This window comes from Vreelandella sulfidaeris, assembly GCF_042429665.1.
In the GTDB taxonomy this organism is placed as follows: domain Bacteria; phylum Pseudomonadota; class Gammaproteobacteria; order Pseudomonadales; family Halomonadaceae; genus Vreelandella.
This window is the reverse complement of the sequence record NZ_JBHMAC010000011.1, coordinates 285,104-342,011: the sequence shown is the minus strand read 5'-3', so window position 1 is coordinate 342,011 and position 56,908 is coordinate 285,104. Positions and strand designations below refer to the sequence as shown.

Genomic DNA, 56,908 nt, shown 5'->3' with positions numbered 1-56,908 from the left:
ATTTTGGAACTAACGCTAACGTTTGATAACGCTTAATCGTCCTCGGTCAGGCGTTGATGTAAAGACAGCATGACCTCCAACTCGTGCTCGGGGCGCATGGGTTCAAGACCCAGTTCGCTGAACGTTTCACGTCGCTGACGGTGCCATTCACCGGGCGCAAGCGAAGGATAGAGTACCGGTGCTGGCGCTAGTTCGACAAACGGATCAAGTCCGTAGGTATCAAACAGCCGCGCCAGTGCGGCTTCTTCATCGCCGTTGTCGCTGGTATACAGCGTCGCTGAAAAGTGATCATTTTCGAGTTCGCGAATCACCTCAAGTGGACTGACGCCCAGGCTCTCAAGCTCTTCAATGCTGTAGGCGCCCATGGCATTGGTATCTTCCTTGATCCAGCTGTCGTCCGGCTGAATCAGCGTCTCCTTGACGCGTCCATCCGGCAGTGACCAGGCAATGGCAAGGGGCAGGCCATCATCTTCGCCCGTTTCAATGGCAATAAATCCTGGATAATCGGCCACGCTCGTACTCCTCTCAAGTGTCAGTGGGCAGGCGGAAGAAGCGCTGCGCCGTTTGGGTGGTGGCGCTGGCCAGTTCAGCTTTGCTGACACCGTGCCACTGGGCAATTTCTTTTAAAATCCACGGTAGCAGCGCGGGTTCATGTCTGCGCCCCTTGAGCTTGGCCGGCAGGTTGCGCGGCAGCAGGTAGGGGCAATCGGTCTCGATCATCAGCCGCTCAAGCGGAATGTCGTTGACCAACGTGCGAAGGTGGTGGCCGCGCCGCTCGTCGCATATCCAGCCAGTCAGGCCAATATGCATATCCAGATCAAGGTAGCCATGCAGCGTATCGCGATCAGCAGTGAAGCAATGGATCACGGCGTCGCTGATATCACCGCGCCAGCTGGTAAGTATTTCGCGCATTCGAGGCCCTGCATCACGCTCGTGAAGAAAAAGCGGCAGGCCACTCTCAGCCGCCAGCGCCAACTGCGCTTCAAAAGCATGCTCCTGCTCTTTTGGGGTCGAGAAGTTGCGATTGAAATCAAGCCCGCACTCACCCACGGCGACCACTTCGGGGAGGGCGTGCAGGGCTGCCATTTTCCCGGCAAGCTCGGCATTCCAGCCGCTGGCGTCGTGAGGATGCACGCCTGCGGTGGCATAGAACCCGGCATACTGTCTGGCGAGTTCAACGGCCTGCTCGGCATGGGCAAGATCTGTTCCCGTGACGATCAAGGTACTGACCTGCGCAGCCCGGGCACGGGCAATAACGGCCTCAAGATCCTTGCCAAAGCTTTCGTGTGTCAGGTTCGCACCAATATCCACCAGCGGTGAGGGTGAGCGAAACTGGAGCGCTTCGGGTAAAAAAGTATCCTCAATAGGTGCAGCCAAGCGCCACTCCTTTCGCAAAACGGCAAAACTCTATTGTACCGCTTAGCGCAAGCATCGACTAATAGGTGAGATGCCAAGTTATTCTCAACATGCCACTCTGCGTGCAGGAGCAAAGCATTCTTGCCATGTGCAGGAAAAATTTGACTCAATCAACCTGTAAAGGAGCGCTTCATGGCGACAATAACACCGAAAATATTACCCGCCACGTCCAGTGCCACCAATCCTCCCTTGATGATTGGCGATCTGCTGGAGTCCGGTGTTCGCATGGCGGGTGATAACCAGATTGTCTATCGCGACCAGCGTCGGCATGACTATCGGGCCTTCCGAGAGCGTGTCCATCGTCTGGCGCACGTACTCTCAAGCCAGGGGGTCAGTGCCGGAGACGTGGTGGCGGTGCTTGATTGGGACAGCCACCGCTATCTGGAGTGCTTCTTTGCGATCCCTATGATCGGCGCGGTACTGCACACTGTGAACGTCAGGCTTGCCCCTGAACAGGTGCTCTATACCATGACCCACGCCGAAGATGTGTTTGTCTTGGTGCACGAGGATTTCCTGCCGCTTATTGAGCCACTGGTTGCCGAGTTGCCACGGGTGCGAGGCTACCTGCTATGCCAGGAGCACGCGGGGGCTGTTGAGTCGTCATTACCGCTGTTGGGCGAGTACGAAGACCTGCTGAGCCAACAGCCTAACCACTACGCTTTTCCAAGCTTTGATGAAAACGCGGTCGCCACGCTGTTTTACACCACCGGCACCACGGGCAATCCTAAAGGTGTCTTCTTTACCCATCGGCAATTGGTGCTGCACACGTTGGGCGAGGCCAGTGCGTTTCAAACGCCCGGATTTGCGCTCCTCAGCCGCGACAAGGTGTACATGCCGATCACTCCCATGTTTCATGTTCACGCCTGGGGTGTGCCCTATACCGCCACGCTATTGGGGACCACTCAGGTTTATCCGGGACGCTACGAGCCCGAGATGCTGGTATCCCTGCTAGTCAAGGAGAAGGTCGATTTTTCCCACTGCGTGCCGACTCTATTGAACATGATCGTCAGTGCGGAGGCGGTCGCCTCGAAAAAGGTCGACCTGACCGGCTGGAAAGTGCTGATTGGTGGGAGCGCGTTGACATCATCGCTGGCGCGGCGGGCCTGGGAATTGGGTATTGATGCCCGCAGTGCTTACGGCATGTCGGAAACCTGTCCGCTGTTGACCGCCGATATTCTGCCCCTGGATGTTGAAAAGGCAGATTTTGATACCCAGCTTCCCTGGCGCTGTAAGGCGGGCCTGCCGGTACCGCTGGTCAAGCTGCAGGTAGTGGACCCAAACGGGCAGCCGCTACCGAATGATGGCAAAAGCGCCGGTGAAGTCCGTGTGCAGGCGCCCTGGTTGACTCAGGCCTATTATAAGGAGGAGGCGCGCAGTGAGGAGCTATGGCGCGATGGCTGGCTGCATACCGGTGATGTGGCAACGCTTGACCAACACGGCTTTCTTTCAATCAGTGACCGTATCAAGGATGTGATTAAAACCGGCGGTGAGTGGCTCTCGTCTTTGGAGCTTGAGAGCTATATCAGCCAGTGCCCGGGAGTGGCGGAAGTGGCGGTAATTGGTGTTGCCGATGAAAAATGGGGTGAGCGGCCAGCCGCACTTGTGGTGCCCTCTGATCTTAATCGTCCGTTGAGTGCAGAAAGTATCACTGAGTTTCTGGAACAGTTTGTCACTCAGGGCAAGCTCAATCGCTGGGCTATTCCCAAGGTTATTCAACTGGTGGACGTTATTCCCAAGACCAGTGTGGGCAAGCTCGATAAAAAGCGTATTCGCGCTGAAATATGAGTCGCTGATGGACATTTAGCGTGGTCGAAAAGGCCAAACACCGCGCTGTTCTCGTCTCATAACGATTTCGCGTGACAAGGTTCACACGAGCGGGGGGCGCATGCGTTACACTGTGCGCCTCACGATTAAGGAGGACACCGCGTGGCCCTGTTACGACTTGAACAGCTACAACTCGCTTACGGCACTCATGTATTACTCAATCGCGCCGACCTGACGGTTGAAAAAGGCGAACGGCTGGCGCTGGTCGGGCGCAACGGCACCGGCAAGTCCACTTTGCTGAAACTGGTGGCGGGGGATATTCTGCCCGACGATGGCTCTATCTGGCGTGCGCCTGGCCTTAAAATCGGTGTCCTGGCCCAGGAACTACCCGAGTCTTCTGGTCATACTATTTTTGATATGGTGGCCCAAGGGTTGCCCGAAGCTGGTGAGCTACTCTCGGAATATGATCATCTAATTAACGACCCCGACCCGGATATGGATCGTATGGCGACGCTGCAAACGCGCCTGGAAGCCATCGACGGCTGGTCGTTTCATCAGCGCATCGACACGGTGCTTACCCGCTTAGGCTTGCCACCCGAAGCAGAGATGAACTCGCTTTCTGGCGGGTGGCGCCGCCGGGTAGCGCTGGCGCGTGCGCTGGTTGCTGAACCTGACTTGCTGCTGCTCGATGAGCCCACTAACCACCTGGATCTCGACACCATTGCCTGGCTGGAGGAGCAACTGCTGGCGTTTAACGGGGCAGTGCTGCTAATTACCCACGACCGCGCGTTCCTATCTAAGCTAGCGACCAATATTCTTGAGCTGGACCGGGGCCAACTAGGCCACTATCCCGGCAAGTACGAAGAGTACCAGGCCCGCAAGCAGCATGAACTTGAAGTCGAGGCGCGGGAAAACGCTGAGTTCGATAAGAAACTGGCTCAGGAAGAGGCTTGGATCCGTCAGGGCGTCAAGGCCCGGCGTACCCGTAATGAAGGACGAGTGCGAGCACTTGAAGCCATGCGTAATGAACGCAGCCAGCGTCGTGAGCGGCAGGGGAATGCTAATATTACGGTGGACCGTGGCGAGCGAACCGGCAAGCGTGTCGTCGAACTGCAGGGCGTTACCCAGCGGTTTGGTGATGACGTAGTACTACGCCACATTAATCTTGAAGTACTCCGTGGTGACCGTATTGGCTTTTTAGGCCGCAATGGCGCAGGTAAAACAACCCTGTTGAAAATCCTGTTAGGCGAGCTGGAGCCAAGTGAAGGCAAGGTCCAGATGGGCACCAATCTCAAAGTGGCCTATTTTGATCAGCTGCGTGCGGGGCTTGAACTGGAAAAGACGGTCTACGACAACGTTGCCCAAGGTAGCGACCGGGTCAGCGTTGGCGGCAAGGATCGCCACGTAATGAGTTACTTGCAGGACTTTCTGTTTACCCCGGAACGGGTCCGCCAGCCGGTAAAAGCGCTCTCTGGTGGCGAATCCAATCGCCTGCTGTTGGCCAAGCTGTTTACTCAGCCCGCTAATGTACTGGTGCTTGATGAGCCTACCAACGACCTGGATATGGAAACGTTGGAGCTCCTTGAAGAGCTGCTACTCGATTTTGATGGCACGCTGCTGCTGGTTTCCCACGACCGTACCTTTATGGATAACGTGGTCACCAGCATGCTCGCCTTTGAAGGCGACGGTGTTGTACGCGAGTACGTAGGTGGCTACACGGACTGGATACGCCAGGGAGGTAAGCTGCCGCCAGCGCCGTGGGAAGGGGCTGCACGCCAGCGCACGGAACCCACCTCTGAAACGCCTAAAAAGGTCGCAGAGGCACCTGTCGCTGCGGCTAAAAAGAGCGTCAAGCTCTCCTACAATCTCCAGCGCGAGCTGGATGCGTTGCCCGCAGAGATAGAGCGTCTGGAGAGTGAAGTAGAGACGCTGGAAGGGGAGATTGGCGAGCCTGCCTTTTATCAGCAAGAGGCAGATGCCATTACGGCTAAGCTGCAAGCGCTGGAAAAAGTGCAGGAGGCGTTAGAGGTCGCCATGGAACGCTGGATGGCACTTGAGGCGATGGCGGCAGGCGAATAAATAATACCCGCTAATCAAAAGGCGCCTTAGGGCGCCTTTCGTGTTGGTTGGTTTGCTTAGCCCTGTTGCATCCGTTTTTTACGGTTAGTTTTTAGATTAGCGTTTTAGGTTAGCTATGTGGGGGCAGCGATAAGGGTGAGTACGTCGCTACTCGTCGCTTTTTTCGCCCTTTTTACCCACGCGTACGGCAAGTACATCACACTGTGCACCATGCAACACACCGGTGGACGTGGAGCCCAGCAGCAGGGCAAAGCCGTGGCGACCATGTGACCCAACCACGATCAGGTCTACACCATGCTCTTCGGCAAAGCGGTGGATTTCGGTATCGGGCATGCCCACCACTACATGCTGGTCAGCTTCGTCAATGTGTGGCGCGGCGATTTCGGCAAGGCGCTTTTTGGCATGTTCATCCAACTGATCCTGAATGCTGGTCAGATCCATGGGAATATCGCCGCCATAAGCAAAGCCTAGCGGTTCTAGGGTATGCATGATGGAGATTTTAGCGCCGTTGTTGCGCTCAGCGATCACAACGGCGCGTTCGAGGATCTTGTGTGAATCTTTGGTTAAGTCAACGGCAACTAAAATGTGGTGATAGCTCATGGCATATCTCCTTGGCGGGGTTAACAAAGAGGCTCTTTGTCCAATGCCTTTACTGTAGCGGGCACACCTGATTTTAACAACGATTTGAGTTAAAACAACGACCTGGGTCATGGTTTCTCAAGTAGCGATTATAGTGTGACGTATGTGGGAGAAAATGTAGAGATGGAATGGTTTATTATTGTTTTTATTGTGATGTTTGTAATGGGGCCGGTAATGTGGTTGAAACCCAGCCCACGCCAAAAGCGCCAAGCTGCGCTGCGAGCAAACGTTACTCAGCATGGCGTCAGCGTCAAGCTGGAAAAACCGCCCCTTCATTATTTCAAAGGCACGATGCCTGCCTATCGTTGGCATTTTCCCCCGCTAGCGCCGGGGCCGGAATTTTTGCTGGTCAGGGATAGTGACGCGAGTGAGGCGTTAGAGCCTTACCACGCAGGCTGGCGTTGGCGGATTGCGCCTTTGCGGCCCTTGCCCGATAGCGCGACACAGGCGTTAACAATGCTGCTTGAACGCCTACCCCAAGACGCCGTGGTGCTTCAATCGTCTTCTGAGGCGATAACGCTATGGTGGTGGGAGTCGCAAACCCCAGAACGATTTGCGACGTATTTACCTGAATTCCAAGAGCTGCTAAACGCGCTGCGGGGCTATGCCGATCGACCCAGCGCACAGCCGTTGAAAGGATAGCAGGTGGCTGGTGGCTGATCCGCCCCCCCACGATGAGGGATCAAGACGCCGAGGAGTCGTTATCGCGCGTTTGAATCGCTACGCCGTTGGACTCGATAACAGCCAGCCAGTCGTCAAGTTGTTTAAGGTTCTCCTCACTTAAGCCGGCAAACATCTCCTTGCGTGCCTGTTGGGCCACGCTGTCGATTTTTTCCAATAAAGGCATGGCCGCAGGGGTCAGATAAATGCGCTTGCTGCGTCGATCATTGTCGCAGGCACGGCGCTCGACCAAGCCTTGCTCCTCTAGTTGACCAAGGGTGCGCACCAATGACGGCGCCTCAACGCCAATGGCTCGCGCCAAGTCGCATTGGGGATGACCCTCGCCCAGGCGCCAAAGGTGATAGAGCGTCACCCAGCGAGTTTGCGTTAACCCCAATGGTGCTAACCGGCTGTCTAGGATAGAACGCCATAAATGAGGCAATCGTGCGATGCGAAAACCAATTGTTGAAGCCATAAGCAACTAACTACCAATAAATGTGAATAGATGAATTGTCATAAGCTGCGCCGTCGAATGCAAGCGCTTAGCCATTTAGTTGTCGGGTCGTGCTTCATCGTCATTGGGACGACCCGGTACAAACCGACGTAGGTTCAGCCCACTAAGGCCACTGGGACTTATTTCCCCGGTGATTAACGAGGCCTGTTCACTATTGTCAGAGACAGAAAAGCGTATTAACCCCAAGCGTTGACCTGTGCCGGTCATGATATCAATTCGCCATTGGCCGGACGGATCTTCAGGGAAATTTTGTTTGTGGCTCCATGCACGATACCCCTGCTCGCGACCGCCATTGATGTTGAGTTCAACAATATCCATTAGCTCACCATTATGATGCCAAGCATGCGTAATGGTTTCACTTAACCCACGCGGCGCACGAATAGCCGTGTAAACGTAAAGTCCGTTTTCCTTAATCGCTTGTGGCGTTAGCCGCATTGATCCCTGGGGGAGGCGTTGTTCAACATCGAAAGCAGGCGAAAGGGCGCTGCTCGTCATCCATAGGCTGGCAGGCGGAACCCAGATGCGGCCTAACCAGGCGCCGTAGGCCAATACTAAGGTCAGCGCGAAAAAAGCGCACCAGCGTTTTAGAGAGTGCTGCTTAAGCAAGTGCCAAAAACTGGGCAGGGCTACCAGCACCGTAATTCCAAGCGCCAATAGTAAGCTTTGACCGGTAGTGAGGTGCACCATGATGGGTAGCGTGACCAGCAATACCAGAAACACACACAGCGCATGGAACACAAAATAAAGGCTCCTCCAGCGCTCAGCGACTTTAAAGTAGAGTGGATCAATAATGGATAAGAGCGCCATGCCTGCCACTAAAATGGCAAACAGCGTTTGTCCGCTATTCCAAACCGTCGTGACCAAGACAAACGGTAGCGTGAAGAAAAGCGTTTCCTGGTGAATCATTTGTGCAATAAAGGTGGTAACGCCACGCGGTGGTGTCGGGTGACCGCGGTGGGAAAGCCAGCGAGTAATGACGCCTTCAGAGAGCAGCAATGCCCAGGCGAACAATAGCCCCAAGGCCAACGCAGCACCCAGCCACTGCTGGCGATCCACCAGGAAGAAGCTGCTCAATCCGGCCATGAAGGCCATGGGCGGCCATAACCAACTCCATGGTTTAAGTCGTTCGACCAGATTTTCAATGACTCGCTGACCTTTGGCGATTCGCGTTGGCGTGAGCAGTGCGCCCATAGAGAGGGGAACCTGAAAAATAAAAGGAAGCGCGATCCTAGCAGGATGAACGGATTCAGGGGAGAGATGGTCTCACTTGTTTTAAGGATTAGCCCAAAGTATAGGCTTGACGTTGTCAAATAACTCAACCAAGCTAACGCTATCAAACGACCGTATGAAAAGTGGTGGCTCTTTTTTCAGGGCCAGCCCGAATTGTGGAGAGAGCGCGGATGATCTATCAAGGCAACGCCATCACGGTGGAACATCGTGACACCCCGAATGGCAATGATATCGCTATGCTCACTTTCGACCTGAAAGGTGAGTCCATCAACAAGCTTTCTAGTGCTGTTGTCACAGAGCTGGGCGAAGCAGTGAAGGCTATTCAAGCTGAGAGCAATTTAAAGGGCTTGCTCATTGCTAGTGGTAAAGACGTGTTCATTGTGGGTGCCGATATCACCGAGTTTCACACGCTGTTTGATAAAGGTGAAGAGTACCTTGTGGAAATGAACCTTAAGGTTCATGACATCTTTAATGCGATTGAAGATTTGCCGTTCCCCACGGTCACGGCGATTAACGGACTGGCGCTGGGCGGTGGCTGTGAAGTGCTATTGACCACCGACTTTCGTGTGATGGGCGAAAAAGCGAAAATCGGCCTGCCCGAAACCAAACTGGGCATTCTGCCAGGGTGGGGCGGTTGTGTACGCCTGCCGCGGATTATTGGTGCCGACAACGCGATCGAGTGGATCGCTGGTGGTACTGAAAACCGTGCTGATGCCGCCTTGAAAGTAGGCGCTGTTGATGCCGTGGTAAAAGGCGAGCAGTTGCAAGACGCCGCACTGGATATGCTTGATCGTGCCAACGCTGGCGAGCTGGATTACCAAGCCCGCCGTGCCGAGAAGACAAGCCCACTTAAGCTCAATCCTATTGAGCAAATGATGGCGTTCGAGACCGCTAAAGGTTATGTCGCTGGCAAAGCGGGCCCTCACTATCCCGCGCCGGTTGAAGCCATCAAGGTGATTCAAAAAGGCGCAGGCGAAGGGCGTGATCGTGCCCAGGCGATTGAAGCGAAAGCATTCGCCAAGCTGGCGCTGAGCAGCGTGGCATTTAACTTGGTAGGCCTGTTCCTTAACGACCAGGTCGTCAAGAAGAAAGCTGGCAAATATGAAAAGCAAGCGCAGCCAGTGAAGCAAACAGCGGTATTGGGTGCCGGTATCATGGGCGGTGGTATCGCTTATCAGAGTGCTTCTAAGGGCACGCCGATCCTGATGAAGGATATCAAGGACGAGGCCATTGAGTTAGGTCTGAAAGAAGCCCGTAAGCTATTTGCCAAGCAGGTTGAGCGTAACAAGCTTAGCAATGAACAAATGGCAGAAAAGCTGACTAATATTCGCCCGACACTCTCTTACGGTGATTTTGGTAACGTTGACCTGGTGGTTGAGGCGGTCGTTGAGAACCCCAAAGTCAAAGATGCCGTGCTCACCGAAGTGGAAGGTATGGTCAGCGAGAACACCATCCTGACCTCAAACACGTCGACGATTTCGATCAATCGGTTGGCGCAAAACTTAAAACGGCCTGAAAACTTCTGTGGCATGCACTTTTTCAACCCCGTGCACCGTATGCCTTTGGTGGAAGTGATTCGTGGCGAGAAAACCTCAGACGCTGCCGTCGCCGCAACCGTGGCTTACGCCCGGGCAATGGGTAAAACGCCGATCGTGGTCAACGACTGCCCCGGCTTTTTGGTCAACCGCGTGCTCTTCCCTTACTTTGGCGGTTTTAGCTTCCTGGTCGAACAAGGCGCTGACTTCCAGCACGTCGATAAAGTAATGGAGAAATTCGGCTGGCCCATGGGCCCCGCCTACCTGCTTGATGTGGTGGGGCTGGATACCGCCGTTCATGCCAACGAGGTGATGGCCGAAGGTTTCCCCGAGCGTATGGCACGCGAAGGTAAAACAGCCATTCAGGTGATGTACGATAATGATCGCCTGGGCCAGAAGAACGACAAAGGCTTTTATGCCTACGAAGAAGACAAAAAGGGTAAGCCGAAGAAAGTCACCGATGACGCGGCGTATGCCTTGGTAAAAGAAGTGGTTAAGGAGCAAAAAACGTTTTCCGACGAAGACATCATCGCTCGCATGATGGTGCCGCTGTGTCTGGAAACCGTACGCTGCCTGGAAGATGGCATTGTCGCCACTCCTGCTGAAGCCGACATGGCGCTGATCTATGGCATCGGTTTCCCGCCGTTCCGCGGTGGCGCGCTGCGCTATATCGATGCCATGGGCGTCGCCGAGTTTGTAGCGCTGGCGGAGGATTTGTCTAAAGAATTGGGGGCACTTTATGCGCCTACTGACAAGTTGCGCCAGATGGCTCAAAACAACGAGCAGTTTTATTCTGCAGCTCAGTCTGGCGAAGCGTCTGGTAATCAGGCTTAACCACCACCCATAGGAGTTATAAGATGAGTTTGAATCCGAGAGATATTGTGGTGGTTGACGGTGTTCGTACCGCCATGGCGAAAGCCAAGAATGGTGCTTTTCGTAACGTTCGTGCTGAAAACCTTTCCGCCGCCGCAATGCAGGCATTGTTTGCCCGCAATCCCAATCTGGATCCGTCAGAAGTGGATGACGTGATCTGGGGCTGCGTTAACCAGACGCTTGAACAGTCCATGAACATTGCCCGTAACGCGGCTATCATGACCGGTATCCCCCGCACGGTGCCTGCACAAACGGTTAACCGCCTGTGTGGCTCTTCGATGACGGCACTGCATATCGCGGCTGCCAACATCAAAGCCGGTATGGGTGACTTCTTTATTATCGGCGGCGTGGAGCACATGGAGCACGTCCCCATGGCTCATGGCGTTGACGTTAACCCGGCGGCCAGCAAGTACGCGGCTAAAGCGGCCATGATGATGGGCTTAACCGCCGAGCTGCTCGGCAAGATGCACGGCGTTACTCGTGAAGAGCAGGATAAGTTCGGCGTGCGCTCTCACCAGCGCGCCCAGGCGGCAATGGAAAAAGGCTATTTTGACAACGAGATTATCGGTGTCGAGGGCCACGACCAGCGCGGCTACAAAGTCATGGTAAATCGTGATGAAGTGATTCGTGAAGACGCCAGCCTGGAATCCATGGCGAACCTGAAGCCTGTCTTTGATCCGCGTAACGGCACCGTTACGGCAGGCACCTCGTCAGCGTTGTCGGTAGGCGCCTCAGCAATGGCGGTGATGAGCTATGAGCGTGCCCAAGCGCTTGGGCTAGAACCTATTGCTCGCGTGCTATCCACCGGCGTGGCGGGTTGCGATGCATCAATCATGGGCTATGGTCCGGTACCTGCGTCGAAGAAAGCACTTAAAATTGCTGGTCTTTCCGCCGCCGATATTCAGACGGTCGAGCTTAACGAAGCCTTCGCCGCTCAAGGTATCCCGGTACTGAAAGATTTAGGTTTCCTGGATGCGATGGACGAGAAGGTTAACCTGCACGGTGGCGCCATTGCCTTGGGTCACCCGTTGGGTTGTTCAGGCTCGCGCATTTGCACCACCTTGTTGAACGTGATGAAACAGCGTGACACTACACTGGGCCTAGCCACCATGTGTATTGGCATGGGCCAAGGTGTGGCAACGGTGTTTGAACGGCTGAAATAATCGCAACGCCAACGTTAGCGATTAGCTTGAGTAAGAACGCAACGGCACCTTGAACTGCACCCCAAGAGTTGGACACTCATCCAACGATTGGGGTGTTTTTCATGGCGGCTATCGCAAACCTGCCGTTGTCGCTTTTTTTGTCCTACTCAGAGAGAAAGGCGGTGCGGTGAAAATCCGCGGCGGCGTCGACTTCTGCAATGCCGCAAGTGTCAGGCACCGGCACGGTGTTACCCGCCAGTACTGCGAGCACCGATCGCGTTCCATTTGCCAGCGACTCCAGGTTATAACCTCCCTCTAAGACGAAGACCAGGCGGTCGTCACAATGCTGCTTGGCCAATTGCTGTAAAAAACCTGTTAGTGCACCAAACCCCTCATAGGAAACATTCAAGGCCAAATCGTGCCAGTGGGGGTCAAAGCCCGCTGACACTAAAATGATATCGGGTTTAAACCACGCCGCTGCCGGTGCCAGAATATCCCGAAACGCTTTGAGATATGCCTCATCACCTGCCCCCGCTGGCAGCGGCACATTGATGGTGGTGCCTTCGCCCAGCCCAGCACCTACCTCTTCCAGGTGCCCAGAACCGGGGTAGAAGGGCGCGGCGCGATGGACATCAAAAAACATCACGTCGGGTTCCGCCCAAAAAATATCCTGGGTGCCATTACCGTGATGAGCATCCCAGTCGACGATCAGCACGCGTTGACAGCCCAATGCACTACGCGCATGGGCTGCGGCGACCGCGACATTGTTAAATAAGCAAAAGCCTCGAGCACGCACTGGCTCCGCGTGGTGTCCGGGGGGGCGCACGAGTGCAAACGCACTTTTCGCACGCTTTTCCATCACCGCTTCTACGGCGGCAATGGCGGTTCCCGCCGCCACTTCGGCAGCCTCAATACTGCCAGGGGAGACAGCCGTGGTATCCACATCCAGCCATGCATTTTTACCCCGCAGACTAAAAATTTCATTCAGATATGAGGTGGTGTGTACCCGGGCTAATTGCTCATGGGTGGCGGCTTTGCCCCCTTCGATCTGTAATCCCGCAATCGGTGCTTTCTCAAGTAGCCGCTGGATGGCGATTAGTCGTCCGGGATGCTCTGGGTATTTCCACGGTACTGGAAGTCCAGCCAGCAGATGACGAATACGTTTATCGATCCGCTGGGGTAAAAAATCGGCCTCGATATTGGGTTCGTGTTCGAGTACACGATCATCATAAAAGGCAATGACGTTATGCATAATGGCTACCTGACATACGTTTGTTGGATAAACACAACCGTAAAACGGCATTGGCGACGGCTGGCCAGAAAACGGCGGTCGCAACCTGCGTATCTACAGTAAGGCAGGCAATGCCAGGTTATACAATGCCACTTTCAACACTAAACGCTAATGTCATGCTCAGTTCTTCTACCTGATCGGCAAACGTCGGCTGCCACTCCCCTCGTAAAATCAGCGGTGGCTGAACCCAACGCCAGCGAAGGCCGGTAACAATGCTTTCCACTGCACGCTGGGTGCCCGTACCGTCATGTCCTGCGCGGATAAAGAGTGCGCAGGGCAGCCCCTGCTTCTTTTCTAATACGGCATAATAGGTGCGATCAAAAAAATCCTTGAGTGCACCGCTCATGTAGCCCAGGTTCTCAGTAGTCCCTAGCACAATGGCGTCACAGGCAAGTACGTCCTCTGGACCTGCTTCTAGTGGGGCTTTGACCACACAATTAAGCTGTTCAAGATCTTCGTGGCTGGCGCCTTTGTAGGCGGCTTCACGCAGTCGCTGGGTATTGGGTGAGGGGGCGTGGGCAATGATTAATAGCTGTTTACTGAGAACGGGATTCATCGGCAAGGCCTAAACGAGAGAGCATTTGTTAAAAGTTTGCGCAACCATCAGCAGATGTCACACTACACAAGACATAGTGTAGACAGTGACAAAGCGTCTTGATGCAGAGAAATCCTATGATCGATAAGACTTCAATCAGCGTTTTCTATGATGCCCAGTGCCCGCTTTGCCGCAATGAGCGGCGACGCTACGAGCGTTGGGCGGGTCACCGTGCAGATGATATTCAATGGCTTGATGTAAGCGAACATGAGCAGCTTCTGCGTGATAAAGGCGTGGACCCTTTCATGGCGCTGCGTTCTCTGCATATCGAAACCGCGCAAGGGACGCTGATTGAGGGAATTGACGCTTACCGGGTATTGATGCGTCGTATCCCTCCATTGGTGCCGATCGCTTGGGGCATTGGGCTACCGGGTATCAAAACAGTCCTAAGAAAGATGTATGATAACTGGGTAAAACGCCGCTTAAAAAAACAGGGGCGGTGGGTTACTTAATCGCGAGGACAGGGAAAAAGACCATGCAGCAATACGCGCTAAATAGATGGGGACTCGGGATATGCCTCATAAGTAGTCTATGGTTATCAGGCTGTGCTGGCGAAATGAGACCGGCGCCCACGCCTAATCAAGCGCAAGCTGACGCGGCGCTCACACCCGCATCACCGAGTGCACCCAGCATGGTAGCTAACACGCGGCCAGCAAACTCAATGGCGAGTGAGTGGGTGCCGCCGTTATTGAACAGCCCAGAAGAAGAGGCGTCTTACTTCGTTAGTCGGTTAGCTGATCGGCGTTTTATCACCTACTACGGCGATAATGACAACCGCCGACCCTGGTATACCGCTGCTGAGCGGTTAGGGGAGCTTGGTCTGCCCGCTGTACCGTTACTGTTTGCTCGCTTGAATACCACCGATGAATATGAGCAGATGTTGGTGCTTTATGCCCTGCAGTTGGCCACTCAGGACCCTCAGCTGATGGTGAGGACTCGCGGCGACTATGTTCAGTTAAAGGTGGTTCTCGATCCTGCATACAATGCTGAGAATGTCGCCACGGCTCAGCAGTGGTGGCAGCAACACGAGCAGCAACTGACTCGCTGACAGCGTGGCCAGGGTAGGGTTGGCGAGTATTTATTCGATTGACTAAGGAGAGCAGCATGGCATTTGCACTTTCAACGATGAAGGTTTCCAGTTCCGCGTTTGCGAACCATCAGATGATTCCTTCCAAGCACACGGGCGAAGGTGACAATGTCTCACCCGCGCTGGTATGGCACGATGCTCCAGAGGGAACTCAAGGCTATGCGGTCATATGCCATGATCCCGATGCTCCGCTGGTCAATGAGGGCGCTTATGGGTTTGTACACTGGGTGCTCTATAATTTGCCTGGTGATCTATTTGAACTAGCCGAAAATACGCCGGTGGGTACCCAGGGCATGAATGACGGCGGCAAACCTGGCTATACGGGCCCAATGCCGCCAGAGAGCCATGGTTTACACCATTATTACTTTTGGGTACTTGCACTCGATCACCAGACCTCCCTCCCGGAGGGGCTGACGCTTGCTGAGCTACTCAAGGAAGTAGAGCCGCATTTGCTGGGTATGAACCGCCTAGTCGGCACTTATCAGCGCGGCTAATAACGCTTCGGCTGGACATTTTGCGTAACCCGTGTAGGCTCCATCGCTTTCTTAGACCTTATTAGGGTCTTTTGTATTAGCCTTACGATGGAGCCATCCGATGAGTGATCTGCCTAACTGTCCTGCCTGTGCCTCGGAATTTAGCTACGACGATGGGCTTCAGTATGTATGCCCGGAGTGTGGTCATGAATGGTCGAAGGTCGCCGAAGAGGAGGGCAGTAGTGAGTCGTCCAGCGTACGCGATGCCAACGGCAATGAATTGGTCGACGGCGACAGCGTGACAGTGATCAAGGATCTGAAGGTGAAGGGTAGTTCACTGGTCGTTAAAGTAGGTACTAAAGTGAAAAGCATCCGCTTGGTCGACGGAGATCATGATATTGACTGTAAAATCGACGGTATCGGGCCAATGAAACTGAAATCCGAGTTCGTCAAGAAGGCTTAACGCCCAAGCGCGATGTTAAAAAGTAGTGCTGAGGAGAGGCTACTTTTTTGGCGCGCTCCGCCAGGCCCGCTTACTAACAAAACCGATGGCTAACAAAACCGGTGATTAAAAAAACAGCTCCCTGCTATTAACAAGAATAGCAGGGAGCTGTTTTTTTTGACTCTCACATTATTTAACTATCGCAAAAACTATCGCATTAGCTATCGCATTAATTATGCAGTGGTATTGATGAGCGTGCCGACGCTGCCACTGGTGGCCAGCATGGGTTCCAGTGAAATGGTTTCCATCAACGCGCTAATATGTGCGGCTTGCCCGTCTAGTGCTTCCTTGAAAACGCTTAGCTGGGCTTGCTGGGCCACCTGCGCCTGCTGCATCGCCAACGAGGCGTTGACCATATTGTTAACGGCTGAATCCATCTTTTCATCCTCAGTTAGCGCCAACGTGGCTGGGTATATAGCCAGCTACAATGAAGGCCATCAATACTTATAACTATCTGCAAATTACCCGATGCTGGCATGCTATGCAAAGGCTGATGTCAACGTAGGGATAATAACCCGCCATCCTTAATGATAATGATTGTTGTTTTTGTTGCTATCGGCGTCGAACGTGCTGTGATTGCACGTAAATTGTTATCCATTTCGCTCTGGGGCTTCACATCAAATTTATACAGGACTAAAATGGTCCTCAATTAGCGCTCTGGTTATTTAATTAGTGGCGCATTGACAATCACATTGAGGGGAGTCGACATGCTTAAGCTTTCTCGGCTGACAGACTATGCGGCGGTAGTGATGGCGCAAATTGCCCGTCACCCGCAGGCATCGCATGCGGCGGCTGAGCTAGCTGATGCCGTGCAGTTGCCCCATCCAACAGTAAGTAAAACACTCAAAATGCTGGTACGTGCAGGCCTGCTGGTTTCTCAGCGCGGCGCTCAAGGCGGATATCGGCTAGCTCGGCCAGCATCGCATATTACCGCCGCCGATATTATCGCGGCGATTGAAGGGCCTGTGGCCATGACCGAGTGTAGCCAGGCAGAAGGCGATTGTGAGTTGGTGGCGACCTGTAGCGTCGCCGATAACTGGCAACGAGTCTCACTGGCGATGCGCACACTGCTTGAAAGCGTGACGCTGGCGCATTTGGCCGATACAGCACCGATCAGGCTGCCTGTGCAATTACCTATTCAAACGATCAGCCTGTCGGCGGCGTCGGCCTAGACGCCGCGTACGTACAGCAGGCCTTAACTTATTAATGAAGGCGATAATCTCGCCACCCAACTGCCCGGAGGGTATCACCATGGCAAGCGAAGAAATGGAACAGTTGGTTCGTCGCGAATACAAAGACGGTTTTGTAACCGATATTGAAAGCGACACCTTGCCACCTGGCCTGGACGAAAACACTATCGCCTTTATCTCCAAAAAGAAGGGCGAACCGGAGTGGATGCTGGAGTGGCGCCTGGACGCTTACCGTCAGTGGCTGAAGATGGAGGCACCTTCGTGGGCGCATCTTGATTATCCGCCCATTGATTATCAGTCTATCTCTTACTTCAGTGCACCCAAGCGCCCGGAAGACCGCCCGCAAAGCTTGGACGAGGTGGATCCCAAGCTGCTTGAAACCTATGAAAAGCTGGGCATTCCGCTGCATGAGCGGGCCGCACTGGCAGGTGTCGCCGTTGACGCTGTATTCGATTCTGTCTCAGTGGCAACGACCTTCAAGAAGCAGCTGGGTGAAGCAGGGGTGATTTTCTGCTCCATTTCAGAGGCTATTCGCGACTACCCAGAGTTAATCAAGCAGTACCTGGGTACGGTGGTTCCGGTGGCGGATAACTATTTTGCCGCACTCAACTCGGCGGTGTTTACCGATGGCTCTTTCGTGTTTGTGCCGGAAGGTGTCACCTGCCCGATGGAGCTGTCGACCTACTTCCGTATCAACGCAGCCAATACCGGCCAGTTTGAGCGTACGCTGATTATTTGTGAGAACCGCGCCCAGGTCTCCTATCTGGAAGGCTGTACTGCCCCAATGCGTGATGAAAATCAGCTTCACGCTGCTGTGGTCGAGCTTGTCGCCCTGGATGACGCTTATATCAAGTACTCCACCGTGCAGAACTGGTACCCCGGTGATGAAAACGGGAAAGGCGGTATCTACAACTTTGTTACCAAACGCGGTGATTGCCGTGGGGATCGTTCACGGATCAGCTGGACCCAGGTAGAAACCGGCTCCGCGATCACCTGGAAATATCCTTCCTGTGTGTTGCGCGGCAAAGAGAGTATTGGCGAATTTTACTCCGTTGCGGTGACGAACGGACGTCAGCAGGCCGATACCGGCACCAAAATGATTCACATCGGTGAGGGCACGCGCTCTTATATCGTTGCCAAAGGTATTTCAGCAGGTAGAAGCGATCAATCCTATCGCGGCTTGGTGAAAATCGGCCCTCGCGCCAAAGGCGCACGAAACTTTACCCAGTGCGACTCGTTGCTGATCGGCGATACCTGCGGTGCGCATACCTTCCCTTATCAGGAAATAGGTAACAGCACAGCGACGATCGAGCACGAAGCGACCACCTCGAAAATTGGCGAAGACCAGCTGTTCTACTGCCAGAGCAGGGGTATCTCTGAAGAAGACGCTGTCAGCATGATCGTTAACGGCTTCTGTAAAGATGTTTTCCAAGAGCTGCCGATGGAATTCGCGGTCGAAGCCGAAGCGTTATTGAGCGTTACCCTGGAAGGTGCGGTTGGCTAAGCGTTTAACTGCTTAGGTCTGTTAATTTTATCTGTGTCGCTGTTGCGGCTCGCCAGAATTAGAAGGTAATCAAAATGTTGCAAGTGAATGATTTACACGTCACCGTCGATGGGAATGAGATTCTTAAAGGCTTAACCTTAACCATCAATGCGGGTGAAGTTCACGCCATTATGGGGCCAAACGGCGCGGGTAAATCGACACTATCGGCGGTCATCGCCGGTAAGGATGGTTACGAAGTTACCCAAGGTACGGTTACTTTTGAAGGTAAAGACGTGCTGGAAATGGAAATTGAAGAGCGCGCCCAGGCGGGCCTGCTGTTAGGTTTCCAATACCCTGTCGAGATTCCAGGGGTCAAAAACATCTATCTGTTGAAGTCCGCCCTTAACGCTCAGCGTGTCGCGCGTGGTGAAGGAGAAATGCCTGCGCCTGAGTTTATGAAGCTGGTCAAAGAAAAACTGGGCTTTATGAAAATGGACGCCAGCTTCCTTCAGCGTGCCGTTAACGAAGGCTTCTCTGGTGGTGAGAAAAAGCGCAACGAAATTCTGCAAATGCTGGTACTTCAGCCGAAGCTAGCCATGCTGGATGAAATCGATTCGGGGCTTGATATCGACGCGATGAAAGTCGTGGCCGATGGCGTTAACAGCCTGCGTAATGAAGACCGCGCCATTCTGCTGGTCACTCACTATCAACGTCTGCTGGATTACATTGTGCCGGACAAAGTTCACGTCCTTGTCGATGGCCGTATCGTGAAAACCGGCGACGCTGAATTGGCCAAGCAGCTGGAAGCTAACGGGTACGAAGGTATCGAGGAGTCGGTGGCATGAGCGATACGCAAACCTTTCTAGAGACGTTAAAAGCACGGAGTGCGCTCCATCAGGCGGAGCCAACGTGGATTGCGGCGCGTCGTCAGGCGGGTGCTGCGCGTTTTGAAGCGATGGGATTTCCTACCCGTCGAGACGAAGAGTGGAAATATACCGATGTGCGCTCAATTGCGCAGGGTAATTTTGCGGTGGCCGATAACGCTGAATTCTCGCCCGCCAGCGCCGCTGCATTAACACTGCCGATCGAGGCTTACCGGTTGACGTTTGTCGATGGCGTTTACTCATCTGCACTTTCTGATGTGGATGGGCTGCCGTCAAGCGTTCAGGTATTACCACTCTCCAAAGCGCTGAGTGACAACCACGAAGCGGTTGGCGGTCCCCTTGGCCGCTTGACCGGGGTGGATTTCTCGCCGTTTGCCGCGTTGAACACGGCCTTTATGGAAGAGGGTGCGGTGATCCGCATTGCCCCAGGCACGGTCGTTGAAAAGCCTATTCTACTGCAGTTTTTATCGCGCGCTGGTGAGCCAGTAATGAGTCATCCCCGCGTACTGGTGGAAGCCGGTGGCCGCAGTGAAGCAACGCTGATCGAGCATTACACCGGCGAGAGCGACGCGGCTAATTTCACCAACGTGGTTGCCGAGTTGATGCTCGACCGTGGTGCGATCCTGTCACACTATAAGCTGCAAGAAGCCCCGTTGGGCGATATGCATATCGCCAGTATTCACGTTGAGCAGAGTCGCGATACTCGCTACACCTCCTACAACCTGAGCTTGGGTGGGGCGCTGGTGCGTAATGACTTGATCAGTGATCTAAATGGTCAGGGTGCAGAAACCAACTTCCTGGGCTTGTTCTTTGGTCAGGGCCGCCAGCACGTCGATAATCACACCAAGGTCAATCACAATGCACCGCTGACGTTCTCTAATGAGAACTACAAGGGCATTCTGGATGATCGCGCCCATGGGGTGTTTAACGGCAAGGTTTACGTCAAGCGCGATAGCCAGAAGATCGAAGGCTTCCAGAGTAACCAAAACCTGTTGTTATCGGATCGCGCACACATCGATGCCAAGCCCGAGCTTGAAATCTACGCTGACGACGTTAAGTGCTCACACGGCACGACGACAGGTCAGTTGGATGAAGAGGCGATCTACGCGTTGCGTACCCGGGGTATCGACGAAGCTACTGCACGTGGTTTGTTGACTCTCGCCTTTGCTGGCGAAGTGCTGGATAAAGTCGCCCTGGATGAGATTGCAAAGCGTGTCGAGTTAGCGGTCGCGGGTAAATTGCCAGAGCGATTCAATCTTGCTGGGTTGGTTGAAGCTGCGGTCGCACTGAACGACTAGCACATCGACTATATGAGGAGTGTATGATGCTACATGCCGCTATTGAGTCGACACCCAGGCTTGAGCAAGCGCCTTTTGATGTCGCGCGTCTGCGCCAGGACTTTCCGGTATTGAACCGTGAGGTTCACGGTAAGCCGCTGATCTATTTAGATAACGCAGCTACTAGCCAGACGCCTCAGCAGGTGATTGACGTGTTTAGCGATTACTATTCACGCTATAACGCTAATATTCATCGTGGGCTGCATACCCTTGCCGATGAGGCGACGGCGGCATTTGAAGGCACCCGTCATAAGGTTCGCTCGTTTCTCAACGCAGAAGATGCACGTCAGATTATTTTTACTCGCGGCACCACCGAAGCGATTAATCTGGTCGCTCAAAGCTGGGGGCGTACCCATCTCGCCCCTGGCGATGAGGTGCTGATTTCGATGCTGGAGCACCATTCCAACATCGTACCCTGGCAATTGCTGGCAGCCGAGATCGGATTTACCATTAAGGTGATACCTGTTAAAGACGATGGCTCGCTGGACATGGACGCCTATCGCACGCTGTTGAGTGAACGGACTAAGCTAGTCGCGGTCAATCATGTCTCTAATGCGTTGGGTACTATTAATCCCGTGCAGGAGATGTCAGCACTTGCCCATCAGTATGATGCGTTAATCTTGATTGATGGTGCTCAGGCCACGCCGCATCAGCGGGTCGATGTCCAGGCAATCAACGCCGATTTTTATGCCTTTTCAGGCCATAAAGTGTATGGGCCAACCGGGGTTGGCGTGCTCTATGGGAAGCAAGCGCTGCTTGAGGCCATGCCCCCATGGCAGGGCGGCGGCGAAATGATCAAAACCGTCTCCTTTGATGTTGGCTCCACGTTTGCCGATATTCCGCATAAGTTTGAAGCCGGCACCCCCGCCATAGCCGAGGTGATAGCCTTGGGCAGGGCGCTTGAGTGGGTCGAGAGTGTTGGGGTGGAGGCGATAGGTGCTTGGGAAGGCGTATTGCTTGAGCATGCCACACAGGCGGCGAACCGTATTGATGGTATGCGGATATTGGGCACCGCGCCGCAAAAAGCGGGGGTGCTTTCGTTTGTGGTGGATGGGGCTCACTCCCAGGATATCGGTCTGTTGATTGATCAGCTCGGCGTGGCTATCCGAACAGGCAATCACTGTGCGCAGCCATTACTGACTCATTTTGGTGTGGAGGCTACCTGCCGGGCTTCGTTTGCGGCGTATAATACGCTGGAAGAAGTGGATAGCTTTATTGAAGCACTCCATCGTGTCATTGGTATGGTGCGCTAAGGTCAGTTCTTTAAGGCCAGCTCTTTGAAGAACGTTTTTAAGGACAGTTATGGATCTCGAGCAAGTCGCCAGTCTCGAACGAGGCCAGCAGTTACCGCTTCAGCGCGATGTCGACGCTATTGCGATACCGTTTGGCAAAACAGAAACGCTAGCTGAAGATAGTGTTGTTAGCGTTATGCAAGCGAAAGGGAGTTCGGTGAGCGTTGGTTTCGAGGGGCGTCTCTACTTGATTGAGGGGCGCAACCTGGACGCCTTGGGCCTTGAGTCGCTGCCTCGGCCGACGCTTCCAGAGACTGCGAGTGAAGAAGAGATCGAGCAGTTCGTATGGGAGCAGTTACGCACCTGCTTTGATCCTGAGATTCCCGTCAATATCGTTGACCTGGGTCTGGTCTATGGCTGCCGGATTGAGCGCCTTATCAGCGGTGATCGGATCGCCACGATACGCATGACGCTAACGGCGCCTGGTTGTGGCATGGGCGATGTCATTGCTGCTGATGCACGCAATAAAATCCTAGGTGCTCCCCAAATCAGCAAAGTACACACTGAGATTGTCTTCAGCCCCCCTTGGAGCCGTGACATGATGAGCGACGAGGCAAAGCTTGAACTCGGCATGTTCTAATTCCCGGCTGGGCGCTGGATGCACAACGTGATGTTGATCTGGTTGAAGCGTTTGTTAATGTCGCTAGGAGCCATGTTGCTTCTGGCGACATTGCTGTTTATAGCCGGTAATTTTTGGGTGCTGGCGACCACTGCCGCCTATATAGAACGAAAACCTCAGCAATGTCTGCCAGCTAAAGTGGGCATTGTCTTTGGCACTTCTAACTGGACGCGAAGCGGCGTGCGTAATCCCCATTTCCATGCGCGCATGCGAACCGCGACCACGCTGATCGACGTGGCGCAGGTCGAGCATTTATTACTGTCAGGAGATAACCGAACTCAAGCCTATAATGAGCCACGCGCCATGTGGCGCGAACTTTTTCGGCGAGGTGTGGATCCTGATCAATTGACGATGGATTTCGCCGGTTTTAGCACGTATGACACGTTAGTGCGGGCACGTGACGTCTTTCAATTGGATAAAGCGCTATTAATTACCCAAAGCTGGCATCTTCCTCGAGCGGTGTATATTGGCCGGGCGCTAGGTATGGACGTGACTGGCTGTGTGGCCGACGACCCCACCATCAACGTGGAGTGGGGCTTAAGACTGCGCGAGTGGACGGCGCGCGTCGCGACCCTGGGCGATCTCTATCTATGGGGGAGAGAGCCGTATTTTCTCGGTACGCCAGAGCCCATTGAGTTGAGGAAACGGGCGCCCATCGATCTCATTTTGCCCTCCCTGGATAAGCGCTTTAACCCTTAACCGTTGGGCGAGCCATATCAGCGGTGGGTTTTGCGCTTTTGTAGGGCGTAAAGCTCACGAATCAGCTTACGGCAACCCTGCATGCACTCTTCCACTACCGGCTCTATCGGGTCGGGTAGCGGATGGGTGTACAGCGAGGAGAGAGCCTGCATCAACACTCGCTCTTGTTCAAGCAGCTCATTGATCAACACTTGGCTATCGTTGCCCACAAAGCTTTTTAGACGACTCCAGAGCCATAAAAAGTCATCGCGTTCAACGTCTGCATCGCGTGGCAGCATTTTTAAATGCGCACGGGCGAGCTCCTGTAATTGCCGCATCTGCTTAAGCCGAGCCTCGTAATGCGGTTTTAAAGCATCGCGCAGGGAGGGGCGCAGGCGTTCAATATTATCTTGGAAATAATCAATGCTATCGGCCAGCGCTTCCAATACGCTGTCCATCGCCACTTGGCGATTATCGAGAAACATGAGCGTCTACCTCCTTCGGTGACGCAGATTGTGGGGGGGGCAGCGTCGTTTTGCCACCCCCAAATCGGATTATTTTAATATTTTTGCCTTAGCCTTTAGGCTTGGGCGGCGCTTTACGGGCTGGCGTGGCGTTTTTTTCGATATGTTCGATGATCATGCCCGCAATATCCTTACCGGTGGCGTTCTCTATGCCCTGCAATCCTGGCGAGGAATTCACTTCCATAATAACCGGGCCATGGTTGGAGCGGAGCAAATCGACACCCGCTACTCGAAGCCCCATCGCCTTCGCGGCGCGAATAGCCGTCGAGCGTTCTTCGGGGGTAATCCGAATAACGCTTGCAGTGCCGCCGCGATGGAGATTAGATCGAAATTCACCCTCGGCTGCCTGGCGTTTCATTGATGCCACCACTTTGTCGCCGATAACAAAGCAGCGAATGTCAGCGCCGCGAGCTTCTTTGATGTACTCCTGCACCATGATATTGGCTTTCATGCCCATAAACGCCTGAATGACTGATTCAGCCGCCTGGTTGGTTTCCGCCAAGACCACGCCAATGCCTTGGGTGCCTTCAAGCAGCTTGATCACCAGAGGAGCCCCTTTGACCATGGTGATCAAATCGGGAATATCATCCGGCGAATGTGCAAAACCGGTAATGGGCAGCCCCAGCCCTTTGCGCGACAGCAACTGCAGTGAGCGTAACTTATCCCGTGAGCGAGTAATGGAGACATTATCATTGATAACGTAGGTGCCCATCATCTCAAACTGGCGTAGTACCGCACAGCCATAAAAGGTGACAGAAGAACCGATGCGCGGAATGACGGCATCAAAGTGCTCGATCTCTTCCCCTTTATAATGAATAGAAGGGTGGTGAGAGGTAATGCTCATATAGCAACGCAGTGTGTCCACCACGCGTGCGGTATGACCGCGCTGCTCTGCCGCTTCGACTAAGCGGCGGGTAGAATATAAATTGCGATTGCGTGACAGTAGGGCGATATGCATGTAGGAGACTCCGAGCCTATCGTAAGGCAACTAATAAGAGAATTAAGGCTCACCGTGCAAAAAAGCAGCACCCGGTGCGACCAGCAGGCGACGCATAGCGCGGCGTCCTAGCAGCATCGGATGGCGCATATTGCTGCGGTCAGTCAGGGTCAGTTCAACTGGAAAATTCAGGTCACCCATGTGCATCGGGGTACGGATAACATAGCGCCACTCGCTATGACCATTGGAACTGGTTACCCGGCGTCTATCATGCAGGTGCAAACTATAACGGTGGGCCGGTGTTGTCGGCCCGCCGCTATGAGTAATAAAGCTTACCCACAGTTGGCCCTGCTCATCTTCGTGAGTCTCAATGTCTTCTGCATGTAGGGCAGACGTTCGCGCGCCTGTATCTGCTTTACAGCATAGGTGAAGCCCTAGTTCAGGTAAGGTCACCATCTCCCGGCGGCCAATAACCGCTTTAGCCTGATAGGGTAATTCCTTCACGACCTACTCCTTGCAAATAAAAGTGACAACATCAGGTTAACTGTTCCTGTGTGACATCATTGTTGTCAAACGGCGTTGAATGGGAGTGCCTTCATGCGCATCGCGTAGCGCCATCATTACCGGTAAGCGTAGCCTTGGAATAAGCGCAATATCCCGCACAACGGCAGCGAAATCGGTACGCTCATCTTCTGCTAACCGCTGTAGAAACAGAGGCAGGCGCTGAGCGTCTTCAAGGTATGTCCAGCCACGTCCGGCCATGGCGGCCAGCACATCCGGACCGCACACCGCTGCATCGTTAAGCAATGAGGTATACCACTCGCCTGCTTCAACTGCATGGGTGCTTCCGACGGCACGCAGGCACGCACATAAGGTTTCTATATCGCCTTCTTGTGCAGCGATCTCGCCGCGTTGATGCAGTGCAGACACCAATGTGGCTGGCAACGGTTGGTGTTCTAAACAGTAGCATACCGAGTGGATAACGGCGGTAGGCAGAGAGGTAAATGCCTTTGCTAGTGATTCAGCGTCATCTGCTTCCATGCGCACTACATAATCGGCAATTCCCTGTAAGCCCAATGCTTGCCAATCAATATGCTGCTGGCCACTAAAATAAGCCTCAACCGGCTCAAAGTGCTGGCTGGCTGGCAACCCACTATCAAAAGTGGCGCGCGCATTGAGCATCGCCTGGAAAGTGATGCTGGGAGTGAACGCGAGTGGATTATCCTTCATTAAATGATCCACGTCCGCGGTTTTTTCACGTCCTACTTGCGAAACGTTGCGGCCCAGGGTTTCAAGTAGACGATTCAAGAAAGCATCGCGTTGCGCTGGGACTAGTATTCCCTGCTCATCTAACGGCAGCGCTAAAAACCAGATGGCAGGTTCGGGCATGTCGCCCAAGCGAAACAAAATGGCTAGGCGTGCCTGGCCTTTCCAGGGCTCAGGCCAAGGCGCCTCGCCACGCTCGAAGGGGGCGAGAAGCTGGCGAGGGCAGGCGGTCACATGGCGGCCCATGTGGTAGAGGGAAACCTCGGCGCCACTTCGGGTAAAAAACTCATCAAGAGTGTGAATCGGTTGCATGACATCCTTCCGCGTTGCAAGTCTGCACTCTACCTTGATGATCTAACACTGTCAGCCGTCGACATTGAGAAAACTGGTTTTAATGACCCGTTTTAAGGACTTGCTTTTATGCCCATAAAAGAGGTTGGGTTACGTTCATGACAGTACGGTTAAAAAATAAACAACGTTGCGAAAGGTGCATGAGAGTAGCGTCTGCGACACCTTTCCATAGTTTATCCACAGGCTCGTGCAGGTTTTCTGTGAGTCTATGGATAACTTTCCACAAAGGTTGATGAGTGGTAAGACGTCCGCCGAGTGGGGATAATGGGTCAGCGCAACCTTTTTTTTATATTTTGAGGTAGTCACAAACGACGTTATGAGTACTTATCAACCATTGCAGACTGCGCTTCTTGAGCTTGAAGCATCAATGAAGGCCGCTGATCTATGGCGTATGCCGACACCGGATGCAGACGCCTTCGAGAGCGTACAACCCTTTTGCATCGACACGATGTCGTTGCCCCAATGGATACGTTTTGTATTTATTGCCCGTTTGAACGCCTTGATCGAGGCTAATGCTGCCATGCCTGCTAAATGCGAGGTTGCTCCTGCCGTAGCGGCTTACTTGCAGCAGGAAAAAACACCTGCTCATCACCAATTACTGATAGTGCGCGCGGTGGAGAGGGTGGATCAAATCGTGACTGAAAGCTGAGGGGAGTGATGATGCCAACCAAAAAGCCTGCTGGAAGGCAGGCTTTTAGGGTTATGCAGGCGATAATGCGCTGGGAGGGCAGCTTAGAAGCGGTAGCTAAGACCTGCCATGACCACAACAGGGTCTATCTCAACGGTGCCTGCGGCGGCACCATTGACGCTTGCATCGGTATCAATGTCGAGATACCAGGCAGCGGCGTTTAATGCCCAGTGATCATCAATAAGTAGATCAACACCTACCTGACCCGCAGCGCCCCAGGAATCATCCAGGTCTAAATCACCGATGGCCAGCTTTTCATCAGAAAAGCGTGTGTAGTTAATACCGGCACCTACATAGGGCTGAACGCGGGATTCAGTGCCGCCTAAAGGATAGTATTGCAGGGTCAGCGTCGGCGGTAGGTGTTTGGTAGAAGCGATATTGTCGCCATTTAGATGAATGTCATGTTCAAAGGGCAGTGCCGCTAACAGCTCGACGCCGATCTTGTCGTGGAAGCGATAGCCTAAGGTGAATGCGAAATTGGTTTCATCCTGTACATCAACGGCAAGCGCACCATCGGCTAAAGAGCCGTTGTCGCTTTTAGGGGCTACTTTGGCCACGCCAACACGGGTAAAGAAGTCGCCAGCACCATAGGCGAATGCCTGGCTGCTGGTCATCATTGCCGCAGCGGCAATACTGGTCACGAGTAGAGTAGGCAGGGCGGCTTTGCGCATGGGTTCACTCCTGGTTGCAAACGGGCGGCTTTTATTAGTCGCTCAATGATGCATATGAGTGTAACGAGGCAGGCAGGTGGGGATATTGATCCAGGGCAAGAGTTGTAAGGCTTAGCCAACGCAGGAAAAAATGCCTTTAAAACGCATGAGGCCTTCCCTTGATGACGTACACCACGGGAAGGCCTCATGATCCATCTATAACGTTATTGAGACGGTGTCTCTTACTCGCTTAACGTTCAATATGCTGATATTCACCCGCGTCGGCGGTAATGTTACTGACCACCACGATGGCAATTAACGACGCAATGAAGCCAGGAATTATCTCGTAAACACCTGGGCCGCCCATAAATTCGCCATTCCAGCCTAGCGCAATCCAGATCATCACGGTGGCGGCACCCACCACCATGCCAGCGATAGCACCTGCACCGTTCGTACGCGACCACATCAGTGACAGGATGATCAACGGGCCGAAAGCCGCACCAAAGCCTGCCCACGCGTTACTAACCAGGCCAAGCACCTGAGAGTCAGGGTCGGATGCAATGACGGCGGCCACCAAGCCAACCAGCACCACACAAATACGGCCGACGGTCACACTTTCTTTCTCGGTGGCTTCTTTGCGCAGGAACAGGCGATAGAAATCCTCGGTCAGCGATGAAGAAGACACCAGCAACTGGCTGGAAATGGTGCTCATGATTGCTGCTAGTAGTGCCGCAAACAGGAACCCAGTCACTAGCGGATGGAACAGCAGGTTCGCCAGAATGATAAAGATCGTTTCAGGGTCCTCAATTTCCATACCGTTACGCACGGCATAGGCGCGGCCGAATAAGCCAAGCGCAACAGCGCCGATGAGTGAGATAAGCATCCAGCTCATGCCGATGTTACGGGCCACCGGAACATCTTTTAGATGGCGAATGGCCATGAAGCGCACGATGATATGCGGCTGACCGAAATACCCAAGCCCCCACGTGACGGCAGACAACCAACCGATCAAGGTCAGGCCGTCAGTCCACGAGAGCAGCGTTGGATCTACTTCATTCAGGGTTTGTGAGGCTTGCGAGAAGCCACCGCCCCCTTCACCAAACAGCACCACCGCTGGCATGATCACCAGTGCCAGCATCATGATGCAGCCCTGTACGAAATCCGTCATGCTCACGGCAAGAAAGCCACCAACAACGGTATAGACCAGCACCACGCCCAGGGTAATGATGATGCCTACCGCGTAGTCGCTTAAACCGCCGAAATTGAAAATGCCGGAAAACGCGCTTTCAAATAGTTTGCCGCCCGCCACCAGACCTGATGCCGTGTAAACCGCAAAAAAGATCACGATAACGATAGCGGATACCGTTCTCAGCGACATTGCCCGAGTCGGGAACCGATTTGCCAGGAAAGACGGAATGGTAATCGCATTCCCATAGTGAACCGTCTGTTCACGCAGGCGCGGTGCCACCAAGGTCCAGTTAAAGAACGCCCCTACGAGCAGGCCGATGCCGATCCAGGCGGACCCCAGGCCAGAGGCAAACATTGCGCCAGGTAACCCAAGCAGCAACCAACCACTCATATCCGACGCACCCGCCGATAGGGCGGCTACTTGCGGACTGAGCGTTCTACCGCCCAGTACGTAGTCTTCGGACGAAGAGGTCGCTTTGCGCATCGCATAAACGCCGATGGCCACCATGAGCGCAAAGTAAGCAGTGAGACTAATCCATACACCTATAGCCATGTAACTTCTCCAGTTCATTAGGGCGGAGCTAGCTCCGCCAGGTTAGTGCGCTTACCGAGAAGAGTCTGGTAGAGGCGCGGACTTGTTGTTGTTAACCCTTTGCTTAATCACGTTACTGGCCTTAGTGACCGTCCGCGAAAGGTGCTGTCAAGGTGGTGACGGGTACGTTGGTAAGTAAAGAACCCTGTGCCCCCCATAAGGCCTGGAAAGGACTTACGTATGAGGGCAATCCCTATATTATTGTCGATCATGAAATGGTTTCCTGTTCATGGGGTCAGGTGAGTGGAGTCGATGAGCAATTTACTCATCGCCCAGCGCCAGTAGCGACGCATTCCCGCCTAACGCGGCGGTGTTGTTAGTCACCGTTTTTTCAGTCACAAAGCGCTGGAGGTAATGGGGGCCACCGGCTTTAGGACCGGTGCCGGAAAGCCCTTGCCCACCAAATGGCTGTACGCCAACCACTGCACCTATGATATTACGGTTGATATAGATATTGCCTACGCGCATTTTCTTCGCTATTTCAGCGGCAAATGATTCATTACGGCTATGAATGCCAAATGTCAGCCCGTAGTTGCGACCATTGATGTCGTTAATGACCTTGTCGAGTTCGCTGGATTTATAGCGCACGATATGAAGGATTGGACCGAACTGTTCGCGCGTGAGGGCGTCGATGCTGTCGATAGTGAACGCTACCGGCGGCACAAAGGTGCCCTCCTGAGTATGCTCAGCGGCCATAGGTGTTTCCGCTACCAAGCGGTTCTCAGCTTTCAACTGTTCTATGTGTTCGAGCAAGCCCTTGCGGGCATCTTCGTCGATAACTGGCCCTACATCGGTACCCAAGTCGCGTGGGTCGCCAATGCGCAGCTCATCCATAGCCCCTTTAAGAATTTCAATCACCCGGTCGGCAACGTCGTCTTGAAGGTACAGCACGCGCAGTGCCGAACAGCGCTGCCCCGCGCTCTGAAACGCTGATTGAACGACATCCACTACCACCTGTTCGGGCAGTGCCGTTGAGTCGACAATCATGGCATTCATGCCGCCGGTTTCAGCAATCAACGTGGGCAGCGGGGCGTTTTCACGCGCTGCCAGCGCGCGATTGATGATATGGGCCGTGTCGGTACCGCCAGTAAATACCACCCCGGTAATGCGTGGGTCGGACGTCAGCACGCTGCCCACCGTGGGGCCGTCACCCGGCAAAAGCTGAACGACATCTCGCGGCATGCCTGCTTCATGGAGCAACTCAATGACCCGATGAGCAACGATGGAGGTTTGTTCGGCTGGCTTGGCCAGTACGGTATTGCCGGTGACCGCAGCGGCGACTATCTGCCCGCAGAAAATGGCGACTGGGAAATTCCACGGGCTGATTGCCGCGAATACCCCTTTGCCGCTCATCATCAAACGATTGGATTCACCGGTGGGGCCGGGCAGCACGATGGCTTCGCCGAAATCTTCCTCTGCCCGCATCGCGTAGAAGCGACAGAAGTCGACTGCCTCTTTGATTTCGCCGACACCATCGGTAAGTAGCTTGCCACCTTCTCGCGAGCATAGTGCCATCAGTTCCGGCATATGCTCTTCCATCAAATCACCTAGACGGCGCACAATAGCGGCGCGCTCGGCCACCGGCGTGTCATTCCAGCGAGGGTAGGCAACCCAGGCGGCATCCAGCGCTTTAGTGGCTTGCTCTTTACTGGTCCACTGGACGCTACCCACGCGTTGGCGACGGTCATAAGGACTTGTAATGCTATGGGTATTGGCGGCATTGTCGGCGACATCAAAGGCCAATAGCGGCTTGGCTGGGTACTGTTTATCCATAAACGCCGCCATTTTTTCCATTAATGGATAGTAGTGGCTACGAATATTGAGATTGACGCCGTGTGAGTTCCGCCGTTTCGGACCGTAAATATCTTTGGGCAACGGAATGTTCATGTTGGCCAAGTGTTTCTGTTTGAGTAGGGTCTCGATTGGGTGCTGGCAAAGTGATTTGACAGGCACATCAGGATCGACAAGCTGATGGACAAACGATGAGTTGGCACCGTTCTCAAGCAGGCGACGAACCAAGTAGGGAAGGAGATCCTTGTGAGCACCTACCGGCGCATAAATACGGCAGTAAGTACCTTTTGGTGCACGCTCTAGCGCCGCCTCATAGAGCGCTTCGCCCATGCCGTGCAGACGCTGAAACTCGAAGGGACGCTTGTTATCGTTGGCTAATTCCAGAATGGTCGTGATGGTATGGGCGTTATGGGTAGCAAATTGCGGGAAAATACGTCCACTGGTGTCGTTGGAAAGCAGGAATTGCGCGCAGGCTAAGTAGGCGACATCGGTACCCGCTTTGCGAGTAAATACTGGGTAGCCATCCACGCCTAGCTGCTGGGACTCTTTAATTTCAGTATCCCAGTAAGCGCCTTTCACCAGGCGTAGCGGAATTTCGTCACCCTGTAGATCCGCCAGGCGATTGATATAATGGAGTACCGGTAAGGCGCGCTTGGAGTAAGCTTGAATCACTAAGCCAAAATGGCCCCAGCCCTTGGCGGCTTCGCTCTCGTAAACCGCACGGAACACTTCCAGCGAAATTTCCAGACGATCGACTTCTTCCGCATCGATAGTGACGGCGACGTTCAGCGCCCGCGCTTGGGTAACTAATTTAATAACCGTGTCGACTAACTCGGCTAATACCTGCTCGCGACGACCAAACTCATAGCGGGGGTGAAGAGCAGAAAGCTTGATAGATATTGACGGTGCTGGCGTTTTATCACTTAGCGTTTTACACGCTTTACCCACTTGCTCAATGGCACGGGTGTAATCATTAAAATAGCGCTGAGCGTCGGCGCGGGTGCGCGCGGCTTCACCAAGCATGTCGTAGGAGTAGGTGTAGCCTTTATCGAATAGAGGCTTAGAGCGTTTCAAGGCTTCATTGATGTCTCGGCCAAGGACGAACTGCTTGCCCATGATCTTCATCGCTTCATACATGGCGCGGCGAATCACCGGCTCGCCCATGCGGTTGACCATGCGATTGATGAAGTTGGCAGGCTGGCCCTCTTTAGGATGATCCATTTTCAGCACGTGGCCGGTCATCAAAAGGCCCCATGTTGAGGCGTTGACCATCCAGGATTCGCTTTTGCCGACATGGGACTGCCAGTCAGCAGGGCCTAGTTTGTCTTCGATCAAGGCGTCGGCAGTGGCCTTGTCGGGAATACGCAGCATGGCTTCTGCTAGGCACATCAGCATCAGCCCTTCATGGGTATCCAGGCTGTACTGCTGGAGTAGCTCGTCAATGGTATCAACGGCCGTGTCCATTTTACGGACGTCTTCTACCAGTGCTGCCGTGTTGGCTTCAATGCGGGCAAAATCATCGCGGTTGGCATTCAGTACATCAATCAATTCGCTGACGTAGGCGCTTTCATCTACGAGGTAGTGGTCGCTAACGCGGGCCATGAGAGTATCGAGATCAGTTTGCCAGATGGCAGGGTCACGCATATTGTTGGCATTTAGCATTGAAGCCCCCGAAAGTCTTAAAGAGCGAATGGGTAACAGGGCATTACGCCCACGTTAATACGCGAATGTAGAGTGCAGCTACGTCATGTGTATGCTGGTTTCAAGGCAAAACGTGTCAATTTCATGGCAAACATAGGGTTTTTACGACTTTGGTATAAGGTTTGTTAACCTGCCAGCGACCCTACAGGGTGTTTCGATGGGCTAGGCGTAACGGAGGAAACATAACCTTGTCGCAATTTACGCGGTGAAAGGCCATAGCTACGTCGAAATGCATGAGATAAGGCGCTTTGATTGGCAAAACCCGTTTGAATGGCGATGTCCGTGAGGGGGAGGCGGCTTTGCAAGACCATCTGGCGAGCTGCGTTGAGCCGCTGGCGCTTGACGTACTGCCAGGGTGAAAGCCCTGTTTGTGCACGAAAACAATCGGAAAAATGCGCTTCACTCAAACACGCTAAACGGGCCAAATCAGCAACACGCAGGTCTTCGGCTAAATGCTGGCGAATAAACCGATTAATGCGTGCTAAATCCAGCCGCTGCTGACTGCTTTGGGTGGCAGTGCCCAGGCGTGCTTTAAGCGAACCCAGCAGTGTAGCCGCTAAACGGTCTTGCTGAAACGAGGTGGTTGACGTATCGAACCCTTGAGCCAGCTCGCTCTCCATAAAGGCTAAGTAATGGCGCAGTGGATTATCCAGGCCAAAAAAACGGGGGGCATCAAACAACGCCACTAATTCGCGGTTTTCACCGGTAAGCGCTGGCGCATCTTCAGGCAGGTCAAGGATCAGTTGTCGGTTATCCCCATTCCCAGAATAGAAGTGCTCGTGGTTAGCGGGCACTATGCAGCCCGAAAATGCATTGACGCGACCGCCCAGCCCTTCAATTTCAAATTCAGACGAACCCGACATGGTAATGACTATCTGATGAAAATCATGAGTATGGTGATGTGTTGCGCTGGCTAGGGGTAGTTGTCGAATAGTGCTGGGCATAACCGGTCTCCTGAACCGCAAGCGCTCTCACGAACCGCTGCTATCTATGTATCTATGTATCTATGTATCTATGGCTGGCGAAGGGCTGTATGGGCGGACAAATGATCACGTAGGGCCTTCAGCTCAGCTTGGCCCTCTTGATTGAGCAGCGGCTTGCCCTGAGCAATCATCCAGCGTCGGCCGTGTTGTTCCATTAAATGCGCGGCACGCCGCCGAATACCATCCAAGTACTCGTTATGCCGAATGGGATAGCCGATAATAGCGTTCCATTCGGTTTCGCTCACTTGGCTGCTGAGCGCTTTGTCGAACAGAGCCAGCAAATCTTTAGGCTCGGTACGATAACGAGGCGCACTTGAGGTCATCAGTACCAGCATTACCACGCCAAGCACCAGAACGCAGACTCCAAACACTAATAAATAGAGCGCCATTCGCTGTGCTCCTAGACATTACCCGTTAATTGATGACCGGCGATTATACGCTTGACCTCATGTGACATGAAAATTTTCCCTTTTTTGCGAACTTTTCCTGTGATGCCTGTCTGAGTTAGTACAGGCAACATCGTGATAGCAGTCGCTAAAGTTGTTGCCTTGACTCTATTGTTTTGATCCCTTGCTTCCGCTACTCACCGAGTAGCGGTTTTTTTTGACTGTTTTTTGGCTATTTTCATGTAGTCGTACAGCGCTCAATAAGCCGAGCTTAATATAAGCCGAGCTCAATATAAGCCCAGAACGACTCTACCTTGATTGTTAATGGCCACGCATCGCTAGAAGAGCAATGAGAATATCACGCCGCGTGACGATCCCGACCAAACGCTGCTGCTCGACAACCGGGTATACTTTGGGTTTGGCATTTAGCATTTCTTGAGCTAGGTCGGTAATGCATTTATTGGGCGATACGCTGAGCACGTCATGCCGCATCATTTCTTTTACCAAGGGTGCTTCATGATCGTGGTAAATACTATCAAGCACTCGACCCATAACATCCTGTTCGGAAATGAAGCCAATTAATCGATTAGCGTGATCGACGACCGGCGCGCCAGGTAAGCGGTGCAGGGCTAATCCTTTCGCCAAGGTGGTCACGGATGCCTCTGGGGAGACGCAATAGCAGTCACGGGACATGATGTCGCGGACAGTATTAGGGGCTGTTTTAGTCATTATAAACACTCCTTTCGCATCACGTTCAGCGCCGTTGAAAGCTAGGCTCTCCGATACACGCTCTGGTTGAAAAAAGTCCTATCAACATTAATCCTAAGAAAATGGCTGCCAGGTAAGCGGTGCTTTCTTATCCTTGGTCGTTTGCGCGTTAAAATAGATACCTCTTTTTACTGTAGGTGATTTGGCTCATTGCGTGTTGCCTGCAAGCTATCTTTATTCAACGCTAATGCGCGTATAAAGACGCTAAGCCGTCAGCGTCTACGCAATCAATGACCGTGAATTAACGAAATGAGGAGCATTCCATGGATGCCCGAGAATACCTAAATCGAAAGGGAGTGGGGGGCGACAGGGATCCTGATCGTCCAAATACCCTAGAAGAAAAGGCCTGGGAACGTGCCCGTGGCTCGGGACATCAACGACCTAAATCCGGGACGCCTCACGATTGGGAAGATTGGGAGCGCCATCACGATGATTTAGCCGACGGTGCAGAAACGCTTGAGCAAAAAATTGATAAAGAAGCCCATCGAGTGGCTCAAGAGCGGGCAGCAAAGGCCGCTGAGCCAGCTTCTGGTGCGGTAGAGCATTTCACCCCGCCGTCTAGTGAAGCGCCCTCAGTTGTCCAGACCGAGCCAGTTCAAAGCGAAACAGTTCAAACCGAACCAGTTCAAACGCCAACAACACCATCAGTAGCCGCGGAGCCAGGCGCGCTGAAAATAGCGTATTACGCCTTGGCGTTGCTGTTTCCCCCTCTCGCGGTCGGTTTGACCCATGGCGGTGCCAAGCGAGTGATGATCGCGGTGTTATTGACGCTGCTAGGATGGCTTCCCGGTATCTTGTATGCGTTTTGGTGGCTGCTAAAACGTTAACCAGGCCGTGTTGGTATGGTTTAGCGCTTGGCAGCCAAGCCTAGACGCGTATAATCCATGTAAACTATTTTGTGAGAAGGGGTTTACAATGGGCTATCTGGTGGGCGTCACGGCGCTGTGGGCATTCTCCTTTTCACTCATTGGTGTATATCTCGCCGGTCAGGTTGACAGCTATTTTGCGGTGCTCATGCGGGTAACTTTGGCCATGCTGGTCTTCTTGCCTTTTTTGCGCCCACGCCTTCTGCGCGGTAAGCAGCGACTCGCGCTGATGGGTTTAGGCGCCGTGCAGCTAGGAGTGATGTATACCTTTTTCTACCAATCTTTTTTGTTGCTCTCAGTGCCTGAGGTGCTGCTATTCACTATTTTTACCCCCATTTATATCGCGCTATTAGATGATCTCCTGTTCAAGCGTTTCACGCCGATCTATATCGTAACTGCCTTGCTGGCTGTCGTGGGGGCAGGGATCATTCGTTATGACGGGGTGGATAGCGGCTTTTGGGCAGGGTTTCTTGTCGTGCAAGGGGCCAACCTGTGCTTTGCCATTGGTCAGGTTGGATATCGCCGCTTAGCGGCTGACCTGCCTCCTTCGCTTGCATGGCATAATGTTTTCGGCTGGTTCTTTATCGGTGCCATGATCGTCGCGCTGCCCGCTTTCCTATTATTTGGCAATAGCGCCGCGCTTCCTGCCACCTCTCTCCAATGGGGCGTGTTGGCTTGGTTGGGGTTAGTGGCTTCCGGTGTGGGCTACTTTGCGTGGAACCAGGGTGCCACGAAAGTGGATGCGGGCACGCTGGCAGTGATGAACAATGCTTTAGTGCCTGCGGGGTTGATCGTGAACCTGTTGATCTGGAATCGTGATGCCGATATCCCTCGCTTACTGTTAGGCGCACTCATCATGGGGGCGTCATTGTGGCTAAATCACTGGTGGTGCCAGCGCCGCCAGCCGGCCGTCAGCTAAGCCTATTTGCCCGATACGTGCGCTATCGCCATAATAGCGACTTATGTTAGCGAGAGTCGGTCTATGAGCAACGCCCTACCATCAGACGCTAAGTCGCTTTCCCGCGGCAAGTCAGCCAGACCCTTTAAAACCATTGGGCTGATTGGTCGGCTGGGCAGTGACAAAGTGGTCGACTCACTGCAACGGTTGGTGACCTACCTGGTGGCCCACGAATACTCAGTGTTAGTGGAAGATCGCACGGCTACCGTGTTGCCTCACCATGGTCAACCAGAAGCTAGCCGCCGTATGCTGGGAGAACTGTGTGACCTGGTGATCGTAATAGGCGGCGACGGCAGCTTGCTGGGGGCGTCGCGTACTTTATGCCGCAGCGGAACGTTAATTCTTGGTGTTAATCGCGGTCGGCTTGGGTTTCTCACCGACATCTCGCCTGATGAGCTGGAAACCCGGGTAAGTGAGGTGCTCGCGGGAGAATTTGAAATAGAACAGCGCTTCCTGCTCGACGCCGTGCTTTATCGTAATGGGGTCGCCGTCGGTAATGGCGATGCCTTGAATGAGGTGGTACTGCACCCAGGCAAAGCCGTTCGCATGATTGAATTTGAGCTGTTTATCGATGGACAGTTTGTGTATAGCCAACGCAGCGATGGCTTAATTGTTGCCACGCCTACCGGCTCTACGGCCTACGCGCTGTCGGGCGGGGGGCCGATCATGCATCCTAAGCTTGATGTGGTAACGCTGGTGCCCATGTTTCCGCATACCTTGTCGAGCCGACCCATTGTGATTGATGCTGCCAGCGAAATTCGTATTCACATTGGCGATACCAACCACTCTTATCCGCATATTAGTTGTGATGGGCAAACCCGCGCGGTGGCTAAGCCCCATGATGTACTGGTCATTACACGCAAGCCAGAACGCGTTCAGCTCGTTCATCCCCTTGGCCATAATTTCTATGAAGTGCTGCGCAGCAAATTAGGCTGGAGCCACCGGTTAGGGGATTAAGCATGCAGCATGACACGCAAGGAAAGCCTCGCTTGGAAGGGTACGATCTGATTGGTGATGTACACGGCTGTGGGGCTACGCTTGTCTCACTACTGGAAAAAATGGGCTACCAGTCAAAGGGGGGTGTTTATCGCCATCCTCGCCGTAAGGTTATCTTTTTAGGCGACTTGATTGATCGAGGGCCGCGTATTCGATTGGCGGTGACCGTTGCCAAACGCATGGTCGAGCAGGGCGAAGCCTACATAGTGATGGGGAATCACGAACATAACGCATTGGCATACACCCATCCCGCGCCTGCAGGCAGCCAAAAACGCTGGTTGCGTGAACATACGCCGCGTCATAATCGTATTATTCAAGACACCCTGGATCAGTATCGTGACTACACCAACGAGTGGGAGGACACCCTGGCGTGGTTTAAAACGATTCCGCTGTGTCTGGAGCTTGATGGCATTCGCGTCGTGCATGCCTGCTGGGATGAAAAGCTGATCGATGCTCTTAAGCAACGTCGTCCCGACTGTTGTCTGGATACACAGATGCTGATCGAATCCACTGATCCCGCTACCGAAACGTATCGTATTTTAGATCGCCTTACCCGTGGCCCAAGTGTCTCTTTGCCCGAGGGTGTGGTGATCCAATCGGGTGATGGCTATACGCGAAAGAGCTTTCGCGCCCACTTTTGGGCTCAGTCTCCACGGCTATGGGGTGATGTCGTTTTTCAGCCGGATAACTTGCCCGGCGATCTGGAAACCCGTGAGCTTAGCGGTAGTGAGCATCAACAACTAAGTTTTTATGGGCCTGAACAGCCACCGCTCTTTATTGGTCACTACTGGTGCGAGGGAATCCCGGCGCTACCTGCTCGCAATATCGCTTGTTTGGATTATAGTGCGGTTAAATATGGGCGGCTGGTGGCTTACCGTTGGAGCGGTGAAGCAGTATTAAATGCTGATCACTTTATGTGGGTTAAGGTCCCGACTGAAGAGCGTGCACTGCCTAAATCCTGGGAAGTCGACTTTGATTAGCGTGGCTTTTTATGAGTTACATATTATTACATTATTTTTGAAAAACGGCTGAACTAACACCGCTGGCGGCTATCTGAGTAAGTGTTCCCTTGAATGATCCCTTGCTTTTATTCTCCGGCGGTCCCCACCGCCGGTTTTTTTTGCCTGTTTGTTGGCAGCCGTCTTATGCACTCACACCCTACCCGCTGCTGTCAGCGTACCGCTAGCGCCTTGATTAGAGGGATGTTATGCATCCAGTGATGCTTTTGCCCGATCACGCCGATACCAGTGAATTGCGTCAAGCCCTATGGCGCCACCGTATCGGTCATCGTATTACGGATGAGGCCGAGGGCCAGTTACTATGGGTGGCCGACCCACGCCAGCGCGATGAGCTACAAGCCATTGTGGCGCGCTGGACGCGCGGCGAGCCATTAGTTCTTCAACAGCCTGCCAAACGCACACACAGCATGTCCACCTCATTGGCTAGCCTGAAAAAAGTGCCGGTGACGGCAATGATGGTGGTCATCAGTCTTGCAGTGTTTGCCTTGATTGAAGTGTTTGGTGACCAGCTAATTGTGGCGTTAACCATTGTGCCGATAGGTATTGCTGGTGGTGAATTGGTGTTCGGCAATCTGACTCAAACACTCTCTTCCGGGCAGGTGTGGCGCTTGTTGTCGCCTGCTTTCCTACACTTTGGTTTGATGCATCTAATCTTCAATTTAATGTGGGTTTGGTACTTCGGTCGTCAAATTGAAACACTGCAGGGCAGTCGCACGATGCTACTGATGCTATTGGTGGCTGGGGTTGGCGCCAATCTGGCTCAGTATGTGACCGGTACTGTTCTATTCGGTGGTATGTCGGGGGTCGTTTATGCGTTGCTGGCCCACGTGTGGCTTATGTCTCGCCGAGTCCCGCAAAGCGGTTTTTTTGTACCCCAGATGCTAGTGGTGTTTATGCTGGGTTGGATGGTTTTTACCATGACCGATATGGCGGGGAGCGTTGGTTTCGGCAACGTGGCCAATGAAGCCCACTTGGGAGGATTACTCGTGGGGCTTGCCACTGGCTGGTATTATTCATCCCGCCGTTTGAAAAATCGTTAAGAGGCCTGTAATGAGCGAAATGACGTTTGAGAAAATGATCAACCAGATGACCCCGGCGATTTACGAAAGCCTTAAACAGGCTGTTTCGCTTCGCAAGTGGCCTGACGGGCGCCGCTTAACGCCCGAGCAGACCGAGCTGTGTCTGGAAGCTGTCATGCGTTATGAAGCGGAAAATAACGTTCCGGAGGAGAGCCGCGTGGGTTATTTAGAGCAGCGTACCTGTGGGGCCGCTGCCAGCGGCGCGGGGGTCACGCCAGCGATGGCCGGCTTGGCTCGTGATGCTACCCGTGATTGAACAAGACGTGATTGTACAAGACGTGCAGGGCTGTTTAAGCAAAATGGCGACGGCATTACCCGAGCGCCAAGAAGAACAGGTGATCTATCACCTGCGTGCGGGTGATCACCGTATTGCGCTTAATGAGCGTATTGGTGAGCCGATTCGTCTTCGCTGGACAGGTGCCATTGCCTGTACCCACTGCGGCCGGGCGACCAAAAAAAGCTTTGGCCAGGGGCACTGCTACCCCTGCTTCAAGCGATTGGCTCAGTGTGATACCTGCATCATGAAACCGGAAACCTGTCACTATTTCCAAGGTACCTGCCGAGAGCCTGAGTGGGGTGAGCGGCACTGCTTCCAGCCCCATGTGGTCTATCTGGCTAACTCTTCAGGACTTAAAGTCGGTATTACCCGCAACACGCAAATGCCTACTCGCTGGTTGGATCAGGGCGCTATACAGGCATTGCCAATCCTTGAAGTTGATACCCGCCAGCAGTCGGGGTTTGTCGAAATGCTGTTTAAAGAGCAGGTCTCAGACCGTACCAACTGGCGGGCCATGCTGAAGGGTGATGTGGCGCCTATCGATTTGGCCGCTGAGCGTGACCGCTTGTTGGACGTGTTAAGCGGTGGGCTCAATCAGCTGCGCAATGAGCATGGTGCGGATGCCATACGTTCATTGGAGCAGCCAGCGCGCCATTTTCATTATCCCGTGAATGTTTTTCCAACCAAGGTGGTGTCGCATAATTTTGACAAACAGCCGTTGGTGGAGGGGATGCTGCAGGGCGTCAAAGGGCAGTATTTGCTGCTCGATACCGGCGTCATTAATCTCCGCAAATTCACCGGTTACGAGATCCAGGTGAGCTAAACGGCTAGCCAGAGTGGCATAGGTTGGCTAAGGTTAAGGGATGCCTTAGCAATGCAAGGAAGCTCCGATGCCCTGGCTTAAACTTCTTCACATTGCCGCGCTAGTCATCTGGTGCGGTTCGCTGCTTTACCTCCCTGCCTTGCTCAACCAGACGCTTCAGCTGCGCAAGGACTCCGGCTTTGCGCAGGGTACGCCGCCCATGCCGCGTTTTTTTTATAACTCCATAGCCACCCCCGCTGCGTTGGCCGCGATTGCGTCGGGTACGCTGCTATTTCTGGTCTATGGCGTATTGGGCGGTTGGCTCATTTTAAAGCTGGGAGCCGTGGTGACGATGGTCGCTGCGCACGGCTGTTTTGGCTGGTTAATACTTCGTCTTGAAACCGGTCACTACCGTTGGGTAAAGCCCATTACCTGGATAGCGCTATGCGTCGCGTTAGCGGGCATCTGTAGCGTTCTCACTTTTGTGTTAGCTAAACCGCTGGATTGGAGCTAACAAGGTGGCGTTATTTCTCAACATCAACCCCCACGGCGTGTTCGTACACCAATTGACCACCCAGCAACCCCGCTACCGAGATCAGAACGGCGGTGATCAGCGATACGGCCAGCCCCCACGGCAAAACCACATCGGGATCGTTATAGCGCATCAGCCAGTTCAGCGACGCCAGCGACAACATCACGACCGCAACAATGGCGTGGCTCCAGCCGGTCACCAAACGGCGGATGCGGGGCACCGTCACCAAATCAATAATACCTGCCGTGCTGGCAATCCAGCCGCCAAAAGTACCCACACCAGACAACCACAAACTGGCCCGCAACCAAAAGGGATCCCCGCTTATCCAATAGCCGATATCGCTGGCCAACAGTGCCAACAGCGCCGCGACAGGGAAATGAATCATAACGGGATGCAGCGGGTGGCCTGCGATAGATACGCGGCTGACGATCGAGAGAGGGCGAGATTTTGCCATGGTCACTTCCTGTGGGTAGCAAAAGGAATTCAAGGATGATTCACATTATTCAACGCTTAACCAGGCAGAGGGTCAACCGACTTTATGGCCCGCTGATGTTGTTAGCGGTATTGCTGACTGGCTGCGGAGGCGATAAGTCTATCCTAAACCCAGCCGGGCCTGCCGCCCGCGATGTGGCCATCATCTGGTGGGCGATGTTCGGTTTTGCCAGTGTGGTATTGGTGGCGCTGACGATTATTTGGCTTTATACCTTCAAGCGGAAAGAGGTCAAGCGGACACCGGCCGAGGAGCGCCGGGTGGCGCGTCGCTGGATTATAGGCGGTGGTATTGCACTGCCGGTGGCGAGTATTACGGTACTGTTAATCTTTGGGGTGCCCACCGGCCGGCAGATGTTGACGCTGCCATTGAGTGAACCGCCGGAGGTGATTGAAGTCATCGGCCATCAGTGGTGGTGGGAAGTGCGCTATCCGGGGGCTGAAGGGGGCGAAGTGGTGACGGCCAATCAGCTCATCATGCCTGCCGGTGAGCCGGTGGACTTTCATGTGACAAGTGCTGATGTTATTCACGGATTCTGGATGCCGCGCTTAGGTGGCAAGATTGACATGATCCCCGGCTACGTTAATAAAATTCGTTTGGAAGCAGATGAACCGGTGGTATTTGGCGCTCAGTGCGCCGAGTTCTGTGGCCTTCAGCACACTCAAATGCAGCTCTATGTCGAAGCCGTTGAGCGTGATGAGTATGAGGCGTGGCTAGCGGCCCGCCAAGATAGCGAGCTATCGGCGTTGGCAGCGAGTGACCAACAACATGAACCTGCCAGGGAGGCATTTATGACCCATTGCGCACGCTGCCATCGGGTAGCAGGCATCTCGACTGCCGGTATAGGGCCTGATCTTTCTGATCTTGGCAGCCGTACCAGCCTAGGGGCGGGGGTAATGCCCATGCAAGAGGGCGCTGTGGCCAATTGGTTGGAGCACCATGAACAGTTAAAGCCGGGTAATAAAATGCCGTCTCATCGGGACCTTGACGCGTCCACATTGGCGTCCTTAGGTGCCTGGCTGGAGACGCTTACACCATGATAACGCTTGACAGTGATGTTACCCGACATGGCGATAACCCGGAACACGCAAACCAGTTACACAGCGATCTAAATGAAATCTGGGGCAATCCGCGTGGCCTGAAAGCGTTGACCATTGTTAACCACACCACCCTTGGTCTGCGCTTTATGCTCACCGGCATGGTGTTTTTCCTGATCGGTGGCATGTTAGCCATGCTGGTACGTACCCAGCTGGCGTTTCCTGACCAAGACTTCATGTCGCCGGATATCTATAACCAAGTCACCACCATGCATGGCACGGTGATGATGTTCTTGTTCGCTATTCCAATACTGGAAGGTCTGGCGATCTATATGATCCCCAAGATGATCGGCGCTCGGGACCTTGTCTGTCCACGCTTAACCTCGCTTGGCTACTGGTGCTATCTGTTTGGCGGGATCATCTTGACCTTCAGTCTGGTGTTGGAAATGGCACCGAACAGCGGCTGGTTCATGTACACCCCGCTGAGCAGTAATGAATATTCGCCTGGTTTGGGATCCGACTTCTGGCTGTTAGGCATCACCTTTGTTGAAATATCGGCGCTTTCAGCGGGTGTGGAGCTCACTGTATCGATACTGCGTACGCGTACCCGGGGCATGGCCCTGCATAAGATGCCGCTGTTTGCCTGGTACATCCTGGCCATGGCGCTAATGATTGTGGTCGGTTTTCCGCCACTGATTCTGGGTAGCGTTTTGCTTGAGCTTGAGCGCGCCGCCGGTATGCCTTTTTTTGAGGTGGCAGGCGGCGGTGACCCGATACTTTGGCAGCACCTCTTTTGGCTGTTTGGTCATCCCGAGGTTTACATTATTTTCCTGCCGGCGGCAGGCATTGTATCCACCCTGATACCGGTATTTGCCGGGCGTCCAATGGTCGGCTATGGCTGGGTGGTGTTTGCCATTATTGTCACCGGCTTCATCAGTTTCGGATTATGGGTTCACCACATGTTTACCGTGGGGATACCGCAACTTGCCCAGGCATTCTTTTCCGCGGCCAGTATGTTGGTGGCCGTTCCTACGGCTATTCAGGTATTTGTCTGGTTAGCAACGCTGTGGCTGGGTAAGCCCAAGCTGAAGCTGCCAATGCTGTGGATCGTCGGCTTTCTGGTGATCTTTGTCTGTGGTGGTTTAACCGGGGTGATGTTGGCACTGGTGCCGTTTAACTGGCAGGTACACGACACCCACTTTGTCGTGGCGCACATGCATTACGTATTAGTCGGGGGGATGTTTTTCCCGCTGATTGGGGGGCTGTATTACTGGCTGCCGCTATTTTCAGGACGCATGCCGTCGGAAACGCTGGGTAAATGGGGTTTTTGGCTGACGTTTATTGGCTTTAATACTACCTTCCTGATTATGCACTGGACGGGGCTGATGGGTATGCCTCGGCGTATTTACTCGTATGAGACCGGGATGGGATGGGATATATATAACCTCATTTCGTCTGTCGGCGGCTTTATCCTCTCTGCGGGTATTGCCATGATGTTAGTGGATATCGCCCTGCATTTCCGGTTCGGCAAACCCGCTCCGCATAATCCATGGAATGCCGGTACGCTGGAGTGGGCTAACAGCCTGCCACCGAGTGCCTATAACTTTATCAGTTTGCCCACCGTCGAAACACGCCACCCCTTATGGGATAACCCCGATTTACCTCGCACCATGGCTGAGGGCCAGCATGGGCTGCCGGTGGCAGGCCATGGGCGCCGTGAAATGTGGGGCAGCGATCCGCTCACTGGCAAAGTGCGTGAAACCATTCACCTGCCGGGCAACTCGTGGTGGCCTTTTTTCGCCGCGTTGGCATTGGCCGTGGTATGTATCAGCCTGCTCACCAGTGTTTATCTGCTGGCCGGTATCGCCGTGATCGTGTCGGCGTTTTTTCTGCTGCGCTGGTCTTGGGAAAACGGTGCGCATCCCAAAGCGGCCCCGGATGCAGAGGTCAAGCCCGGCGATCCTCCCCTGCATTCACGCACGATGGATGGACCTGGTTTGTGGGCAATGTCGATCACCATGCTTGCCAATGGTTCGTTTTTTCTTTCCTACCTGTTTGGGTGGTTCTACCTCTGGACGGTCTCGCCTGAATGGCGGATGCCCGATACCTCACCGCTCTCCTTGGTTGGGTTAGTGGCTGCCGGTGTGGCACTTACCGCTGGCGCGTTGATAGCGCAAAAAGGCGTACAGAGATTACGTCAGCAGAGTGATAAAGGGCTAGCCATCGGTATGTTTGGCAGCAGTGCTCTTGGCGCGATTCAAATAGCCGTCACCGTGTGGGTATTACTCAACGCCAACCTGGAGGTTACCGAGACCACCCACGATGCGGTGATCATGGTAGGCCTGCTGTATGTGTTGCTGCATGCCGCGTTAGGCTGCGTGCTTTCGTTGCTGCAAGGACTGCGGGTCGGGTATGGCTACGTGGGCGCCCATGCACCGTTCGAGCCAGCGGTGGTTAACATACTATGGCGCTATAACGTCGTGACGTTCTGGATAGTGGTGGGCGCACTTGCCGTACTGCCCCGGGTAATAGGGAGTTAGGTCGATGATGTCTACCATGCAACGCTTACACTTAACCCATCCACTTCACTTTGTGATTGGCCTAACGCTCTGGAGTGGTTGGTTTGTGACGGTTTATGGTGGCCACGCTGTCGCCTGTGAAGTCATCCCGCCTGACCCCGAGAAAGGTGTATTTACGCTGATCAATGCCATGCTGCTATTGGTTAGCGTTGCCGCCACTGCGCTATTAGCACTATTAACGGTGGGCTGCTGGCGCATCGCTAAGCGCCATGAAGGGCGGTTACGTTTTAATGCAAGGTTGTCTGCTGGACTGTACCTGTTCTCTGCCCTAGGTGTGGCCTTTGCGGCACTGCCTGTTTTAGGCATTCCGCCTTGCCTGTAAGCGATAAGATAGATAGTCAGGATGGAGAACTCTACACCCTCCATGGCATGTGGTGCACAAGCTGCGCACTGGCAATAGAGGGTTCTCTTAAGCGGCTTAGCGGCTTGCATGATGTTAGTGTCCACTATCCAAGCGCCACGCTATACGTCAACGGTATGCCTACCGCCACGGGATTTTCCGTGCTTGCCTCTCATATTAAGCGCCTGGGTTATCGGCTTACCGCACTGGAGCCAGTGGCCGATGCTCATGCGCGCCTGGAAGAGGAGAGCCGCTATTTAACACTGAGGTTAATAGTGGGGGCGTTGTTCGGCATGTGGGCCATGCTGGCCTCAATATTGATATACGCGGGGGCACTACCCAGTGAGCAGGTTGAGCAGATAGTCGCTTGGGTGTCGGGGGCTTTTTCACTGCCGGTGGTGCTGTTTTCCGGCTTGCCTTTTTACCGCGCAGGATGGCGCACAATACTCGCCAAACGCCCCGGCATGGATGTCCTTGTCAGCTTGGGTGTCTGGGGCGCGGTGACTGTCTCGATAGGGCTGTTAGCGAATGGCTCTTCGGAGGTCTATTTCGATACGGCGGTCATGCTGATTGTGCTGTTACTGGTGGGGCGACTGGTAGAAACGCTGTGCCGCCACCGGGGGCTCAAGGCGCTGGATGCCCTGGCTTTGCCTGATGGCAACGTCAATGCATGGCAACACGAGCGCTGGCAGTCACTGCCCATCGGTGATGTTAGCCGAGGCATGCGAGTGGAGCTAGCGCCAGGAGAAGTGGTCGCGCTGGATGGCATGCTGGAATCGCCTGGCTGGTTAGATACTGCCTCGCTCACCGGGGAAAGCTTACCGTGTTATGTTTCAAGCGGTCAGTCTGTCTATGCTGGCTGTCGTTATCTGGGTACAGCACCGTTGGTCATTCAGGTAAGCGCCGGAGTAGGCCAGCGTCGCTTGGATCGGCTGTGCGATGAAATGCGCCGCTACCAGGCCAAAAAGGGCGAAATGCAGAAGCTTGCTGACCGGTTTGCCGCTTGGTTAAGCCCGCTCGCGCTGGTGCTTGCAATGCTGACGCTGCCTGTCGCGTTGTTGCTAGGGCTGGGCTGGGAAGAGGCTTTTGTACGGGCACTGTCGGTATTGGTGGTCGCTTGCCCCTGCGCCGTTGGTCTGGCGGTGCCGTTGGCAAGCCTGGCGGGTAGTGGTCAGGCCATGCAGCAAGGAATAGCGCTGCGCGACCCGGGCGCGCTTGAAACCCTGGCGCGCCTGCGCTCGGTGGCATTGGATAAAACCGGTACGCTCACCAATGGTCACCATTCGGTAGTGGATTGGCAGGCTCGACAAGGTGTCGATGCGGCTAACCTTCACCGCAAGCTCAGCGCTGCCGTGGTGGGAAGTGACCATCCCCTGGCACAAGCCCTGGCACGCTGGCCGGGCAGTCAGCCTACACCGCTTAAGGAGCAGGTCAGCGAGCAGCTCATTGAGATAAACGAATCGCCGGGCGAAGGGCGTCGCGTACAGCTTGAAAGCGGCGAATGGTTGACGGTGGGTAGCATCAGTTGGCTTGCAAAGCAGCACATCGTGTTACCTCCCCAGGCAGAAGACGTCACCCAACCCCATGCATCCCAAGTGGTGTTAGCAGACGCAGACGGCTGGCTAGCCACGTTCTATCTTAGCGACCAGCCCGTTGATGACGCGGGCTCTAGCGTGAAGCGCCTGCTGGCATCGGGTTATGTTGTGGCGATGATCAGCGGTGATAGGCAAGGACCGGTGAGCTGGTTAGCTGAGCGAATTGGACTTACCCGTGAGGCTTGCTATGCGCAGCGCGCTCCCGAAGCCAAGGCGCGGCTGTTACAAGCACTGCCATCACCCACTCTCTATGTGGGCGATGGTTTAAACGATACCTTGAGCCTCGCCGCGGCCGATGTGGGTATCGCGCCGTTAAACGCAAGTAATGCTGCCCGCGAAGGCGCCGCCGCTCAATTAACCACGGCTGGGGTCGGCGGCGTGGTACGCATCATTAGTATTGCAAAGCGTACACGGCGCATTATGGTTCAAAACCTGTTTTTCTCAGCGCTCTACAATACGTTGGCGCTCGGGATTGTGTTAATCATGGCGATCCCCCCGTTAGTCGCGGTGCTTGCCATGGCGGCAAGTTCGCTAAGCGTAACGCTGAATGCCGCGCGACTGGCCTGGTCGGAGGCTGATGACGGCGCTTAACGCCTTGAATTACCCATAACCCAGTGACTGCTTCAGTTGTTCTGCATGGGTTGCCACCCAACGCGGGTCTATCGCCCCCCAATCGCGTATCTGGTAGCGACCGATGTTGTGCCGCTCGCCCTCATCTTTGCTAAAGGCGCATTCAATATCCAGCTCAGCAAGAGAGGTAATGGTATCCTGGGCAGTGCGCCGAGGCATGCCGGTGGCCTCGATTAAGGCAGGCACGCTGGCCACCCCTTGGTCAATCAAATAGGCCACGTATAAGCGGCGATAAAAGCTCGATTTGGTTTTGCTAAGCGGGGGCATTTATATTCCTCGAGAAGAGCTGGAACGCCAGTTTAATAAAATAAATCCCCCTGCGCCCGTGGCGGACGAAAATCACGCGTGTTCAAGCCCTGCTCTGTTCGCCCTTGTAGTTTCCATTGACGGCTGGCGCGGTCAAAGCGCTGCGCGATTAAATCAGCAAAGACCCCCTCCCCACGAAAGCGTTTTCCGAACTTGGCGTCGTAGGCTTTACCGCCGCGACACTGGCGCATAAGGCTCATTACTTTAGCGGCACGCTCGGGATAATGGGCTTCTAGCCACGCCTCAAATAAGGGCGCCACTTCATAAGGTAAGCGCAATAGCATCCAAGCCGCCGTTCGTGCGCCGGCTCGGCTAGCCGCTTCCAATAGCTTTTCAATTTCATGATCGGTCAAGCCGGGAATAACCGGCGAAATCAGCGTGCCTACCGGGATGCCAGCGGCATTCAGTTCACGAATGGCTCGTAAGCGTGCCTGAGGTGATGCCGCCCGCGGCTCTAAGGTGCGTTTCAAATTGGCATCCAGACTGGTCAAACTAACAAATACGCGCACCAACCGGTGTTCGGCCATTTCCGCCAGTAGCTCTAAATCGCGCAACACCAAGGTGCTTTTTGTCACCAGCGTTACCGGATGACGGCATTCCAACAGCAGTTCCAGCAAACGACGTGTGGTTTGGTGGGTAGCCTCTAAGGGCTGATAACAGTCGGTGTTGCCGGAAAGGTTGATGGGGCGGCATACGTAGTTGGGGTGAGCAAGCTCTTCTGTCAATCGTTCTACCAAGCCGCTGCGGGCAATCAGCTTGGTTTCAAAATCGAGTCCCGGCGAGAGATCCCAGTAGGCGTGAGAGGGCCTTGCAAAGCAGTAGACGCAGCCATGCTCACAGCCTCGATAAGGATTTAGTGAGCGGTCAAAGGGCAAATCAGGCGATTTATTCCATGACAGCGCACTTTTACTCACTTCTTCACGCACTTCCGTAGCGATGGTCGTAGAGGTTTCCTCCCGCCACCAGCCGTCGTCTTCGGCAACGCTATGGGTGGGCGAAAAACGGTTGTGCGGGCCATAGGTAGCTCCGCGACCTTTATGCACGACTGACACGCTGCAGGCTTGATCGGACGACATTAGCGGCTACCTCTGTGCTCTAATGGCTATATGTTTTTATATACAGTAGTTGTGAAGTTGAAAGAAATCAATAATAAGAAATGCGCCAACTGAAAAGTTACATCATGAAACCATCCAAGCCACTATCTGGCGTTTACTGCGACAGCTTGATTAGCAGCTCTGGTCACAACGAGGAAACAACATGTCAAAAGTGGTTATCGTGACAGACGGAAGCCGAGGCATTGGCGCGGTAACGTTGTTGCCTCAACGTAACTGTTCTATGCCGAGGCTGGTGGACGACAACACTATAAGCACGGCCTGCATCGCCTCGGTTCGAATGAGCCGGGGCGATGCGTTATTCAGATACTCGCGTTAACCTGTAAAAGATATTTTGATGAGCAGGTAACGTCATGCGGCCTTTTTCAGTGTTATTGATACGGATACTGGCACTCTATCTTGTCTTGAATCCGCTCTTAAGTGTTTCTCCGTTACTGTTTACTCCCCAGCTCGAAGTTGAATGGCAAGCGGTATTGGCAGGCGTAGGAATTCCTCTTCTGGCTGGTGTGGCGCTTTGGGTTAGCGCGAACTCACTGGCGAGTAAAATTCACGGTACATCAAGCACCGATGACGCCAGGGTTCCGATCAGTGAAAGTGGTCTAGTGCGCGCCGGAAGCTTCTTGATCGGGGTATATCTTTTTATTCAGCATATCGGGGCGGTGATTAACCAGTGGGCGTGGGGCGGCGGCATTGCCTATGGCTCACTGACAGTGGCAGTACTGGCCTTGGTGCTGATGCTAGGCGCACGCTTTTGGGGAGCTCTTTACCTACGGTTAAAATATTTTGAGTAACTTAGGTAGTTGTTAAGCAAATCATTGGCACGGATATGGCAAGATCGCCGACTGCAATCATCCACAGCAAAGGTTGAAACGCTTGGACAGTGCAAGAACAATCGCCTTGATCATCATCGATATGCAGCGTGGCATGAGCGGCCCCGCCGCAGGTGAGCGCAACAATCCTCACGCCGAGGAAAATATCTCGCGCCTGCTAAACGTGTGGCGAGAGGCGTGTCTGCCGGTGGTGCATGTGCGCCATATTTCCCGCACGCCCGGCTCTCCCTTCTGGCCTGGTCAGCCAGGCGCAGAGTTTCAGCCAGCGCTGTCACCACTGACAACCGAGCACGTGGTCGAGAAAAACGTGCCGGACGCTTTCATTCACTCAGGGCTAGAGCGCTGGTTGCGCGTACGCGATATTGATCAACTGGTAATGGTGGGCGTCAGCACCAATAATTCGGTGGAAGCTACTGCCCGTACAGCGGGCAATTTAGGCTTCGATGTGCAGGTAGTGGCAGATGCCACGTTTGCCTTTGCCAAACGGGATTACGCGGGTACCAATCGCTCAGCGGACGATGTACATGCCATGTCACTGGCGAATTTGGAAGGGGAATATGCGGCTATAATCAAAACCGATGAAGTCCAGGCACGCAGAATGACGCGAGCGCTAAAGCCTAACTATCGGCCTGGTCAACAGTATCTTTAGATAATGCGAATACTCGCGGTGACAAGCACCTTAAAAGCTCCTCAATAACGGGTGTTTAGTGGGAGAGTAACAGTCTGAAGCGGCTGTCCTTGCCGTGAACAAGACGCTGTGTCATAAACCCATTGACCGTTCGAGTTCATTCTTTGTCGTTTGTATGCAGCCGGCCATCGCCCAGCGATACAAACAATAGCAATCAAGGGATTGATGTCATGCCAACGTTACGTGACCGGCGCCTGGCGCTGGGAGTCTTCATCGGAGCCGGCTTACTGCCGCTTTCGACGCTTGCAGATACCTCTTTTAACGACACCTTCGACAATACCGTGTTCTTCGGCGACAGCTTGACCGACAGTGGTTATTATCGCGATACCATCGAACAACTGCTTCCCATTTTGCCCGGGCAGCGTAATTTCGTCGGTCGTTTCACCGATAACCCCGGACCGGTGTGGTCCGAGCGGGTCGCCGCCCGCTATGGCAGTAACGCCGCGCCCGCCAACAACGGAGGCAATAACTACGCCGTCGGCGGCGCGCGGGTATCCGCCCCGTCTGGCAGCCTGTTCGGCGCGGCGCCATCGGTGAGCGACCAGCTGGCGAGTTATCTTGCCGCGACCGGCGGTGTCGCCGAGAGCGGCACACTCTACGCTGTCTGGGCCGGAGCCAACGATCTGTTTACGGTGGGGGAAGGGGCCGATGCCGCTAGTGTCATCGCCAATGCCGCCTTCGGGACTGCCGAGGTGATCGGCACACTCGAGAATGCCGGCGCCCGCCATGTGCTGCTCTTCAACATTCCCGACCTGGGTTTGACCCCGCGCTTCAACAGCGACCCTGCCACCCGCGCTGGCGCCACTGCGCTCGCCAGGCAGTACAATGAAACACTCTACACCGCCGTGGCAGGGAGCGGTGCCGAGGTGATCCCGGTCGACACCTTCACGCTGTTGCAGGAGGTGGCCGCCGCGCCCGGCGACTACGGTTTCACCAACGTGACTGACCCCGCCTGCACGCTGCCGCTGCCGCTTTGCAACCCGACGACGCTGGTCACACCGGACGCCGGACAGCGCTACATGTTCGCCGATGAAGTCCATCCCTCGAGCGCGACCCATCGCATCATCGGCGAGTACGTAGTGTCGATGATAGAGGCGCCGCAACTGCAGCAGTTGGTGACTCACTCGGCGGTGCTCAGCGGGCGGGCCCGTGCCAACCGAGTCGCGGAACACCTGAATGCAGTGCCGTTGGACGATGGTCTTCGCTGGTGGGGCGATTTGCGCGCCGAACGCCAAAAGCTCGACTCGGGGGATCTTTACGACACCGCGATGCCGGCGGGTCTGTTGGGCATGGACTGGCACCAGGACGGGTTCGTGCTGGGCGGGTTTGTCGGCTACGGGGATCAGGATGGCGACTTCGGCGGCGGGCGGGGAGATTTTCAGCGTCGGGACACCACCTTGGGGCTCTTCTCGGGCTGGTACGCCAACAACGCCTGGCTCAATGCCCAGTTGAGCTACACCTGGCTGGATGTCGACATCGACCGCGAGGTCAAGCTAGGTAGCGCGACCCGCCACCATACGGGGTCGCCGGACGGAAAGAATCTGACGGGTGCGCTCAACGCCGGCTATGAGTTCAGCCCTTTCTCGACCCTCGTGGGCGATGTGCGCACCGGCCCAATCGCGGGCTTGACCTGGCAGCGCGTGGAGCTGGACGGTTATGATGAGTCCTCACGCTCCTCGACCGCGCTTGGCTATCCCGATCGGGAGGTCGAGTCGCTGGTGGGCCGTATTGGCTGGCAAATCCGGCGTAATGGGCCGAGCTTCAATCCCTACCTGCAGCTGAGCTACAACCGCGAGTTCGAGAAGGAGGAGGGGGCCAGTGCCACGCTGCAAAGCGTGCCGCAACTGGGTGACTACCGCGTTCCCAGGCTCGATTTTGATCGCGACTACGTCGAAATCGATGCCGGCATACGCGCTACGCTAGGCGGCGTCGATGCCCAAGTTGGCGCGAATGTTGACGTCGACGACGCGCGCAGCAGTGCGCTGTTCCTGAGCCTGGGCAAGCGCTTCTGATCCGGCGAGTGGTCGTCAAAGCCGCCATGTGAAATGAAGACGCCCCGCCGGATAAAGCCCGGCGGGGCGTCTTTTGTGGACTCGCTAGTCACACCTTGTAAGAAACGCGAGCCTGTCAATCCAGCCTATTTCGCTCTCTTTTTACGTTGGGCTGGGTTGTTTTGCCCTGTATCGCCTCCCGGAAAGTGCGCCCGCACCAACTCCAAGAGCCCCTGGGTCGAGGCGTCGAAATCGGCGGCGTTGGTATCGATGCGTTCACTGATTTCCCCGGCGATGCGCTTACCTAGCTGCACGCCCCACTGGTCGAACGAGTTGATGTTCCAGATCACTCCTTGAACGAATACCTTGTGCTCGTAGAGTGCAATCAGTGCACCCAGGTTTTTCGGCGTTAGCTCATCCAGCAGTAACGTGCTGGAGGGGCGGTTGCCGGGGCAGCTGTAAGGGTCGTGCTGGCTAAGCTCTTTGCTATCGCCTTGGCTGCCTTCCATAAAGGCATTGGCCTGGGCAAGCATATTGGTCAGCAGGGCAAAGTGATGGTCTTCCACGCCGGGCTCGGGTTTCAGCGAGGCGATAAAATCGATGGGTACGTAGCGGGTGCCCTGGTGCAGTAGCTGGAAGAAAGCGTGCTGGCCGTTGGAGCCGGTTTGCCCCCACACGATTGGGCCGGTCTTGTAGTTCACCGGGTGACCAAAAATATCCACCGATTTACCGTTGGACTCCATATCCAGCTGTTGCAGGAAGGAGGGAAGCTGATTCAACGCCTGGTCGTAGGGCACGATGGCCTGAGTTTCTGCGCCAATAAAGTTGATGTACCAGATACCGATCAGCGCCATCAGCACCGGCATGTTCTCGGAGAAGGGCGCATTGATGAAATGGTTATCCATTTCATGAGCGCCTTCCAGCAGTTCGATAAAGCCCTCAAAACCGATCGAAAGCGCAATCGGCAGGCCGATTGATGACCACATGGAGTAGCGTCCACCCACCCAGGCCCAGAACTCGAACACGTTCTCTTCACGAATGCCGAAGTCCATGGCCGCTTTGCGGTTGGTGGACGCGGCGATAAAGTGCGCGCCCACGTCGGCGTCTTCGCCAGCGTTCTCCAAAAACCAGCGCCGCGCTGTTTTGGCGTTCAGTAAGGTTTCCTGGGTGGAAAACGTCTTGGTCGAAACGATAAACAGCGTGGTAGCGGGGTCAAGGCGCGATAGCACCTTCTGGATATGCGTGCCGTCCACGTTGGAAACGAAGTGAAAGTGCAGCTCGGGATGACGATATTTCAACAGCGCACGCACCGCCATATTGGGGCCTAAATCCGAGCCGCCAATGCCAATATTGACCACGTCTTTAATACGTTTGCCGCTGTAGCCTTTCCACTCGCCGCTGCGCACCGCTTCCGAGAACACCTTGATCTGCTCGCGGGTGCGGGTGATCTCGGGCATCACATCTTCGCCGTCTACATAGACCGGCTCATCGCCTAAATGGCGCAAGGCGGTATGCAGCACCGGGCGGTTCTCGGTGACGTTAATAATATCGCCGGAGAACATCTGTGCGCGGCGCTGTACCAGGGCGGAGTGGTCAGCGAGCTCTATCAGCTTGGTAAGCACTTCGTCAGATACGTGATGCTTGGAGTAGTCCAGAAACAGGCCGCCTACCCGTAAGCTCATTTTCTCAAAGCGCTGCGGGTCATTGGTGAAGTAGTCACGAATGCGGTCGTTTGCGGTTTTGTCGCGCAGGCGATCCAGCGCCTGCCAAGTGACACTACGAGTGAGCTGAAACATAGGGCGATCCGTTTGTTATAAGTGAATTGGGTGATCAAAATCGAAAAGTGGGCTATGTAAAAATACTACATAAAAAAAGATAAAGAGTAGAGGGTATCGGTGATACAAGCAGGGATTAAATACGTAAAACTACGTTTTTAAGCTATAAACGTTGAGGGCAGGCATATTCGCCTGCCCTCACGTTTGCTAAAAGCCGTTAAGTGGCAATGGCGACCTGGGCCGCACCACGTTTGATGAACGCGTAACCCAAGCCGGTCACCAACGAGCCAGCCACAATCGCCCCTAGGTAGAGCAGTGCCGGAGTAATCGCGTTGGGAATAAGCAGCACGAAGATACCGCCGTGGGGCGCCATCAACTGCGCGCCCGCCAACATGGACAGCGCACCGGTGAGAGCACCACCTACCATACAGGCGGGAATCACGCGTAGCGGGTCTTTAGCGGCGAAGGGAATCGCGCCTTCACTGATAAAACACAGCCCCAACACAAAGGACGCCTTACCGGCTTCACGCTCCGGTGCCGAGAACTTGTTGCGCGCTACAAAGCTGGCAATCCCCATTCCTATGGCGGGCACCATGCCGGCAGCCATAATGGCCGCCATCGGGCCGTAGGTTTCCGAGGCAAGCAGGCCGACGCCAAAGGTGTAGGCGGCTTTATTGACCGGGCCACCCAGATCAAAGCACATCATGGCACCCAGCAGAATGCCCAGCAGTACGGCGTTGGTGGAGTCCATCGAAGCCAGGAAGCTGGTCAGTGCGCTCAGCAGGGCGGCGACCGGCTCACCGATGATATAGATCATGGTCAGGCCGGTGACCAAACTGGCGATAAGCGGAATGATCAGAATCGGTTTAAGCGACTCAACGCTGGAAGGTAGTTTGATGTAGCGAGTAACGGCCAGGGCCACATAGCCCGCCAGGAACCCCGCCAAAATACCACCGATGAATCCCGAGCCAATATTGGCAGCCAACATGCCGCCGATCATGCCGGGTGCAATGCCGGGGCGGTCGGCAATCGAGTAGGCAATGTAGCCCGCCAGCACCGGAATCATCAGGGCAAAGGCCGTGCCCCCACCAATCTGCATGAGTGCCGCGGCCAGCGTACCTTCCTGTTCAAAGGCTTCAATACCGAACATGAACGAGAGCGCAATGAGCAGGCCACCGGCGACCACCATCGGCAACATGAAGGACACGCCGGTGAGCAGGTGCTTGTAAACGCCTTTCTCTTTGATGCTCTTATTCGCTGTGCCTGCATTGCTGCCGCCGCTCTCTATGGCGGCCTCGTTTAGCGCGGCTTCAAGGGTGGGACGTGGCTTTTTCAGTGCGTTGCCGGTAGAGGTGCGGTAGATGCGCTTACCAGCAAACCGCGATGGGTCAACGTCGATATCGCAGGCCAGTACGACGACGTCGGCGTCGGCGATCTCTTCTTCGGTTAATTTATCTTGTGCGCCCACTGAGCCTTGGGTCTCCACACGAATGGCGTGGCCCATGGCTTTGCCTGCCTCTGCGAGTGCTTCGGCGGCCATAAAAGTATGCGCCACGCCGGTCGGGCAGGCGGTGACGGCAACGATTTTCTTGCCACCCGCGCTGCTTGCAGCGGTAGATACGCTAGAGGCGGCAGTCGCGCTATAAATCGGCGCTTCACGCTTGGCCTGGGCAAGAAACTCGCTGGGGTCGGGAAGAGCGCTGGCAATCGGCGCCTGAAACAGGCGTTTGCCTTCAAAACGTTCCGGGGCAGGCACGTGGTCAGCCGCCACCACAATGAGGTCAGCGTTGGCGATTTGCTCGGCATTGGCGGCCTGCAGCGGGGCAATTTCAGCGTGCATTTCCACATGCACCGACCAGCCTTGGCGTAGGGCGGCTTGCTCCAGGCGCTTGGCAGCC

General features: G+C 54.4%; 55 protein-coding genes (1 of these 55 only partly in view). 32 read left to right on the top strand and 23 right to left on the bottom strand.

The window, feature by feature from the left end:
• Positions 1–32 precede the first annotated feature (32 nt).
• Positions 33–512, bottom strand: coding sequence for a hypothetical protein (locus ACFFLD_RS13535; protein WP_386041506.1), 480 nt, complete (start codon positions 510–512; stop codon positions 33–35).
• Between the two features lie 13 nt (positions 513–525).
• Entirely contained in the window at positions 526–1,377 is an 852-nt protein-coding gene (locus ACFFLD_RS13530) for a TatD family hydrolase (protein ID WP_386041504.1), read from the bottom strand.
• Between the two features lie 171 nt (positions 1,378–1,548).
• On the opposite strand from ACFFLD_RS13530, the gene ACFFLD_RS13525 reads away from it, so the two are divergent.
• Positions 1,549–3,201, top strand: coding sequence for a fatty acid--CoA ligase (locus ACFFLD_RS13525; RefSeq protein WP_386041501.1), 1,653 nt, complete (start codon positions 1,549–1,551; stop codon positions 3,199–3,201).
• Positions 3,202–3,342: 141 nt separating this feature from the next.
• Complete coding sequence (locus ACFFLD_RS13520) at positions 3,343–5,259, top strand: ATP-binding cassette domain-containing protein (protein ID WP_386041499.1); 1,917 nt, start codon at positions 3,343–3,345, stop codon at positions 5,257–5,259.
• 147 nt (positions 5,260–5,406) lie between these two features.
• Here ACFFLD_RS13520 and ACFFLD_RS13515 read toward each other — a convergent pair whose 3' ends face one another.
• Positions 5,407–5,859 carry a universal stress protein gene (locus ACFFLD_RS13515; RefSeq protein ID WP_386041497.1) on the bottom strand — a complete coding sequence of 151 codons (453 nt, stop codon included), beginning with the start codon at positions 5,857–5,859 and terminating at the stop codon, positions 5,407–5,409.
• A gap of 162 nt (positions 5,860–6,021) precedes the next feature.
• Here ACFFLD_RS13515 and ACFFLD_RS13510 point away from each other — a divergent pair, with 162 nt between their 5' ends.
• The gene (locus tag ACFFLD_RS13510; RefSeq protein ID WP_386041495.1) at positions 6,022–6,540 is read left to right on the top strand and encodes a preprotein translocase subunit YajC; all 519 of its coding nucleotides are present in this window, start codon (positions 6,022–6,024) and stop codon (positions 6,538–6,540) included.
• Positions 6,541–6,580: 40 nt separating this feature from the next.
• On the opposite strand, the gene slyA is transcribed toward ACFFLD_RS13510, so the two are convergent.
• The gene (gene slyA / locus ACFFLD_RS13505; RefSeq protein ID WP_386041493.1) at positions 6,581–7,033 is read right to left on the bottom strand and encodes a transcriptional regulator SlyA; all 453 of its coding nucleotides are present in this window, start codon (positions 7,031–7,033) and stop codon (positions 6,581–6,583) included.
• Positions 7,034–7,108: 75 nt separating this feature from the next.
• Positions 7,109–8,263, bottom strand: a complete 1,155-nt coding sequence (locus ACFFLD_RS13500) for a DUF5924 family protein (protein WP_386041491.1) — start codon at positions 8,261–8,263, stop codon at positions 7,109–7,111.
• A 209-nt stretch (positions 8,264–8,472) separates the two neighbouring features.
• Between ACFFLD_RS13500 and fadB the strand changes: the two genes are divergently transcribed.
• Positions 8,473–10,671 (top strand): fatty acid oxidation complex subunit alpha FadB, encoded by a 2,199-nt coding sequence (fadB, locus tag ACFFLD_RS13495; protein WP_386041488.1) that lies wholly within the window; start codon positions 8,473–8,475, stop codon positions 10,669–10,671.
• 23 nt (positions 10,672–10,694) lie between these two features.
• Complete coding sequence (gene fadA / locus ACFFLD_RS13490) at positions 10,695–11,873, top strand: acetyl-CoA C-acyltransferase FadA (protein WP_386041486.1); 1,179 nt, start codon at positions 10,695–10,697, stop codon at positions 11,871–11,873.
• Positions 11,874–12,015: 142 nt separating this feature from the next.
• On the opposite strand, the gene ACFFLD_RS13485 is transcribed toward fadA, so the two are convergent.
• Both ACFFLD_RS13485 and ACFFLD_RS13480 read right to left on the bottom strand, forming a co-directional pair.
• A complete protein-coding gene (locus ACFFLD_RS13485) occupies positions 12,016–13,104 on the bottom strand; it encodes a histone deacetylase family protein (protein ID WP_386041483.1) in 1,089 nt (362 codons plus the stop codon).
• Between the two features lie 118 nt (positions 13,105–13,222).
• A complete protein-coding gene (locus ACFFLD_RS13480; RefSeq protein ID WP_386041481.1) occupies positions 13,223–13,699 on the bottom strand; it encodes a flavodoxin family protein in 477 nt (158 codons plus the stop codon).
• Positions 13,700–13,815: 116 nt separating this feature from the next.
• Between ACFFLD_RS13480 and ACFFLD_RS13475 the strand changes: the two genes are divergently transcribed.
• From ACFFLD_RS13475 to ACFFLD_RS13460, 4 genes are all read left to right on the top strand, one after another.
• On the top strand, positions 13,816–14,190 hold the full coding sequence (locus ACFFLD_RS13475) for a thiol-disulfide oxidoreductase DCC family protein (RefSeq protein WP_386041479.1): 375 nt from the start codon (positions 13,816–13,818) through the stop codon (positions 14,188–14,190).
• A gap of 209 nt (positions 14,191–14,399) precedes the next feature.
• Entirely contained in the window at positions 14,400–14,786 is a 387-nt protein-coding gene (locus ACFFLD_RS13470; RefSeq protein ID WP_386041477.1) for a hypothetical protein, read from the top strand.
• Between the two features lie 56 nt (positions 14,787–14,842).
• Entirely contained in the window at positions 14,843–15,319 is a 477-nt protein-coding gene (locus ACFFLD_RS13465; RefSeq protein ID WP_386041475.1) for a YbhB/YbcL family Raf kinase inhibitor-like protein, read from the top strand.
• 100 nt (positions 15,320–15,419) lie between these two features.
• Positions 15,420–15,761, top strand: coding sequence for a zinc ribbon domain-containing protein YjdM (locus tag ACFFLD_RS13460; RefSeq protein ID WP_386041473.1), 342 nt, complete (start codon positions 15,420–15,422; stop codon positions 15,759–15,761).
• Positions 15,762–15,973: 212 nt separating this feature from the next.
• Here ACFFLD_RS13460 and ACFFLD_RS13455 read toward each other — a convergent pair whose 3' ends face one another.
• Positions 15,974–16,177 (bottom strand): putative motility protein, encoded by a 204-nt coding sequence (locus ACFFLD_RS13455; protein ID WP_386041471.1) that lies wholly within the window; start codon positions 16,175–16,177, stop codon positions 15,974–15,976.
• Positions 16,178–16,507: 330 nt separating this feature from the next.
• On the opposite strand from ACFFLD_RS13455, the gene ACFFLD_RS13450 reads away from it, so the two are divergent.
• The 7 genes from ACFFLD_RS13450 (at position 16,508) to ACFFLD_RS13420 (ending at position 23,304) form a co-directional block, all read left to right on the top strand.
• Positions 16,508–16,972 (top strand): SUF system Fe-S cluster assembly regulator, encoded by a 465-nt coding sequence (locus tag ACFFLD_RS13450; protein ID WP_386041469.1) that lies wholly within the window; start codon positions 16,508–16,510, stop codon positions 16,970–16,972.
• Positions 16,973–17,051: 79 nt separating this feature from the next.
• Complete coding sequence (gene sufB / locus ACFFLD_RS13445) at positions 17,052–18,494, top strand: Fe-S cluster assembly protein SufB (RefSeq protein WP_386041570.1); 1,443 nt, start codon at positions 17,052–17,054, stop codon at positions 18,492–18,494.
• A gap of 74 nt (positions 18,495–18,568) precedes the next feature.
• The gene (gene sufC, locus ACFFLD_RS13440; protein WP_386041467.1) at positions 18,569–19,318 is read left to right on the top strand and encodes a Fe-S cluster assembly ATPase SufC; all 750 of its coding nucleotides are present in this window, start codon (positions 18,569–18,571) and stop codon (positions 19,316–19,318) included.
• The gene (gene sufD, locus ACFFLD_RS13435; RefSeq protein WP_386041465.1) at positions 19,315–20,655 is read left to right on the top strand and encodes a Fe-S cluster assembly protein SufD; all 1,341 of its coding nucleotides are present in this window, start codon (positions 19,315–19,317) and stop codon (positions 20,653–20,655) included. Before sufC ends, sufD begins: the two co-directional genes overlap by 4 nt.
• 26 nt (positions 20,656–20,681) lie before the next feature.
• Positions 20,682–21,947 (top strand): SufS family cysteine desulfurase, encoded by a 1,266-nt coding sequence (locus tag ACFFLD_RS13430; protein WP_386041463.1) that lies wholly within the window; start codon positions 20,682–20,684, stop codon positions 21,945–21,947.
• 49 nt (positions 21,948–21,996) lie between these two features.
• Positions 21,997–22,566, top strand: coding sequence for a putative Fe-S cluster assembly protein SufT (sufT, locus tag ACFFLD_RS13425; protein ID WP_386041461.1), 570 nt, complete (start codon positions 21,997–21,999; stop codon positions 22,564–22,566).
• A gap of 18 nt (positions 22,567–22,584) precedes the next feature.
• The gene (locus ACFFLD_RS13420) at positions 22,585–23,304 is read left to right on the top strand and encodes a SanA/YdcF family protein (protein ID WP_386041459.1); all 720 of its coding nucleotides are present in this window, start codon (positions 22,585–22,587) and stop codon (positions 23,302–23,304) included.
• A 17-nt stretch (positions 23,305–23,321) separates the two neighbouring features.
• Here the strand turns inward: ACFFLD_RS13420 and ACFFLD_RS13415 are convergent, their stop codons facing one another.
• The 4 genes from ACFFLD_RS13415 to ACFFLD_RS13400 form a co-directional block, all read right to left on the bottom strand.
• Entirely contained in the window at positions 23,322–23,768 is a 447-nt protein-coding gene (locus ACFFLD_RS13415; protein WP_386041457.1) for a hypothetical protein, read from the bottom strand.
• Positions 23,769–23,856: 88 nt separating this feature from the next.
• Positions 23,857–24,765, bottom strand: coding sequence for a 30S ribosomal protein S6--L-glutamate ligase (gene rimK, locus ACFFLD_RS13410; RefSeq protein ID WP_386041455.1), 909 nt, complete (start codon positions 24,763–24,765; stop codon positions 23,857–23,859).
• Between the two features lie 42 nt (positions 24,766–24,807).
• Positions 24,808–25,248, bottom strand: coding sequence for an ATP-dependent zinc protease family protein (locus tag ACFFLD_RS13405; protein ID WP_386041453.1), 441 nt, complete (start codon positions 25,246–25,248; stop codon positions 24,808–24,810).
• Between the two features lie 36 nt (positions 25,249–25,284).
• Positions 25,285–26,322, bottom strand: coding sequence for a DUF3549 family protein (locus ACFFLD_RS13400; RefSeq protein WP_386041451.1), 1,038 nt, complete (start codon positions 26,320–26,322; stop codon positions 25,285–25,287).
• A 355-nt stretch (positions 26,323–26,677) separates the two neighbouring features.
• Between ACFFLD_RS13400 and ACFFLD_RS13395 the strand changes: the two genes are divergently transcribed.
• Positions 26,678–27,010, top strand: coding sequence for a YqcC family protein (locus ACFFLD_RS13395; RefSeq protein ID WP_386041449.1), 333 nt, complete (start codon positions 26,678–26,680; stop codon positions 27,008–27,010).
• Positions 27,011–27,093: 83 nt separating this feature from the next.
• On the opposite strand, the gene ACFFLD_RS13390 is transcribed toward ACFFLD_RS13395, so the two are convergent.
• From ACFFLD_RS13390 to ACFFLD_RS13365, 6 genes are all read right to left on the bottom strand, one after another.
• Positions 27,094–27,720: an OmpW/AlkL family protein gene (locus tag ACFFLD_RS13390; protein WP_386041447.1), complete on the bottom strand. Its 627-nt coding sequence runs from the start codon at positions 27,718–27,720 to the stop codon at positions 27,094–27,096.
• A gap of 229 nt (positions 27,721–27,949) precedes the next feature.
• Positions 27,950–29,440, bottom strand: coding sequence for a sodium/proline symporter PutP (gene putP, locus ACFFLD_RS13385; RefSeq protein ID WP_386041445.1), 1,491 nt, complete (start codon positions 29,438–29,440; stop codon positions 27,950–27,952).
• 300 nt (positions 29,441–29,740) lie between these two features.
• Complete coding sequence (gene putA, locus ACFFLD_RS13380; protein WP_386041443.1) at positions 29,741–32,932, bottom strand: bifunctional proline dehydrogenase/L-glutamate gamma-semialdehyde dehydrogenase PutA; 3,192 nt, start codon at positions 32,930–32,932, stop codon at positions 29,741–29,743.
• Between the two features lie 164 nt (positions 32,933–33,096).
• Positions 33,097–33,915 (bottom strand): AraC family transcriptional regulator, encoded by an 819-nt coding sequence (locus ACFFLD_RS13375; protein WP_386041441.1) that lies wholly within the window; start codon positions 33,913–33,915, stop codon positions 33,097–33,099.
• Between the two features lie 68 nt (positions 33,916–33,983).
• Positions 33,984–34,343, bottom strand: a complete 360-nt coding sequence (locus ACFFLD_RS13370; protein ID WP_386041439.1) for a hypothetical protein — start codon at positions 34,341–34,343, stop codon at positions 33,984–33,986.
• A 318-nt stretch (positions 34,344–34,661) separates the two neighbouring features.
• Positions 34,662–35,069: a CBS domain-containing protein gene (locus ACFFLD_RS13365; protein ID WP_386041437.1), complete on the bottom strand. Its 408-nt coding sequence runs from the start codon at positions 35,067–35,069 to the stop codon at positions 34,662–34,664.
• Between the two features lie 302 nt (positions 35,070–35,371).
• On the opposite strand from ACFFLD_RS13365, the gene ACFFLD_RS13360 reads away from it, so the two are divergent.
• From ACFFLD_RS13360 to ACFFLD_RS13325, 8 genes are all read left to right on the top strand, one after another.
• Positions 35,372–35,935: a YqaE/Pmp3 family membrane protein gene (locus tag ACFFLD_RS13360; protein ID WP_386041435.1), complete on the top strand. Its 564-nt coding sequence runs from the start codon at positions 35,372–35,374 to the stop codon at positions 35,933–35,935.
• 88 nt (positions 35,936–36,023) lie between these two features.
• Entirely contained in the window at positions 36,024–36,893 is an 870-nt protein-coding gene (locus ACFFLD_RS13355) for a carboxylate/amino acid/amine transporter (protein WP_386041433.1), read from the top strand.
• A gap of 63 nt (positions 36,894–36,956) precedes the next feature.
• Entirely contained in the window at positions 36,957–37,889 is a 933-nt protein-coding gene (locus ACFFLD_RS13350) for an NAD(+) kinase (protein ID WP_386041431.1), read from the top strand.
• A 2-nt stretch (positions 37,890–37,891) separates the two neighbouring features.
• A complete protein-coding gene (locus ACFFLD_RS13345) occupies positions 37,892–38,908 on the top strand; it encodes a metallophosphoesterase (RefSeq protein WP_386041429.1) in 1,017 nt (338 codons plus the stop codon).
• Positions 38,909–39,135: 227 nt separating this feature from the next.
• Positions 39,136–39,987, top strand: coding sequence for a rhomboid family intramembrane serine protease (locus ACFFLD_RS13340; protein ID WP_386041427.1), 852 nt, complete (start codon positions 39,136–39,138; stop codon positions 39,985–39,987).
• Positions 39,988–39,997: 10 nt separating this feature from the next.
• Positions 39,998–40,282 carry a YeaC family protein gene (locus ACFFLD_RS13335; protein WP_386041425.1) on the top strand — a complete coding sequence of 95 codons (285 nt, stop codon included), beginning with the start codon at positions 39,998–40,000 and terminating at the stop codon, positions 40,280–40,282.
• Positions 40,266–41,126, top strand: coding sequence for a DUF2797 domain-containing protein (locus tag ACFFLD_RS13330; RefSeq protein WP_386041568.1), 861 nt, complete (start codon positions 40,266–40,268; stop codon positions 41,124–41,126). The genes ACFFLD_RS13335 and ACFFLD_RS13330 overlap by 17 nt, the downstream gene beginning before the upstream one ends.
• 67 nt (positions 41,127–41,193) lie before the next feature.
• Positions 41,194–41,619 carry a CopD family protein gene (locus tag ACFFLD_RS13325; protein ID WP_386041423.1) on the top strand — a complete coding sequence of 142 codons (426 nt, stop codon included), beginning with the start codon at positions 41,194–41,196 and terminating at the stop codon, positions 41,617–41,619.
• 10 nt (positions 41,620–41,629) lie between these two features.
• Here ACFFLD_RS13325 and ACFFLD_RS13320 read toward each other — a convergent pair whose 3' ends face one another.
• Positions 41,630–42,091, bottom strand: coding sequence for a DUF2231 domain-containing protein (locus ACFFLD_RS13320; RefSeq protein ID WP_386041421.1), 462 nt, complete (start codon positions 42,089–42,091; stop codon positions 41,630–41,632).
• 35 nt (positions 42,092–42,126) lie between these two features.
• Between ACFFLD_RS13320 and coxB the strand changes: the two genes are divergently transcribed.
• The 4 genes from coxB to ACFFLD_RS13300 are packed head-to-tail and all read left to right on the top strand — an operon-like array spanning position 42,127 to position 48,269.
• A complete protein-coding gene (coxB, locus tag ACFFLD_RS13315) occupies positions 42,127–43,167 on the top strand; it encodes a cytochrome c oxidase subunit II (protein WP_386041419.1) in 1,041 nt (346 codons plus the stop codon).
• The gene (gene ctaD, locus ACFFLD_RS13310) at positions 43,164–45,704 is read left to right on the top strand and encodes a cytochrome c oxidase subunit I (protein WP_386041417.1); all 2,541 of its coding nucleotides are present in this window, start codon (positions 43,164–43,166) and stop codon (positions 45,702–45,704) included. The genes coxB and ctaD overlap by 4 nt, the downstream gene beginning before the upstream one ends.
• Positions 45,705–45,708: 4 nt before the next feature.
• Entirely contained in the window at positions 45,709–46,065 is a 357-nt protein-coding gene (locus tag ACFFLD_RS13305; protein WP_386041415.1) for a hypothetical protein, read from the top strand.
• 47 nt (positions 46,066–46,112) lie between these two features.
• Positions 46,113–48,269, top strand: coding sequence for a heavy metal translocating P-type ATPase (locus ACFFLD_RS13300; protein ID WP_386041566.1), 2,157 nt, complete (start codon positions 46,113–46,115; stop codon positions 48,267–48,269).
• A gap of 9 nt (positions 48,270–48,278) precedes the next feature.
• On the opposite strand, the gene ACFFLD_RS13295 is transcribed toward ACFFLD_RS13300, so the two are convergent.
• Together ACFFLD_RS13295 and ACFFLD_RS13290 are read right to left on the bottom strand one after the other, a co-directional pair.
• Positions 48,279–48,575, bottom strand: coding sequence for a winged helix-turn-helix domain-containing protein (locus tag ACFFLD_RS13295; RefSeq protein WP_386041413.1), 297 nt, complete (start codon positions 48,573–48,575; stop codon positions 48,279–48,281).
• A 32-nt stretch (positions 48,576–48,607) separates the two neighbouring features.
• Positions 48,608–49,690 carry a PA0069 family radical SAM protein gene (locus ACFFLD_RS13290; protein WP_386041411.1) on the bottom strand — a complete coding sequence of 361 codons (1,083 nt, stop codon included), beginning with the start codon at positions 49,688–49,690 and terminating at the stop codon, positions 48,608–48,610.
• 389 nt (positions 49,691–50,079) lie between these two features.
• Between ACFFLD_RS13290 and ACFFLD_RS13285 the strand changes: the two genes are divergently transcribed.
• From ACFFLD_RS13285 to ACFFLD_RS13275, 3 genes are all read left to right on the top strand, one after another.
• Entirely contained in the window at positions 50,080–50,517 is a 438-nt protein-coding gene (locus tag ACFFLD_RS13285; protein WP_386041408.1) for a hypothetical protein, read from the top strand.
• 82 nt (positions 50,518–50,599) lie between these two features.
• On the top strand, positions 50,600–51,205 hold the full coding sequence (locus ACFFLD_RS13280) for a cysteine hydrolase family protein (RefSeq protein ID WP_386041406.1): 606 nt from the start codon (positions 50,600–50,602) through the stop codon (positions 51,203–51,205).
• A gap of 209 nt (positions 51,206–51,414) precedes the next feature.
• Positions 51,415–53,256, top strand: coding sequence for an autotransporter domain-containing protein (locus tag ACFFLD_RS13275; RefSeq protein WP_386041404.1), 1,842 nt, complete (start codon positions 51,415–51,417; stop codon positions 53,254–53,256).
• 125 nt (positions 53,257–53,381) lie between these two features.
• Here ACFFLD_RS13275 and pgi read toward each other — a convergent pair whose 3' ends face one another.
• Both pgi and ACFFLD_RS13265 read right to left on the bottom strand, forming a co-directional pair.
• On the bottom strand, positions 53,382–55,031 hold the full coding sequence (pgi, locus tag ACFFLD_RS13270) for a glucose-6-phosphate isomerase (RefSeq protein ID WP_386041402.1): 1,650 nt from the start codon (positions 55,029–55,031) through the stop codon (positions 53,382–53,384).
• Positions 55,032–55,227: 196 nt separating this feature from the next.
• Positions 55,228–56,908, bottom strand: partial view of a PTS fructose-like transporter subunit IIB gene (locus tag ACFFLD_RS13265; protein ID WP_386041400.1) — the 3' portion only. The gene runs 53 nt beyond the window's last position; 1,681 of the gene's 1,734 nt are visible here — the last part of the coding sequence; its start codon lies off the right edge, out of view — the gene reads right to left on this strand; it ends in the stop codon at positions 55,228–55,230.

Coding starts and splice junctions, on each gene's coding strand:
- ACFFLD_RS13335 (WP_386041425.1), top strand. CDS start 39,998: ATGAGCGAAATGACGTTTGAGAAAATGATCAACCAGATGACCCCGGCG.
- ACFFLD_RS13480 (WP_386041481.1), bottom strand. CDS start 13,699: ATGAATCCCGTTCTCAGTAAACAGCTATTAATCATTGCCCACGCCCCC.
- slyA (WP_386041493.1), bottom strand. CDS start 7,033: ATGGCTTCAACAATTGGTTTTCGCATCGCACGATTGCCTCATTTATGG.
- putP (WP_386041445.1), bottom strand. CDS start 29,440: ATGGCTATAGGTGTATGGATTAGTCTCACTGCTTACTTTGCGCTCATG.
- ACFFLD_RS13350 (WP_386041431.1), top strand. CDS start 36,957: ATGAGCAACGCCCTACCATCAGACGCTAAGTCGCTTTCCCGCGGCAAG.
- ACFFLD_RS13360 (WP_386041435.1), top strand. CDS start 35,372: ATGGATGCCCGAGAATACCTAAATCGAAAGGGAGTGGGGGGCGACAGG.
- fadB (WP_386041488.1), top strand. CDS start 8,473: ATGATCTATCAAGGCAACGCCATCACGGTGGAACATCGTGACACCCCG.
- ACFFLD_RS13325 (WP_386041423.1), top strand. CDS start 41,194: ATGCCCTGGCTTAAACTTCTTCACATTGCCGCGCTAGTCATCTGGTGC.
- coxB (WP_386041419.1), top strand. CDS start 42,127: ATGATTCACATTATTCAACGCTTAACCAGGCAGAGGGTCAACCGACTT.
- ACFFLD_RS13460 (WP_386041473.1), top strand. CDS start 15,420: ATGAGTGATCTGCCTAACTGTCCTGCCTGTGCCTCGGAATTTAGCTAC.
- ACFFLD_RS13455 (WP_386041471.1), bottom strand. CDS start 16,177: ATGGATTCAGCCGTTAACAATATGGTCAACGCCTCGTTGGCGATGCAG.
- ACFFLD_RS13390 (WP_386041447.1), bottom strand. CDS start 27,720: ATGCGCAAAGCCGCCCTGCCTACTCTACTCGTGACCAGTATTGCCGCT.
- ACFFLD_RS13355 (WP_386041433.1), top strand. CDS start 36,024: ATGGGCTATCTGGTGGGCGTCACGGCGCTGTGGGCATTCTCCTTTTCA.
- putA (WP_386041443.1), bottom strand. CDS start 32,932: ATGCTAAATGCCAACAATATGCGTGACCCTGCCATCTGGCAAACTGAT.
- fadA (WP_386041486.1), top strand. CDS start 10,695: ATGAGTTTGAATCCGAGAGATATTGTGGTGGTTGACGGTGTTCGTACC.
- ACFFLD_RS13515 (WP_386041497.1), bottom strand. CDS start 5,859: ATGAGCTATCACCACATTTTAGTTGCCGTTGACTTAACCAAAGATTCA.
- ACFFLD_RS13500 (WP_386041491.1), bottom strand. CDS start 8,263: ATGGGCGCACTGCTCACGCCAACGCGAATCGCCAAAGGTCAGCGAGTC.
- ACFFLD_RS13485 (WP_386041483.1), bottom strand. CDS start 13,104: ATGCATAACGTCATTGCCTTTTATGATGATCGTGTACTCGAACACGAA.
- ACFFLD_RS13395 (WP_386041449.1), top strand. CDS start 26,678: ATGAGTACTTATCAACCATTGCAGACTGCGCTTCTTGAGCTTGAAGCA.
- sufT (WP_386041461.1), top strand. CDS start 21,997: ATGGATCTCGAGCAAGTCGCCAGTCTCGAACGAGGCCAGCAGTTACCG.
- ACFFLD_RS13320 (WP_386041421.1), bottom strand. CDS start 42,091: ATGGCAAAATCTCGCCCTCTCTCGATCGTCAGCCGCGTATCTATCGCA.
- ACFFLD_RS13365 (WP_386041437.1), bottom strand. CDS start 35,069: ATGACTAAAACAGCCCCTAATACTGTCCGCGACATCATGTCCCGTGAC.
- ACFFLD_RS13275 (WP_386041404.1), top strand. CDS start 51,415: ATGCCAACGTTACGTGACCGGCGCCTGGCGCTGGGAGTCTTCATCGGA.
- ACFFLD_RS13295 (WP_386041413.1), bottom strand. CDS start 48,575: ATGCCCCCGCTTAGCAAAACCAAATCGAGCTTTTATCGCCGCTTATAC.
- ACFFLD_RS13400 (WP_386041451.1), bottom strand. CDS start 26,322: ATGCAACCGATTCACACTCTTGATGAGTTTTTTACCCGAAGTGGCGCC.
- sufB (WP_386041570.1), top strand. CDS start 17,052: ATGGCAAGCGAAGAAATGGAACAGTTGGTTCGTCGCGAATACAAAGAC.
- ACFFLD_RS13420 (WP_386041459.1), top strand. CDS start 22,585: ATGCACAACGTGATGTTGATCTGGTTGAAGCGTTTGTTAATGTCGCTA.
- ACFFLD_RS13475 (WP_386041479.1), top strand. CDS start 13,816: ATGATCGATAAGACTTCAATCAGCGTTTTCTATGATGCCCAGTGCCCG.
- ACFFLD_RS13375 (WP_386041441.1), bottom strand. CDS start 33,915: ATGCCCAGCACTATTCGACAACTACCCCTAGCCAGCGCAACACATCAC.
- ACFFLD_RS13415 (WP_386041457.1), bottom strand. CDS start 23,768: ATGTTTCTCGATAATCGCCAAGTGGCGATGGACAGCGTATTGGAAGCG.
- ACFFLD_RS13465 (WP_386041475.1), top strand. CDS start 14,843: ATGGCATTTGCACTTTCAACGATGAAGGTTTCCAGTTCCGCGTTTGCG.
- ACFFLD_RS13370 (WP_386041439.1), bottom strand. CDS start 34,343: ATGGCGCTCTATTTATTAGTGTTTGGAGTCTGCGTTCTGGTGCTTGGC.
- ACFFLD_RS13525 (WP_386041501.1), top strand. CDS start 1,549: ATGGCGACAATAACACCGAAAATATTACCCGCCACGTCCAGTGCCACC.
- ACFFLD_RS13300 (WP_386041566.1), top strand. CDS start 46,113: ATGTGGTGCACAAGCTGCGCACTGGCAATAGAGGGTTCTCTTAAGCGG.
- sufC (WP_386041467.1), top strand. CDS start 18,569: ATGTTGCAAGTGAATGATTTACACGTCACCGTCGATGGGAATGAGATT.
- ACFFLD_RS13450 (WP_386041469.1), top strand. CDS start 16,508: ATGCTTAAGCTTTCTCGGCTGACAGACTATGCGGCGGTAGTGATGGCG.
- sufD (WP_386041465.1), top strand. CDS start 19,315: ATGAGCGATACGCAAACCTTTCTAGAGACGTTAAAAGCACGGAGTGCG.
- ACFFLD_RS13470 (WP_386041477.1), top strand. CDS start 14,400: ATGGCGAGTGAGTGGGTGCCGCCGTTATTGAACAGCCCAGAAGAAGAG.
- ACFFLD_RS13330 (WP_386041568.1), top strand. CDS start 40,266: ATGCTACCCGTGATTGAACAAGACGTGATTGTACAAGACGTGCAGGGC.
- ACFFLD_RS13285 (WP_386041408.1), top strand. CDS start 50,080: ATGCGGCCTTTTTCAGTGTTATTGATACGGATACTGGCACTCTATCTT.
- rimK (WP_386041455.1), bottom strand. CDS start 24,765: ATGCATATCGCCCTACTGTCACGCAATCGCAATTTATATTCTACCCGC.
- ACFFLD_RS13340 (WP_386041427.1), top strand. CDS start 39,136: ATGCATCCAGTGATGCTTTTGCCCGATCACGCCGATACCAGTGAATTG.
- pgi (WP_386041402.1), bottom strand. CDS start 55,031: ATGTTTCAGCTCACTCGTAGTGTCACTTGGCAGGCGCTGGATCGCCTG.
- ACFFLD_RS13345 (WP_386041429.1), top strand. CDS start 37,892: ATGCAGCATGACACGCAAGGAAAGCCTCGCTTGGAAGGGTACGATCTG.
- ACFFLD_RS13305 (WP_386041415.1), top strand. CDS start 45,709: ATGATGTCTACCATGCAACGCTTACACTTAACCCATCCACTTCACTTT.
- ACFFLD_RS13430 (WP_386041463.1), top strand. CDS start 20,682: ATGCTACATGCCGCTATTGAGTCGACACCCAGGCTTGAGCAAGCGCCT.
- ACFFLD_RS13290 (WP_386041411.1), bottom strand. CDS start 49,690: ATGTCGTCCGATCAAGCCTGCAGCGTGTCAGTCGTGCATAAAGGTCGC.
- ACFFLD_RS13510 (WP_386041495.1), top strand. CDS start 6,022: ATGGAATGGTTTATTATTGTTTTTATTGTGATGTTTGTAATGGGGCCG.
- ctaD (WP_386041417.1), top strand. CDS start 43,164: ATGATAACGCTTGACAGTGATGTTACCCGACATGGCGATAACCCGGAA.